At 59.3% G+C, this 57,671-nt stretch carries 46 protein-coding genes (2 of these 46 running past the window's edge); 20 read left to right on the plus strand and 26 right to left on the minus strand.

Features of this window, described 5'->3' with window-relative positions; genetic code table 11:
• On the plus strand, positions 1 to 180 hold the final stretch of the coding sequence (locus tag GGR28_RS05660) for a CIA30 family protein (RefSeq protein ID WP_183494771.1). The gene continues 327 nt to the left of window position 1, outside the view; 180 of the gene's 507 nt are visible here — the last part of the coding sequence; the start codon falls outside the window, past its left edge; the stop codon is at positions 178 to 180.
• Positions 181 to 185: 5 nt separating this feature from the next.
• On the opposite strand, the gene GGR28_RS05665 is transcribed toward GGR28_RS05660, so the two are convergent.
• Genes GGR28_RS05665 through GGR28_RS05685 form a run of 5 tightly spaced genes read right to left on the minus strand, consistent with a single transcriptional unit; the run spans position 186 to position 4,988 of the window.
• A complete protein-coding gene (locus GGR28_RS05665) occupies positions 186 to 1,250 on the minus strand; it encodes a hypothetical protein (RefSeq protein ID WP_183494772.1) in 1,065 nt (354 codons plus the stop codon).
• A 38-nt stretch (positions 1,251 to 1,288) separates the two neighbouring features.
• Positions 1,289 to 1,714: an acyl-CoA thioesterase gene (locus tag GGR28_RS05670; RefSeq protein WP_183494773.1), complete on the minus strand. Its 426-nt coding sequence runs from the start codon at positions 1,712 to 1,714 to the stop codon at positions 1,289 to 1,291.
• A gap of 36 nt (positions 1,715 to 1,750) precedes the next feature.
• Positions 1,751 to 2,611 carry a flavin reductase family protein gene (locus GGR28_RS05675; protein ID WP_183494774.1) on the minus strand — a complete coding sequence of 287 codons (861 nt, stop codon included), beginning with the start codon at positions 2,609 to 2,611 and terminating at the stop codon, positions 1,751 to 1,753.
• Positions 2,612 to 2,638: 27 nt separating this feature from the next.
• Positions 2,639 to 3,832 (minus strand): fumarylacetoacetase, encoded by a 1,194-nt coding sequence (gene fahA / locus GGR28_RS05680; RefSeq protein WP_183494775.1) that lies wholly within the window; start codon positions 3,830 to 3,832, stop codon positions 2,639 to 2,641.
• Positions 3,825 to 4,988 carry a homogentisate 1,2-dioxygenase gene (locus GGR28_RS05685; RefSeq protein WP_183494776.1) on the minus strand — a complete coding sequence of 388 codons (1,164 nt, stop codon included), beginning with the start codon at positions 4,986 to 4,988 and terminating at the stop codon, positions 3,825 to 3,827. Before GGR28_RS05685 ends, fahA begins: the two co-directional genes overlap by 8 nt.
• Before the next feature lie 144 nt (positions 4,989 to 5,132).
• On the opposite strand from GGR28_RS05685, the gene GGR28_RS05690 reads away from it, so the two are divergent.
• Positions 5,133 to 5,900: an enoyl-CoA hydratase/isomerase family protein gene (locus GGR28_RS05690; protein ID WP_183494777.1), complete on the plus strand. Its 768-nt coding sequence runs from the start codon at positions 5,133 to 5,135 to the stop codon at positions 5,898 to 5,900.
• A 9-nt stretch (positions 5,901 to 5,909) separates the two neighbouring features.
• On the opposite strand, the gene GGR28_RS05695 is transcribed toward GGR28_RS05690, so the two are convergent.
• Positions 5,910 to 6,326 carry a DoxX family protein gene (locus GGR28_RS05695; RefSeq protein WP_183494778.1) on the minus strand — a complete coding sequence of 139 codons (417 nt, stop codon included), beginning with the start codon at positions 6,324 to 6,326 and terminating at the stop codon, positions 5,910 to 5,912.
• A 153-nt stretch (positions 6,327 to 6,479) separates the two neighbouring features.
• Between GGR28_RS05695 and GGR28_RS05700 the strand changes: the two genes are divergently transcribed.
• Both GGR28_RS05700 and argB read left to right on the plus strand, forming a co-directional pair.
• Complete coding sequence (locus GGR28_RS05700) at positions 6,480 to 7,442, plus strand: TraB/GumN family protein (protein WP_183494779.1); 963 nt, start codon at positions 6,480 to 6,482, stop codon at positions 7,440 to 7,442.
• 22 nt (positions 7,443 to 7,464) lie between these two features.
• Positions 7,465 to 8,238 carry an acetylglutamate kinase gene (gene argB / locus GGR28_RS05705; RefSeq protein WP_183494780.1) on the plus strand — a complete coding sequence of 258 codons (774 nt, stop codon included), beginning with the start codon at positions 7,465 to 7,467 and terminating at the stop codon, positions 8,236 to 8,238.
• A gap of 2 nt (positions 8,239 to 8,240) precedes the next feature.
• Here the strand turns inward: argB and rfbD are convergent, their stop codons facing one another.
• Positions 8,241 to 9,095: a dTDP-4-dehydrorhamnose reductase gene (gene rfbD, locus GGR28_RS05710; protein WP_183494781.1), complete on the minus strand. Its 855-nt coding sequence runs from the start codon at positions 9,093 to 9,095 to the stop codon at positions 8,241 to 8,243.
• Between the two features lie 86 nt (positions 9,096 to 9,181).
• On the opposite strand from rfbD, the gene GGR28_RS05715 reads away from it, so the two are divergent.
• The 5 genes from GGR28_RS05715 to GGR28_RS05735 all read left to right on the plus strand — a co-directional run bounded on the left by GGR28_RS05715 (position 9,182) and on the right by GGR28_RS05735 (position 14,016).
• On the plus strand, positions 9,182 to 9,463 hold the full coding sequence (locus GGR28_RS05715) for a hypothetical protein (protein WP_183494782.1): 282 nt from the start codon (positions 9,182 to 9,184) through the stop codon (positions 9,461 to 9,463).
• A 14-nt stretch (positions 9,464 to 9,477) separates the two neighbouring features.
• Entirely contained in the window at positions 9,478 to 10,509 is a 1,032-nt protein-coding gene (gene lpxD, locus GGR28_RS05720) for a UDP-3-O-(3-hydroxymyristoyl)glucosamine N-acyltransferase (RefSeq protein ID WP_183494783.1), read from the plus strand.
• Positions 10,506 to 11,045, plus strand: coding sequence for a cob(I)yrinic acid a,c-diamide adenosyltransferase (locus GGR28_RS05725; protein ID WP_183494784.1), 540 nt, complete (start codon positions 10,506 to 10,508; stop codon positions 11,043 to 11,045). The genes lpxD and GGR28_RS05725 overlap by 4 nt, the downstream gene beginning before the upstream one ends.
• A gap of 404 nt (positions 11,046 to 11,449) precedes the next feature.
• Complete coding sequence (locus GGR28_RS05730) at positions 11,450 to 12,931, plus strand: sigma 54-interacting transcriptional regulator (RefSeq protein ID WP_183494785.1); 1,482 nt, start codon at positions 11,450 to 11,452, stop codon at positions 12,929 to 12,931.
• 29 nt (positions 12,932 to 12,960) lie between these two features.
• Positions 12,961 to 14,016, plus strand: coding sequence for a lactonase family protein (locus GGR28_RS05735; protein WP_183494786.1), 1,056 nt, complete (start codon positions 12,961 to 12,963; stop codon positions 14,014 to 14,016).
• Here GGR28_RS05735 and GGR28_RS19300 read toward each other — a convergent pair whose 3' ends face one another.
• Both GGR28_RS19300 and GGR28_RS05745 read right to left on the minus strand, forming a co-directional pair.
• A complete protein-coding gene (locus tag GGR28_RS19300) occupies positions 14,017 to 17,118 on the minus strand; it encodes a ligand-binding sensor domain-containing protein (RefSeq protein ID WP_183494787.1) in 3,102 nt (1,033 codons plus the stop codon). It abuts the gene before it with no gap.
• Between the two features lie 224 nt (positions 17,119 to 17,342).
• A complete protein-coding gene (locus GGR28_RS05745) occupies positions 17,343 to 17,927 on the minus strand; it encodes a DUF6992 family protein (protein WP_183494788.1) in 585 nt (194 codons plus the stop codon).
• 68 nt (positions 17,928 to 17,995) lie between these two features.
• Here GGR28_RS05745 and GGR28_RS05750 point away from each other — a divergent pair, with 68 nt between their 5' ends.
• Complete coding sequence (locus tag GGR28_RS05750; RefSeq protein ID WP_183494789.1) at positions 17,996 to 18,925, plus strand: YheT family hydrolase; 930 nt, start codon at positions 17,996 to 17,998, stop codon at positions 18,923 to 18,925.
• 3 nt (positions 18,926 to 18,928) lie between these two features.
• Here the strand turns inward: GGR28_RS05750 and pulA are convergent, their stop codons facing one another.
• From pulA to GGR28_RS05775, 5 genes are all read right to left on the minus strand, one after another.
• Entirely contained in the window at positions 18,929 to 20,896 is a 1,968-nt protein-coding gene (gene pulA, locus GGR28_RS05755) for a type I pullulanase (protein ID WP_319936706.1), read from the minus strand.
• Between the two features lie 83 nt (positions 20,897 to 20,979).
• A complete protein-coding gene (locus GGR28_RS05760; protein ID WP_183494790.1) occupies positions 20,980 to 21,768 on the minus strand; it encodes an alpha/beta hydrolase in 789 nt (262 codons plus the stop codon).
• Between the two features lie 6 nt (positions 21,769 to 21,774).
• On the minus strand, positions 21,775 to 21,954 hold the full coding sequence (locus GGR28_RS05765) for a hypothetical protein (RefSeq protein ID WP_183494791.1): 180 nt from the start codon (positions 21,952 to 21,954) through the stop codon (positions 21,775 to 21,777).
• Between the two features lie 30 nt (positions 21,955 to 21,984).
• Positions 21,985 to 23,439, minus strand: coding sequence for a DUF1501 domain-containing protein (locus tag GGR28_RS05770; protein ID WP_183494792.1), 1,455 nt, complete (start codon positions 23,437 to 23,439; stop codon positions 21,985 to 21,987).
• A 55-nt stretch (positions 23,440 to 23,494) separates the two neighbouring features.
• A complete protein-coding gene (locus GGR28_RS05775; RefSeq protein ID WP_183494793.1) occupies positions 23,495 to 26,719 on the minus strand; it encodes a DUF1553 domain-containing protein in 3,225 nt (1,074 codons plus the stop codon).
• 61 nt (positions 26,720 to 26,780) lie between these two features.
• On the opposite strand from GGR28_RS05775, the gene GGR28_RS05780 reads away from it, so the two are divergent.
• Both GGR28_RS05780 and GGR28_RS05785 read left to right on the plus strand, forming a co-directional pair.
• The gene (locus tag GGR28_RS05780) at positions 26,781 to 27,986 is read left to right on the plus strand and encodes a sulfite oxidase (protein WP_183494794.1); all 1,206 of its coding nucleotides are present in this window, start codon (positions 26,781 to 26,783) and stop codon (positions 27,984 to 27,986) included.
• Positions 27,987 to 27,989: 3 nt separating this feature from the next.
• The gene (locus GGR28_RS05785; RefSeq protein WP_183494795.1) at positions 27,990 to 28,412 is read left to right on the plus strand and encodes a monoheme cytochrome C; all 423 of its coding nucleotides are present in this window, start codon (positions 27,990 to 27,992) and stop codon (positions 28,410 to 28,412) included.
• Between the two features lie 182 nt (positions 28,413 to 28,594).
• Here GGR28_RS05785 and ettA read toward each other — a convergent pair whose 3' ends face one another.
• The 3 genes from ettA to yidC are packed head-to-tail and all read right to left on the minus strand — an operon-like array spanning position 28,595 to position 32,898.
• Positions 28,595 to 30,277 carry an energy-dependent translational throttle protein EttA gene (gene ettA, locus GGR28_RS05790; RefSeq protein WP_183494796.1) on the minus strand — a complete coding sequence of 561 codons (1,683 nt, stop codon included), beginning with the start codon at positions 30,275 to 30,277 and terminating at the stop codon, positions 28,595 to 28,597.
• 21 nt (positions 30,278 to 30,298) lie between these two features.
• The gene (locus GGR28_RS05795) at positions 30,299 to 31,006 is read right to left on the minus strand and encodes a DUF6438 domain-containing protein (protein WP_183494797.1); all 708 of its coding nucleotides are present in this window, start codon (positions 31,004 to 31,006) and stop codon (positions 30,299 to 30,301) included.
• An 11-nt stretch (positions 31,007 to 31,017) separates the two neighbouring features.
• Positions 31,018 to 32,898, minus strand: coding sequence for a membrane protein insertase YidC (gene yidC, locus GGR28_RS05800; protein ID WP_246416360.1), 1,881 nt, complete (start codon positions 32,896 to 32,898; stop codon positions 31,018 to 31,020).
• Positions 32,899 to 32,990: 92 nt separating this feature from the next.
• On the opposite strand from yidC, the gene GGR28_RS05805 reads away from it, so the two are divergent.
• On the plus strand, positions 32,991 to 33,425 hold the full coding sequence (locus tag GGR28_RS05805; protein WP_183494799.1) for a DUF3293 domain-containing protein: 435 nt from the start codon (positions 32,991 to 32,993) through the stop codon (positions 33,423 to 33,425).
• On the opposite strand, the gene GGR28_RS05810 is transcribed toward GGR28_RS05805, so the two are convergent.
• From GGR28_RS05810 to GGR28_RS05825, 4 genes are all read right to left on the minus strand, one after another.
• On the minus strand, positions 33,411 to 34,448 hold the full coding sequence (locus GGR28_RS05810; RefSeq protein ID WP_183494800.1) for a Gfo/Idh/MocA family protein: 1,038 nt from the start codon (positions 34,446 to 34,448) through the stop codon (positions 33,411 to 33,413). The genes GGR28_RS05805 and GGR28_RS05810 overlap by 15 nt on opposite strands.
• A 77-nt stretch (positions 34,449 to 34,525) precedes the next feature.
• Complete coding sequence (locus tag GGR28_RS05815; RefSeq protein WP_183494801.1) at positions 34,526 to 35,101, minus strand: acyltransferase; 576 nt, start codon at positions 35,099 to 35,101, stop codon at positions 34,526 to 34,528.
• Entirely contained in the window at positions 35,102 to 36,034 is a 933-nt protein-coding gene (locus tag GGR28_RS05820) for a UbiA family prenyltransferase (protein ID WP_183494802.1), read from the minus strand.
• 6 nt (positions 36,035 to 36,040) lie between these two features.
• Positions 36,041 to 37,207 (minus strand): acyl-CoA dehydrogenase family protein, encoded by a 1,167-nt coding sequence (locus tag GGR28_RS05825; RefSeq protein ID WP_183494803.1) that lies wholly within the window; start codon positions 37,205 to 37,207, stop codon positions 36,041 to 36,043.
• Between the two features lie 394 nt (positions 37,208 to 37,601).
• Here GGR28_RS05825 and GGR28_RS05830 point away from each other — a divergent pair, with 394 nt between their 5' ends.
• The 6 genes from GGR28_RS05830 (at position 37,602) to GGR28_RS05855 (ending at position 49,137) form a co-directional block, all read left to right on the plus strand.
• Positions 37,602 to 39,305, plus strand: a complete 1,704-nt coding sequence (locus GGR28_RS05830) for a DUF6909 family protein (RefSeq protein WP_246416368.1) — start codon at positions 37,602 to 37,604, stop codon at positions 39,303 to 39,305.
• A gap of 9 nt (positions 39,306 to 39,314) precedes the next feature.
• A complete protein-coding gene (locus GGR28_RS05835) occupies positions 39,315 to 40,202 on the plus strand; it encodes a phosphatase PAP2 family protein (RefSeq protein WP_183494804.1) in 888 nt (295 codons plus the stop codon).
• Between the two features lie 57 nt (positions 40,203 to 40,259).
• Positions 40,260 to 41,117 (plus strand): phosphatase PAP2 family protein, encoded by an 858-nt coding sequence (locus GGR28_RS05840; protein WP_183494805.1) that lies wholly within the window; start codon positions 40,260 to 40,262, stop codon positions 41,115 to 41,117.
• A gap of 69 nt (positions 41,118 to 41,186) precedes the next feature.
• A complete protein-coding gene (nagB, locus tag GGR28_RS05845) occupies positions 41,187 to 43,148 on the plus strand; it encodes a glucosamine-6-phosphate deaminase (protein WP_183494806.1) in 1,962 nt (653 codons plus the stop codon).
• Between the two features lie 150 nt (positions 43,149 to 43,298).
• Complete coding sequence (locus GGR28_RS05850; RefSeq protein WP_183494807.1) at positions 43,299 to 46,142, plus strand: gliding motility-associated C-terminal domain-containing protein; 2,844 nt, start codon at positions 43,299 to 43,301, stop codon at positions 46,140 to 46,142.
• A 202-nt stretch (positions 46,143 to 46,344) separates the two neighbouring features.
• On the plus strand, positions 46,345 to 49,137 hold the full coding sequence (locus GGR28_RS05855) for a T9SS type B sorting domain-containing protein (RefSeq protein ID WP_183494808.1): 2,793 nt from the start codon (positions 46,345 to 46,347) through the stop codon (positions 49,135 to 49,137).
• On the opposite strand, the gene uxuA is transcribed toward GGR28_RS05855, so the two are convergent.
• The 4 genes from uxuA to GGR28_RS05875 form a co-directional block, all read right to left on the minus strand.
• Entirely contained in the window at positions 49,121 to 50,263 is a 1,143-nt protein-coding gene (gene uxuA, locus GGR28_RS05860; RefSeq protein ID WP_183494809.1) for a mannonate dehydratase, read from the minus strand. The genes GGR28_RS05855 and uxuA overlap by 17 nt on opposite strands.
• Positions 50,264 to 50,349: 86 nt before the next feature.
• Entirely contained in the window at positions 50,350 to 51,501 is a 1,152-nt protein-coding gene (locus GGR28_RS05865) for a Gfo/Idh/MocA family protein (protein WP_183494810.1), read from the minus strand.
• Positions 51,502 to 51,548: 47 nt separating this feature from the next.
• Positions 51,549 to 51,743, minus strand: coding sequence for a hypothetical protein (locus GGR28_RS05870; protein ID WP_183494811.1), 195 nt, complete (start codon positions 51,741 to 51,743; stop codon positions 51,549 to 51,551).
• 346 nt (positions 51,744 to 52,089) lie between these two features.
• Positions 52,090 to 53,112: a hypothetical protein gene (locus tag GGR28_RS05875; RefSeq protein ID WP_183494812.1), complete on the minus strand. Its 1,023-nt coding sequence runs from the start codon at positions 53,110 to 53,112 to the stop codon at positions 52,090 to 52,092.
• A gap of 439 nt (positions 53,113 to 53,551) precedes the next feature.
• Here GGR28_RS05875 and GGR28_RS05880 point away from each other — a divergent pair, with 439 nt between their 5' ends.
• Entirely contained in the window at positions 53,552 to 56,617 is a 3,066-nt protein-coding gene (locus tag GGR28_RS05880) for a DNA polymerase III subunit alpha (protein WP_183494813.1), read from the plus strand.
• Positions 56,618 to 56,646: 29 nt separating this feature from the next.
• Here GGR28_RS05880 and GGR28_RS05885 read toward each other — a convergent pair whose 3' ends face one another.
• Positions 56,647 to 57,671 carry the 3' portion of a M28 family peptidase gene (locus GGR28_RS05885; RefSeq protein ID WP_183494814.1) on the minus strand. 370 nt of this gene lie beyond the right edge of the window, so 1,025 of the gene's 1,395 nt are visible here — the last part of the coding sequence; its start codon lies beyond the right edge, outside the window — the gene reads right to left on this strand; its stop codon occupies positions 56,647 to 56,649.

The raw sequence follows: 57,671 nt of genomic DNA on the forward strand, positions 1-57,671 counted from the left end.
ACTACGGGTGAATGGGAACAGCAGGCGGTCGCATTTGCCGATATGGAGGCGGTGCACCACGGCGAGCCGGTCGATGTTCCCAATTTTTCCGCTGGCCGGGTCGTGGAGGTTCAGTTCCTGATCGGCAACAAGCAGGAACAAGATTTCGAGGTACTGATCGATCGGATCGCGGCGGAGTAGCTAGTCTATTCCACTACCTCGATACGCAAGTAGTTGTCTTCCCCCCGCAGCCGGCTACCGTCCAGCTCGACCACCGATACCGGTAGCGTGAAGCTGATTCTGTCGCTCAGGTCGACGAAGACCCGGTAGGATGCATCCGTATCGTCGGAAACGGTGAGCAGCCCCTTATCCAGGTCGAGCACGTAGCTACCCTGAAGTACGATGTGGTCGTTTGAGAGGAACATCACGGTACCGTCGTCGAGAAAACTGGCGCTGATGTTACCCAGATCCCCCGGATCGATCAGACTCCGTCGCGGCAAACGCTTGGCATCGACCACCCCGTCCCCCTCACCCGTCTTCGACCGGGGAATGAGGAGAAAACTCCGGGAGTACCCCTCGTTTACCAGGTCGACAAACTGCTTCGGGGTGAAACCACTCCGCAACAGATCGACTTTCGTAAACTCAATGGAGTCCAGGACACCCTCCCGGATCACCCGACCACGAAACCCCCGTCCCGAAACGGCATCTACGACCACAATAAGGTTATCGAGGTAAGTGCTCCGGTTGCGTTCGGCCAGCACCAGTACGGGTTGCGGATCGGTCACCGGTATGGTGTACTCCGAATACTGCAGGCCGGGGGTGGTGGCGCTCCAATCAAAGAGATGATTGACGAAGTCGCGCGCGCCAGGCCGGGCGTACTCCGGAAAACCGGTAAAGGCAGGCTCGAAACTGGACCAGTACTGCAGCCCGTCCATACCGTAGACGAAGGGCTGGTGGGTAAGGTCAGTGAGCGCGCCAGCTCCCACCGGCGGCTGAAGTCTGAGGAAAGAAGCGCCGCTGGCTAGGCTATCGATCCAGGAAGCACCGTCCGGCTCGACCACCGTGTCACGCGACGTAAGCACGCTGGTCAACCGCAGGTATTCGCCCTCCGCCTTAATTACATCACCGTACCGGAGCGGCCACCCCAGGATCGGCTTACCAACGTACAACCATTTGCCGTCTTCCGCGACATCCTCAGGGGCTTCGGAGGTACAGGAACCGGCGCCCAGCAAGACCGCCAGAACAAAAAAAACGTAACCCAATCTACTCATGCCCCCTCTAACACGCCCGAAAGAAATATGGCACACCCCTACCCTTTCCTCAGTCGCTCCAGCGCCGGCAACCACGCCTGCGGCAGCGGGGCCTTGCGCAACTTGCCGTAGTCGTAAGGCACGATCAGCTGCTGGGTCAGGGCGGCGAGGCGCAGGTGCAACGAACTGAAAACAGCAGTCTGCATGGTAAACCGGTCCTCACCAATTTCCAGCGTACGTACCCCGACCATTGCCGTATCGGGATAAGTCATTGGGTAGGTGTACTTACAATCCTGCCAGGCGAGGATGGCGCCCACGTCACCGGGAGCGAAGCTGGTGTTGACGCCCACTTCCTTAAAGTAAAGCACGCGGGCGGTTTCGGCCCAGCGCAGATAAACCAGGTTGTTGACGTGCTGGGCGGAGTCCATATCCCCCCACAGTACGGGAAAGCGGTGGAGGGTCTGAAAGTCTTCGGGAGTGATCATATTATCGGATAAGGGGCAAAGAAAAATGGGCAGGCATTAGAGGAGGATAGCCAGGGCCTCCTCCGTCTTTCCTTCCAGCAGATAATCCTGGGCGAGCTGGTGTAGGTGCTCGGTACCCCGCCTGCGGGCGCGTTGCACCTCCGGCCTTGACCGTATCCGTTCGACCAAGTCTTCGGTCGGCAACCGCTCGACGTTTCCGAGCCTGCCGAGATTATTGCCGGTGAGTACCGAACTGTTGCGGATGTGAGCGGGCAGTTGGTCGACTCCCATTCCCAGCGTCCGCAGGGGTTTCGGGATTTCAAACAGGCTAGCGGGGCTGGCGTGACAGTAGTCGTTGCCCCCCATGCGCGCGACCAGGTTCAATTTGCGGGTATCGAGGGCGCCCGCGGCATCGAGCATCGTATCGTCTATGTGGATGCGCACCACGCGGGCAATGACCAGGTTCCCGGCTCCCCCACCCTCACCGAGGGCAATGACGCGATCTACCGTACACTCGAAGGATACCGGCGATTCGGCGACCCGCGGCGGACGCACGGCCTCGCTGGGTAGCGGAGTGAATCCACCCTTAACGAATTCATTGACCCCGGTGGCGTACTCCGTGCTGGTGAGCGACATCTGCTCTACCATCGGGTGGTTGACGATGTTGATGACCACCTCGGGTACGGCGAGTACGTTGTTGAGGGTATCCTTAGCGCTGCCGTCCCGGCCCCGGCGTATGGGTGAAAATACCAGGATCGGGGGGACGGTACTGAATACGTTGAAGTAGCTGAAGGGGCTGAGGTTCACCCTGCCTTCCGCATCGACCGTCGAGGCAAATGCAATGGGACGTGGGGCGACCGCCGTGGAGAGGTAACCGTATAGTGCCTGAGTGGAAAGCTCGTTGGGGTCGAGGGTCATGGAGATTGTTTTAGATGGGGTACGCGCTTATGGCCGCAGTGGACGGGCGGGTAGGATGTTGCCGGTGGCCTCGCCGAAACCGACCCGCTGATCGCCTTCGCCCGCGTGCCCGGTGAGGGATACGGTGTCTCCGTCGGTGAGAAAGGACCCAGTCCGGCCGTTGTCGGTGATTTCCAGCAGGGAGCCGAAGGAATCGGGGTTCTGACCGGAGATGGTGCCGGAAGCCATGAGGTCCCCTACCCTGACATTACACCCATTGCTGGTGTGGTGGGCGAGCTGCTGAACCATACTCCAGTACATATAGCGGAAGTTGGAGCGGGAGACGGTCCGATCGTTGACGGACACTTCGAGGTGGATGTCGTAATTGTGCTTACCCCCCGTTTTCAAATAAGGTAGCACGGCGGGTTCCTGCGGCGGCCCGGAGGTGCGGAACGAGTCGAAGGCTTCCAGCGGCACGATCCAGGGGGATAGGGTCGAGGCGAAATTTTTGCCCAGGAAGGGACCGAGGGGGACATACTCCCAGCGCTGAATGTCGCGTGCCGACCAGTCGTTAAAGAGGGCCAGACCGAAAATATAATCTTCCGCTTCGTCTACGGGTACCGGCTCGCCGAGGGTTGAATCTTTGCCGACGATGAAAGCCATTTCCAGTTCGAAATCCAGGCGGTCCGTAGGTCGAAACACCGGCGCGGACGCGCCGGCAGGAAGGATCTGCCCTACTGGACGCCGGACGGGCGTGTCGCTCACGACGATCGAGGATGCTCTACCGTGGTAGCCCACCGGAAGGTGACGCCAGTTGGGGAGCAGGGCATTTTCGGGATCGCGGAACATGCGGCCGACATTGGTGGCGTGCTCGATGCTGGAGTAGAAGTCGGTGTAATCCCCCACCCGGATTGGTAGGTGGAGGGTAGCTTCCTCGCGCGGTACGAGGTGTTCGGGTTGTACCGGTGAGGACTGCTCTTCTCTTAGCCAGCCTTGCACCTGCGTCCGCGCCCTGCTCGTAACGCCCTTGCCGAGTGCGATAAAATCGTTGAGGTGGGGGCGGGAAAGAACGGCGGTGTCAAAGTCGAATACGCCGGTTTGGGCCAGCGCGGGGAGGTCAAGAATCTTGTCGCCAATGGCGATACCGACGTGCGGCGCGGAGCTTCCGACGGAAAAAACACCGAAGGGCAGATTGGCTAGCGTGAAGTCGGAATCGGGAGCAACGGTAAACAGCTTACTCATGCGGCAGCCAGCTCTGGTAGTACTTGCCGTCGTCGATGCGGGCGGCTTCCTCCGTGACTTGCAGGGGCCGGAAGGTGTCGATCATGACTGCCAGTTCCTCGGTAGACGTCTTGCCGATGCTGCCCTCGTAGGTGCCCGGGTGCGGGCCGTGGGGGATGCCGCCCGGATGTAGCGTCAGGTAACCCGGTCCGATGCCCGTACGGCTCATAAAATCGCCGTCGACGTAGTAGAGTACTTCGTCGGAGTCGATGTTGCTGTGATTGTAGGGCGCGGGAATGGCGAGCGGATGGTAGTCGTACAGGCGGGGGCAGAACGAACAGACCACGAACGATTTCGTCTCGAAGGTCTGGTGTACTGGGGGCGGCTGGTGGACGCGGCCCGTGATCGGTTCGAAGTTGTGAATGCTGAAGCCGTAGGGGAAATTGTAGCCGTCCCAGCCGACTACGTCGAAGGGGTGGCTGGCGTAGACCAGTTCGTGGAGCATGCCCTGCTTCCTGATCTTGATGGTAAAGTCGCCCTTCTCGTCGTGGGTTTCGAGGTCGCGGGGAAGCTTGTAGTCCCGCTCGGTGAAGGGGGAATGCTCGAGCAACTGACCGAAGTGATTGCGGTAGCGCTTCGGCGTGTAGATGGGGTCGTTGGATTCGGCGTACAGCAGGCGGTTGTCTTCCGTATTAAAGTCGATCTGGTAGATCATGCCGCGGGGGATGATCAGGTAATCGCCGTACTCGAAGGGGATACTGCCCAGCATGGTACGCAGGGTGCCGCTGCCCTGATGGATGAAGAGTAACTCATCGGCGTCGGCGTTTTTGTAGAAGTAATCCCGGAGCGACTTGCGCGGCGCGGCTACCCCGATCCGGACGTCGCTATTGACCAGCAGCGGTTTGCGGGAGGCGAGAAAATCGTCTTCGGGAGCTACGTCGAAGCCCAGCAGCTTACGGGCCGTGATGGTCTTTTCCTCCGCGATCTTGGGACTCATATCCTGTTTACCGACGATTTCTTTAACCTGAGTGGGCCGGTCGACGTGGTACATCAGCGACGACATTCCATCGAAGCCGACGGTGCCGAAGAGCTGCTCGTAGTAGAGCGATCCGTCCGGTTTACGGAACTGCGTGTGGCGCTTGGGCGGCAACTGGCCAAGGTGATGGTAAATGGGCATGATCGATAACTTTGTTGCTATGACAATTGTTGGTGGCCGGAAGTTTACAAAATGGGCAGCTCACCGGTGGCGACGGTCAAGATAGCGGACCGGCGGCAACCTGATTAGCGAATATTCGCTAAATTAGCCCAAATTCTCAGTTCCATGCCCGAATATGCCACCCTAAACGTTAGTAAACAGGATCGCCTCGCTACGGTCACCATCGATAATGGGCGGGTCAACGCCATCGACACGGCACTCTCGCGCGACCTGGAATCGGCCTTTCTCGACCTCGGTGGCGACGGTACCGTGGGGGGCGTGGTTCTAGCGGGTAAGCCGCACTGCTTTTGTGCGGGTCTGGACGTGAAGATGTTGGCTACCTCCGACAAGCAGGGGCTGCGCGATTTCTTCTCCGCCTACTTGTCGGCACTGCAAACCATGGTCCGCTTCGACAAGCCCCTGGTGGCCGCCGTGACGGGCTACGCACCGGCCGGAGGAACGATCATCGCGCTCACGGCCGACTACCGCGTCATGGGACGCGGAAGCAAGCATACCCTGGGCATGAACGAGTTTAATATGAGCCTGCAGATCCCCCGCATGATGGGCGATATTTTTGCTTACTACTTAGGTGAGCCGGCGGCCTGGGCCAATGTGCAGAACGCGCGTATGTACGACAGCGAAGCCTCCCTTGCGCTCGGACTAGTGAATGAATCGGTAGAGGTTGAGGAAGTGATTGAGCGGGCGGAGGCCCACTGCCGAAAGCTGATGCAGGTTCACTACCCGGTCTTCAAACGCACCAAGCACTACCTCCGGCGGGGGTTGCTCGCGGTGGTAGATCACGAGGTGGAGGAGATGGTAGACACCATTGAGGAGGATTTCGACGATCCGGTTTTCCAGCAGATGACCAAGATGTTTCTGGCCAGCCTGAAGTAGACCGAACCCCTACACCCGCGTGGTGGCGAACAAGCGCCGGAGCCGGTACCGGCCGCTTACGTGGGTCGCGGCGAGCAGCAAACCACCCATGATGGCCAGGTTCTTCACGAAAAAGAGGCTCTGCAGGCGGAAGGATTCGGTCCCCTCGGCCTCCACCCAAAAGTCGTGAACAATGAAGGTGAGCGGCACCCAGTAGATGAGCAGGAGTATGGCCCCGAGCCGCATCCGGTAGCCGAGCAGGATCATCAGGCCACCAAGCACCAGCAGCAGGATCGCGCCGTACAGAAAGAAATCCTGGTTCCAGGTGAGGCCGTAGATGGTCATTGCCTGCCGGTTCAGCTGCTCGAAAGCAAAGTAGTCGTACGCCTCGAAGAAGAAAATAAAGGAGAGGAGAATGCGCCCCAGCAGATCGAAGACATCTTTCATCTTCACAAAGGTAAGCGCGTGCCTTCAACCGGGTCAACGAAAGATGAGAAGGTGGCGCAGCGCTGAACCCGCGGACGATTTACGACAACTTTAGGACGGCCCGACAAATCCTTCCATCACCCACCGGCGTTACACCCTCCATACCTTCAGACTATGCACATTCGACGATTCACGCTGGCCTTCCTGATCGTAGCAACCTTTGCGGCTGCTTCCAGACTTACCGCTCAGCGAACCGCAACGACCGCCACCGCGGCATTTCAGATTCCTACGGTTAACGATACCAGCCTGCTCTGGCGGATTACCGGCGAGGGCATCGAACGGCCCAGTTACCTTTTCGGTACCATTCACCTGATCCCGAGCGATGACTACTTCCTGGAGCCATCGGTCGTCGGGGCGATCAACGATACGGATGAAGTCCTCTTCGAGATCGACCCGCGCGAGATGCAGAACCCCGCTGCCATGATGGGCCTGATGGGCAAGATCAATATGCGCGGCGACACCAGCCTCGAGGACCTGCTTACGCCCGCCCGTTACGACAGCGTGTCCACCTATTTCGCCGCTACCGGCCTGCCCATGTTCATGCTCAATCGTATGAAGCCGATGTTCCTTTCCGCCATGGTCGGACAAGACATGAGCGGCGGCGGTCCGTTTGGGGGCGCGGGCGGCAACGGGATGCAGAGCTACGAGTTCGAACTTTCCGAGATTGCGGAAACCGCCGGGCGGCCGATCAGTGGACTCGAAACCATGGATTTTCAGCTAAGCCTGTTCGATAGCATCCCCTATTCGGTCCAGGCAGACATGCTCTACAAGGCCGTAGCCTCGGAAACGGGCGACGAGATGAAGACTGGCGACAGCGACCTGGAGCGTATGGTTGCGATGTACAAGCGGCGTGCGGTAGCGGAGATGTCACAACTGATTACGGACGAGAGTGCGGGGTACGGCAACTTCGAGGAACTGCTGGTAGTTCGCCGGAATGAAAAGTGGGTCCCGACCATCATCGACCGGTTGGCCGCCACGCCGTCGACCTACGCCGTCGGTGCCGGACACCTGGGGGGAGCGCACGGGGTGATCGCACTGCTGCGCGCAAACGGATACACGGTGGAGCCGGTTTATTAGTCCTGGTTTAGATATTTGCCGCATGATCGTACTCAAGATTGGCGGCAACGTCATCAACAATCCGGCTACATTGCACGAAAGCCTGGATTACTTCGCCAGCCTACTGGAGCCCGCCGTCCTCGTTCACGGGGGTGGACGCAAGGCAAGTCAGGTAATTACCGAAATGGGCCGTGAACCCGTCATGATCGACGGCCGCCGGGTAACCGACCTCGCTACCCTCGAAATTGTTACGATGGTCTACGCCGGCATGCTGAACAAGGACCTGGTCGCCCAACTCCAGGCCCGCGGTACCAACGCCATCGGGCTCAGTGGAGCGGACGGGAATGCGGTACTGGCCCAAAAGCGTCCAGTTAAGGACATCGATTATGGTTTTGCCGGCGACGTGACCGCCGTGAACGCCCCCTTACTGGACGCGCTGCTCCGGCTGGGGCTTCGCCCCGTCCTGTGTCCGATCACCCACGACAGCCACGGGCAACTGTTAAATACCAATGCGGACACCATCGCGAACGAGACGGCAACGGCCCTGGCCGGTATGGAGCATGAGGTGAGCCTGCGTTACTGTTTTGAATTGCCGGGGGTACTCACGGACATTGCCGATCACGGTTCCGTCATTCCGGAGCTTACGCCCGAATCTTACGCACGGTACCGGGCCGACGGGCAGATCGCGGGCGGCATGGTACCAAAACTGGACAATGCCTTTGCGGCCCTGCGGGCCGGAGTGACGGAGGTCGTGATCGGAGACATTGCTTCGCTCAGGGAAGGTAGAGGAACCCGCATCCGGCTAAATCGAGACTGACCTTACTTTTCAATTCCTGCCATGCACTCTACCAGCGCCTCCCGCCAGTGGCGGGGCGTGCCGACGACCTTGGCGATTTTGGCCGTATCGAGTACGCTGTAGGACGGGCGTTTAGCGGGAGTGGGATACTGGCTGGTGGAGATGGGGCGGACATTGCAGGTAACGCCCCCGAGCTCGTGTACGGCCTTGGCCAGGTCGTACCAGGAGCACACGCCACTGTTGCTGTAATTATAGATCCCCGGGGTGGCCGTGGACACGGCCAGCTTGATGGCCGCGGCGGCCAGGTCGGCGGCATAGGTAGGTGATCCGACCTGATCGGCCACGATGGCCAGCTCGCCGCGTTCACGTCCGAGGCGAAGCATGGTGCGGACGAAGTTTTGTCCGTATTCGGCGTACACCCAGCTTGTACGGATGATGTGTGCGTCGGGATGGTGCCGCATAACCTCGTTCTCTCCCTGTAGTTTAGTGCGGGCGTATACACTGGTCCCCAGGGTAGCATCGCTTTCGCGGAGGGGCCGGTTAAAATCACCGGCATAGACGTAATCGGTGCTGAAGTGCACAAATTTTACTCCATTCTCATGACAGGCCGCAGCGAGCCGGCGGGCACCGTCGACGTTGATGCGGTGAGCTTTATCGGGCTCGGATTCGGCGCGGTCGACGGCGGTGTATGCGGCGGCATTAAAGCAAATGTCGGGTTGGGCTTCGGCGAGTGCCACCCGCAGGTCTTCGGGGCGGGTGATGTCGAGGCTCGACCGGTTGTAGGCGAATATCCGCCAGTCCGTAAGTGATTCTTTAGCGGCGGTGATGAGCTTTTGTCCGAGTTGGCCACCGGAACCGCAGATCATTATTTTCTTCATTGGCGGCAAAAGTAAGTATTCCGTTGGTGGGCGTGAGCGGGTCACGGCTCACCCATAAGCTGTACTTTTACCGCAAATCCCCCTCCATGCGTATCATTGGTCGCCTGCCGGATGCCCGGATGCAAATCACCGTGTTCGATAACGACGGCCGCTTTCCGGTCCAGTTCGAGCTGGCGGGTATCACGCAGATCTACCGCTTTCGTAAGGGTGAACGACTAAGCAATATGGGTCACCTGCGGGACTACATCGATGAGCCCTTCCGTGCGGCCGTGCTGCGGCAATTTGGGGAGATGCAACGCATCCAGGCCGGGGTGATCAACCGAATTGAACCACAACACGAAGGCGATCAGCTGCCGGATATCATATAAGCAACCTAAAATTTATGCAAATTTCTGCCGCCGCTCTGGCTAAAATGATTGATGCCACCGTCGATGGCGACCCGGACGTCATAATTACCGGTCCGGCCCGGATTGAAGAGGCAGGTGCCGGGCAAATTACCTTTCTCGCCAATCCCGTATACGAACACCACCTATACACCACCAAGGCCACTGCCGTACTGGTGAGCCGTGAATTCAAACCGAAGACCACCATCAGCCCTACGCTGTTGCGGGTCGACAATGTCTACGAAACCGTCAGCGGCTTGCTGCAGGTGTACGAACAGACCGAGGCAGCTAAAACCCCGCGCCAGGTGAGTCAGCACGCGAGCGTTGAAGCGGATGCGGTGCTTGGCATTAACGTCCGGATCGGCAAATTTTCCGTGGTCAGCCCCGGCGCCCGAATCGGTGACAGCACGGTCATTCTCGATCAGGTATTCATTGGCCCGAACGTCCAAATCGGTGCCGACTGCGTACTGTACCCGGGAGCCCGGGTAATGCGCGACTGCGTGGTGGGCAATAACTGTATCATCCACGCAAACGTCGTGATTGGTTGCGATGGATTCGGTTTTCTACCCGACACGGACGGCATCTACCGTAAAATTCCGCAGGTAGGCAACGTAGTGATTGGGGACGAAGTAGAGATCGGTGCCGGGACGACCATCGACCGGGCCACCATGGGCTCTACCCACATTCGCCGGGGGGTGAAACTCGATAACCTAATCCAGATCGGCCACAATGTAGAAATTGGGTCGAATACGGTGATTGCGGCCCAGACCGGCGTGGCCGGCTCTACGAAGATCGGCGCCAACTGCCGCATTGGGGGCCAGGTGGGCTTCGCCGGTCACCTGACGATCGCGGACGGTACGAACATCGAGGCCCAGTCCGGGGTAGCCCGCCACATTCGCGAGCCCAACCAGGCCTTCGGGGGATCGCCGGCTTCCACCTACCAAAACTGGATTAAAAGCGCCCTGCTTTCCCACCGGTTGCCCGAATTTTACAAGCGGCTTGCCAAGCTCGAAAAAATGATCCTGAAATGAAAATATATACCCGCACCGGCGACCGGGGGGAAACCGGCCTGTTCAGCGGCCGCAGGGTGAGTAAGGCCGATCCCCGCGTCGAAGCTTACGGTACGGTGGATGAGCTGAATGCCTGCATGGGATTGCTGCGGGATCACGTAGCTCCTTCGGATCCGCACGGCTCCCGCGTCCGGGCCCAACTACTTGAACAGCAAAAACTACTGTTCGCACTCGGTGCCGCCCTCGCCGACGACCGGGAGGGGAACAGCTACCAACTACCGGAAGGGGCAAGCGGGATGCTGGAAACGTATATGGATGAAATGGACCGGGAGTTGCCAAAAATGACGCACTTCGTCCTGCCTGGTGGTAGCCCCGCAGTGAGTTTTGCTCACCTGGCGCGTACCGTGTGCCGGCGTGCCGAGCGGCGCACCGTAGAGTTGGCGGAATTGGATTCCGCGATTATCGTATACCTGAATCGCTTAAGCGATTACCTGTTCGTCCTCTCCCGCTACCTGGCGCAAACCGGTAACGTCGAGGAGATTCTGTGGGAGGGCTGAGGCGGAGTTCAGGACGCCGAATCAGTGGGCGGGCCTTCTGGGACCGGCGATTGCGTGGTAGGCGACGTAGCCAGCCATAGCGAGAATCGAAACGATCAGAAGGAGAATGAGGAGTAGGGCGAAAAAATCCATGGCGTTAGTGTTTATCCGTGTAACAATATAATGAAGTTACGAAATTTTCCGCTCCTACGCAATATAATTTACAATTTGACGTAGGCCAGAATTCGCTGTGGCACGGACTCATTTGTTAACCTACGCGGAATGATCCGTTCGTATCATCGGATCACCAGTTTGTCCCCCCTGTTTCGGGAGCATCAATTCTTATCGCCGGGGACGTCTCCGGGGGGTACAACCAATCCTTCGGACAGCCGTTTAACATTTTTCCCCATCCAACTAATCTATCTATGGCCCAGGCCAAGACCCTCGGTGAGCTTAAGGCCACCGGATATACCCCCCGCAGCGTCAAGCAGGAACTGCGCGAAAACCTGATCAAGCGTCTAAAGAATAAGGAAGAAGTTTTTCCCGGCATCATCGGGTTCGACGACACGGTGCTGCCCGACCTTCAGCGGGCAATCCTCAGTCGGCACAGCGTCCTGCTGTTGGGACTGCGCGGTCAGGCCAAAACCCGCATTGCCCGCCTGCTCGTCAATCTACTCGATGAGTACGTACCGGTAGTAGCCGGTAGCGAACTGAACGACGACCCCCTGGCTCCGATCAGCCGCTCCTCCTTCGATCTGATTCACGAAAAAGGCGACGACACCCCGATCGAGTGGTGGCACCGCAGCGATCGGTACGTAGAGAAACTGGCCACGCCTGACGTATCGGTAGCCGACCTCATTGGCGACGTCGACCCCATTAAGGCGGCCACCCTGAAGCTTACCTACGCCGATGAGCGGGTGATCCACTACGGACTCGTACCGCGTGCCCACCGGGGCATTTTCGTGATTAACGAACTGCCCGATCTTCAGGCCCGCATCCAGGTATCGCTGTTTAACATCCTGCAGGAGGGAGACATTCAGATCCGGGGATTCAAGCTGCGACTGCCGCTCGACATCCAGTTCCTCTTTACGGCAAACCCGGAGGATTACACCAACCGGGGCAGCATCATTACGCCCCTTAAGGACCGCATCGAAAGCCAGATCCTTACCCACTACCCGAAAACGTTGGAGATCGCCCGCAGCATCACGGCACAGGAGGCAACACTCACCGAGGAGCAATCGAAGCTCGTCGAGGTACCGGAACTGCTCAACATAATGCTCGAACAACTGTCGTTCGCCGCCCGCGAAAGCGAGTACATCGACGAGAAATCGGGGGTATCGGCCCGCCTCAGTATTACGGCCCTCGAAAATTTGGTCTCGACCGCGGAACGGCGGGCACTGATCAACGAAGACGACCATACCGCGGCCCGAATTACCGATTTCTGGGGGGTGGTCCCGGCCATCACCGGAAAGGTAGAACTGGTGTACGAAGGGGAACAGGAGGGTGCCTACGGAGTTGCCATGAAATTGCTCGGACAGTCCATCAAGACCAGCTTCCTCGAGCACTTCCCCGATCCGACCGATACGGTAGCCGACGGCAGGGGCGGCAGCGATCCCTACGGAGTTATTCGCGCCTACTTCAGCGGCGGCAACGTCGTCGAATTGCTCACCGACGGCAGCAACGATGCCTACCGCAAGGCCCTGGATAATGTGGCCGGGCTACGCAAGTTCGTAGACGGCCACCTCGACCGCACCCTTTCCGAAACCGATACCTACCTGTACATGGAATTGGTGCTTCAGGGACTGGCCGAGATGGAGGTCCTCAACAAGGAAGCCCTGCACAATAGCCTCAACTTCAGGGACATCCTGGCCGACATGTTCGGCAGCGACGACCTGGACTTTAATTAGCGTAACTTTCCCGCCGCAATTTTCGGTCGATGCTATTACTGGTGGGAGCTTACACGTTGGATATGGAGGATGGAGTTCCGGGTCGGGCCCGGGGCATCTCAGCCTATGATTTCTATGCCGGCGAAGGTCGGCTGGAGTTCCGGGGCTATACTCCGACGGTCAATCCCAGCTACCTGTGGGTGGACGAGGCCCGAAAAATCGTATACGCTATACGGGAATGCCCCCAGGAGGGCGGCCCGGGAGTTGTTGCCTACCGGGTAATTCGGGAGCGCAACCGAAGCGTGACGTTCGAAAAGATCAACGACGTTCACACGCCGGGTGACCACCCCTGTCACCTGATGGGCATCGACGACACCCTGGTGGTAAGCAGCTACACCAGCGGCACCCTCGATGTGTTTGCTCGGGGAACGGAAGGCGAACTCGGGGAGCACCTGCAACACATCGAACTACCGCCCGTCAGGCCCGGTCACCCACCCCGCGCCCACTGCACGGCATTTGACCGGCGCCGGAACCGGGCCTACGTTTGCGACCTCGGCAGCGACCGGCTGCTGGTATTCGATCGGTCGGGTGATGGGTGCCTTACGTTACTGGCCGACCACGGGGTGGAGCTTCCCGAAGGTTCCGGACCGCGCCACCTCGCTTTGCACCCATCCGGGGATTACGCTACGATCATTTGTGAATATCACGGCATTACCTTACTGGTCGACCTGAAGGAAGACAAGCCCCGGCTGGTGAAATCCGCACTCTACCTTCCCGAACGGGCCGTCGACCGGGCCAGCGGCGCGGCAATAACTACCGACGCAAGCGGTAAGAACGTGTACGTGAGCGACCGAAAGTACAGCGTCGTAACGGCCCTGCGCCTGGATGTGCGCGAACCCCGCTATCAACCCCGCGATACCTACCCCAGCGGCGGGGAGCGGCCACGGGACATTAACCTGTCGCCGGACGGACAGTGGCTGCTGACCGCCAACGTAAGTGATCATACCATCGGGGTATTTCGCGTTCAGGCCGGAGGTGTTTTACAGTTGCACCATGTGGTGAAGAAGGTCCCTAGCCCCACTTGTCTGAAGTGGATGAAGGGCTGATCAGGCCAGTCGCCGCATCCGTAGCGTAAGGGTGTATCCCGAACGATCGTCGATGGTGAGTTCTGCCCGTAGTCGCTGAGCCCGCATGCGCATGTTGTCCTTGCCCTGCCCCGTTTTGGGAGTAAAGCGACTGGTGGTGTAGGTGGGCGCCTCCTTGCTCTTCGTTCCCACTCCATTGTCACGGATGAACATCTCGAAGGTTTGCGCGAACTGCTCCAACTCGATCTCGACGAAGGTGGCCTTACTGTGGCGGGCGATGTTGTTGATCGCTTCCTTGTAGATAAAATAAAGATCCTGACGCACGTTACCCGCAAGCTCTCTTTCCTGATTGAAGCCGGTGGCCCGAAATTCGTACCGGATGTCGAGGGGCAATAGGACCTCGTCCGCGTGTTCCTGCATACGCTGCAGTAGGTTGCCGATGTTGTCCCGGCGGCTGTCGATGCTCCAGATCACGTCGCTCATCTTCGACATGGCGTTACGGCCGGCCTCCCCGACGGTCTGGAGGCGGTTGCGCAATTTATCGTCGTCCGTCTTGCCCTGTAATAATTCCGCCTGGAGGGTGATGCCGGCCAGCAACCCGCTTACTTCGTCGTGAATGTCGCTGCTGAGCTGGGTTCGCAACTGCTCATTGCGCAGTCGCTCCCGCAATTTGGCCTGCAGGATAAAGAAGAACAGCCCAACGATAACTAGGACGATCACGAACTGGAACCAGGTCTTTTCAATGATGTACTGTCGCACCCGGATGTTGAGGGAGAGCATCTGCTCGCCGTAGTTGCCATTGGCACCGGCCCCCTGTACGAGCAGGCGGTACTTGCCGGCCGGGAGGTTGTTGTAGCGTACGGTACGCTCGTTGCGCAGTTCGCGCCATTCGTCATTAAAGCCCTCCAGCTTGACACGGAACTGGGTCAGGCTGGGTCGTTGGCCGACCGGGAGGGCGAAGGATACCGCAATGCTTTTTTCGTTGGCGCGGACCAGCAGGTCCTTCAGTTCGTCGAGGTTACGGGTAATGGTCCGGTTTTCTCCACGACCGTATACCACGACTTCGGTGAGCATTACATCGGAGCCGGCCGTTTCACTGCTGAAGTCTTCGTCGCGGAATACCGACAATCCGTTGTCGCCACCGAAGAAGTACCGCCCGCTATTGTCGCGGTGAAAGGAAAACTGGTTGAATTCGTTGTTGACCAGCCCGTCCTCGAGGTAATAGCGCCGGAAGGGACCCGATTTAATGTCGTCGGGCAGGTGCACCAGGCCATTGTGGGTAGAGAGCCAGTATCCGCCGACGGAATCGGGCAGAATGCCCACGACGGTGTTGCTGCTCAGGCCATCCTGGCGCCCGTAGCGCACCACCTTTCCGGTGTTGGGGTCCATTATGCGCAGGCCGGCGTCGGTTCCCAGCCACCACTTTCCACCGACGTCTTCGTAGATGCAGTTGATCGTAAAGGCATTCATCTCCACCCGCTCTTCCTCACCAGCCATGCCGCTGAAGAAGGTGGTGCGGCCGGTCCGTGTATCGTAGCCGACCAGCCCCCGGTTGCGGGTACCAAGTAGCAACAGTCCACTGCGCGAAGGATACAGGTAGTTGATGCGTAAACCACGAATACCCTCGTCGTTTTCCTGGCTGTCCTTTAGTTCCACGAAGGCCGCTGAGGACGGAAAAAACTCCAGCAGCAAGCCCACCTTGCGCGGGTCGGAAGCCCCGAGGTACAGCGTACCCTCCGGACTGATGGCCAGGCAAGTGATGGGGTAAGCGGAATCGTAGGTTTTGGTGACTCCGGTAGCGACGTCGTACCGGAAAAGCAGTCCGCCCTTGCCAAAGCCCGGTGGCTGTGCTATTCCCCACACAGCGTCGCGAATTCGATCGTAGGCAAGCTGGGTGGCTTCACGGAGGTTGATGGCCTGCCCTTCGGCGTCGACCAGCGGACGATCCTCCAGTTCGGTACTTCCCCGACGCATAGCGTGCAGGCGGCCGTCCGCTTCCATAATGTAGGTCGTTCCTTCGGCATCCTCGGCCATACCGGTGACGACGTGTCGGTAGAGGTCGTTGGTATTCTTGGTGGTAAGGTAGGTCTGGATCGATTTGACGTACCGCTCCATTACTCCGAGGCCCTCCCGCAATCCGAGGTAGGTGGTTTCGTTGAAGTTCATGGCTACGGCACTGGTGACCAGTCGGTCGATCGGTAGCTCGCGTTCAAACAGTTGGAAGTTGCCGGCCGTATCCACCAGGTAATATTCATCGGGATAACGCCGCCCCAGGATGTCCTCCGTAGCGAGAAAGAGCAGCTGACCGAGTTTATCCTTAAACACCTGGGTGTAGCGGAGCCCGTCGTCCAGGTCCGGTACCGGCACCGGACTCCTCTCCCGTTCCGGCCGCCAACGGAACAAGGGGTAGCCGTCGCGAAAACTCAGGTAGACGTAGCCCCCCGGCCCCTCGGCCATGGTGTAGAACCGCCGCTGACTGGAGGTGCGGGGAAAAAATTTGGTAAGGACCTTTCCCGTTGCCGAGAGGTGGCGAAATCCGTGCTCCTCGTCGTAAAGCAGAAACTGCCCGTTGCTGAGCGGCAGGAGCTCGATGCGCGGGGCAAAGGTGAGCCAGCCGTCGTCGGGCTGATTGAAGATGGTCTTGAATCCACGGTCCGTGTACTCATAAAGCGTCGTACCCTCCTGACCGATGGTGACCACGAACGTGCGTCCGTACTGGTCCGTTTCGATGGCCCGCGGGTAGCCAACTACGCCCGTGCTGGGTACCATCCGGACTTGTTCGACCGAGAAATCGCGGGGATCGAAGCGATCGAAGTAGCCGTAAAACTCATTGAAGGTGATGATCAGTCGGCGGTCGTTGTCGGCCCGGATCGATTCGATGGCTCCCCGGCTCAGCCGCGTTTCGCTCAGGTTGCCCTGTCCGAAACTCAGAAAGGCATGACCATCGAAGCGGTTGAGCCCGTCCATCGTAGCGATCCAGAGGTAGCCGTCGTCGCCGATGTGCAGGTCGTTGATCTCCCGGGTGGAAAGCCCGTCGGTGACCGTGAAGTACTCAATGCGACCAGTCTGGGCGCCGGCACCCGCCACGATCAGCGTCAGAAATAAAAGTAGAATGGTTTTCACAAGAGCGAATGAGCCACAAGATAAGATACGAAAAACCGACGGTAGCCCCCCACTGACGGGGCGCTCAAATTAGACAACCGTTGCCCGAACAACTGAGTTAGTGTTCGGGTTACACTAATACAGGCTATTTAATTTGACACTAGAACACACTTCAGCAAGCTTATAACTCCATAACGACATTGGATATTCCCCGGCACCGTTTTTACGGACCGGGGATTTCTAATTTAAAAAACCAGCTGAAGCCCCACTCCCTCCCCCACGCTCCCCATCAGCAAACGGAAACTATCGTCGCGGTCCTGTGCAATAAAGTAGTTGACCAGATCGAAGAGAAGCAAGAATCCCCCCTGGAGCAGCACACTATTTCCGTAGCCACGCAGTCGCGCAACGTCGGCCCCTACCCGCCCGGCACGCTCCCTGAGGTAGAGTCCACCCATGATGTAGCCTACGTCGAGCCCCGCATTCAGGAGCAGAATTTTTTCAAACCCATTGTTCTTCTGCAAACTGCCAAAGAGGTCCAGCGCGGAGGGATCTTCCCGGGCCGCAGCCACATATCCCAACCCCGCAATGCCCAGGTTGACCACGTTCCAGATGGCGTTCATTTCGTGAAACCGTCGGGTCTCGCCGGAGGTCCCGCTACGCAGCGTAAGCCCCAGTCCGATGTTCCCTACGGCCCACCCCCCCAGCACCAGCATGGCCCCCTTCTGGTGGTCGATGCGGGCCAGGTTTAGGTTCACCGCGCCGTCCAGATTTTGGGCGGTGACGCAGGAGCAAAGCAATAATCCGAAGAGCAAAAGCCACTGGTATCTCATTCCCATCAAATTTAAAACCAAACTACGCCGCTGCTTATTGGTTTCCCTTGCACCCGCGACCCCGCCCCATGATACACAGATTAGCCGGTCACTACCAGACCATCATCCCCAACCTTTTTCGCCGCGTCTCCATCGGCTACCGCCGAGAAAGGATCGATACCCCCGACGGAGATTTTCTCGACCTTGACTGGCTCGACCACCCCGCCAGCCGGAAATTGGTGATCCTTAGCCACGGACTGGAGGGCGACAGCAGCCGGGTATACGTGGCCAGTGCCGCTCACTACTTCGCACGCCACGGCTGGCAGGTCCTGGCCTGGAACTGCCGCAGCTGCTCGGGGGAAATGAACCGTACCCGCAAACTTTATTCCCACGGGCAGAGCGAGGATCTGGAGGCGGTCGTCGACCATGCCATCGCACAAAATCTCTACGACCGCATCGTACTGGTGGGCTACAGCATGGGCGGCAACCTCACCCTGAAGTACTTGGGAACCATGGGTACCAACCGGCCGGCCCAGGTGACCCACGGCGTCGCCTTCTCGGCACCCTGCTTCATCGAGCACAGCGTGGATAGCCTGGAACGGCGCGACAACTGGGTATACAAACGAAAGTTCTACCAGTCGCTGGCCGCGAAAATATCCGCGAAGGAGGCACAGTTTCCGGGTACGGTCGACCTCACTCAACTAGATAAGGTGAAGGTGTGGCGCGATTTCGACCTGGCGTTTTCCGCGCCCATCGGCGGGTACCGTGACCTGGACGAGTTTTACGGCTACCTCTCCTCCGGAAATTACGTAGCCGATACCACGGCGCCGGTGTTGATCGTCAATGCCCAAAACGATCCCATCGTACCGGAGGCCTGTACCCCCGTAGCCCTGGGCAAGCAACATCCCCTGATCACGGTGGAACAGCCACGCCGGGGCGGTCACGTGGGTTTTGCCCTGCGCGGCAAGGACTGGAACCGGATGGACGAGCGGGCGCTGGCCTTCGTAAATGCTGGCTAGCGTTTACTCGATTTCCGGCACCCGTACCAGAATATTCGCCGTCTGCGGCGTTAAACGGATCTCATCGGATATGGGATCGTCGGAAATTCCGGTCGGCACCACCCGCTCGCCGTTCATTACCTGCCGCCACTGCCCCTTCGGTAAATTTATGCTCCTGCGCTCCGCCGCCCCGTTAAGCAGGACCAGGATATCCGACCACTGGTCACCGGGGGCATCCTGGATCCGGTAAACAATGAGCTGCCCGTCGCCGGTCGGCATAAAGGTCAGGTGCTTGGCGATGAGGTCGGTCCGTCCCATCCGGAAGGCCGGGTGAGCCTTGCGCAGGGCGATCAGGTCACGCACGTAGGCACCCGTTGTTGCGTGCTGGCGGACGAGGTCCCAGCGGATGGCGTTGACCCCGTCGCCGCTGTTGTAGCTGTTCTCGTTGCCATCCTTAGAGCGCAGCATTTCGGTACCCGCGTGTAGGAAGGGGATGCCCTGGGAGGTAAGCACCGTAGCCAGAGCCAGGCGTTGCATTCTTTCGCGGACGGCGTCGGGATCCCGTGGATTGCTGATCGCGAGGCGGTCCCAGAGCGTATGGTTATCGTGGCAGCTGACGTAATTGACGCACTGGGTGGGCTGATTGGCCCAGGGGGCCTTGCTGTAATTGACGCTGTCGTAGGCGACCTGGGGATGGGCCGTGGCACCGACGATGCCGAATTTGACCGATTCGGCCCGGTCCTCCGCTCCGCTCACGAAGCCGCGCTCTTCCACGTCGAACACACTCCCCTTGAGCCCGTCCCGCACGTCGTCGCTGAATGCGGCCACCCGGGTCAATTTTTTGGTATTCTTCTTGAGTGCCCGCAAGCTATCGGGCAGGGGACTGTCTCCGGCCGTCCAGCCCTCGCCGTAGAGCAGGATTGTGGAATCGATGCCGTGCAGTGCTTCGCTGACCTCGTTCATGGTAGCGATGTCGTGGATGCCCATCAGGTCGAAGCGGAATCCGTCGACGTGGTACTCGTCGACCCAGTACTCCAGCGACTCGCGGATGAACTTGCGCACCATGGGCCGTTCGGAGGCGATCTCGTTGCCGCAGCCACTGGCGTTGCTGAACGTACCGTCCTCATTGAAGCGGTAGAAATAATCGGGGATCAGAAGCTGAAAGTTGCTGTTTTCCGTCCGGCCGGTGTGGTTATACACCACGTCCATGATGACACGAATGCCCGCATCGTGCAATGCCTTGACCATCTGCTTGAACTCCCGAATGCGCGTCTTGCCGTTGCTGGGGTCGGTGGCGTAGCTTCCCTCGGGCACGTTGTAATTTTGGGGGTCGTAGCCCCAGTTGTACTGCTCCGTGTCGTCGGGTTTGGATTCGTCGATGCTCACAAAATCGAAGCTCGGCAGCAGGTGGACGTGGGTGATGCCCAGGTCGACCAGGTAGTCCAGTCCGGTGGTGTCGCCGCGGGGCGTGGTCGTTCCCCGTTCGGTCAGTCCCAGAAACTTACCCTTGCGGGAGATTCCGGAGGCGGGGTCGATGCTAAAATCCCGCACGTGCATCTCGTAGATCACCGCGTCGGTGGGGCGGGCGAAGGGGGGCCGGCGATCGTCTTCCCAACCCGCGGGATCGGTATCCAATAGGTTCACGACCTGTCCGCGCGTGCCGTTGGTTCCCGTGGCCGTGGCGTAAATGTCGGTCGCTTCCGTGAGCCACCGGCCGTTCAGTTTGATCTGAAAGGTGTAGTAGGTGCCGTCGAGATCTTCCTCTACGGTGGTCGTCCAGGCGCCGTTCTTATCGGCCATATCGACGACGGAAGCGGGTTCGGCTTCGGGGTCATCCGAATCGTAGAGCTTTAGTCGGGCATCCTGGGCCGCCGGCGACCAGAGCTTGAAGGTGGTGGCGGTGGGTTTATAACTTGCGCCCAGGTCGGCGTATGGATACACCGGATAGTCGGCCAGCGTATTGTACTGGGGGCGGGGGTCGGTACAGTTCACAAACAAAAAGCTTAAACAGGCTAGGGCCAATATCCGGTACGGCATCGGTCTACGGTTGGGCATGATCGACAAGGTACTTCAACTTAACGGGACATCAACTGCTCCATCACTTCCCCGAATTGGGGGTGCAGAATGGCTCCCCGGTGGCCGGTGTTGGGGAGTTCGATCAAATCGACCCGATCGGGAGCCGCCTCCTGAATTTCTTCGGCCATCGCGTAGGGGATGAGTCCGTCGCGATCGCCGTGCAGGATCGTAACGGGGCAGTTCGCCCGGGCGATGTGTTCGACGTTGTTCAGTGGGTACTTCAGGATGAAGTCCGGCACCGCCCACAGCCATAAGTTCTTCATGGCGGTTATGCTGGCGTAGGGAGCAACGAGAACGCAGTGCCGCGGATGCGCGGTGGCCGCCAGGTAGCTGGCCATGCCGGTCCCCATGGAGTAGCCCACAAGTAGGATGTTGTCTTCCCCGTAGCGGCGGGCCAGGGTATCGTAAACCAGCCGGGCGTCGGTAAATAATTGGGCTTCGGAAGAAATTTCTCCGCCGCTCTTTCCGTAGCCCCGGTAGTCGAAGAGGTATAGGTCGTGGTTGGTATCGACCAAATCGCGCGTCTGGTACAGGCTGCGGCGGTTGCTGCCGCGATTGCCGTGGAGGTAGAGGATGGCACCATCCGGCTTCTCGTGCTGGAAGCTGAGCACGCTGAGTTCAACCCCGTCGGGGGTGGTCAGCCAGCTTTCCGTTCCCTGCTCGAAGGCGTAATCGCGCGGCAGGGCGTTGGGTCGGAAGATCAGCCGCTCCTGAAAGGCGTAAAGGACGAGGCAGAGCAACAGGTACCCGATGCCCACCACCGCCAACAACCGTTTGATCCATTTCATACCCTCTTAACGATCCACCGACCGCAAGAGTCCCATTCCGGTGATAAAAAAGATCACCCCGACGATGGCCACGCCCCAGGCGTTCTGCCCGAGGGCCAGTTGTCCCGGATTAAAAATGGCCAGTACGCCGAAGGCCAGTCCGATGGCGCCAATAATGGTAAAAACGAGGGCTAAGGATTTCTTCACGGTCTGAATGATTTGGCCGCGAAGATACCATTACGCCAAAAGATCCTCGACCACCCGCCCATGAACGTCGGTAAGCCGGTACCGCCGGCCCTGGTGCTTAAACACGAGCCGCTCGTGGTCAACCCCCAGCAGGTGCAGCATGGTAGCCTGCAGGTCATGCACGTGTACGCCGTTCTCCCGGATGTTGTAGCCGAAGTCGTCCGTGGCACCGTAGACCAGACCCGGCTTCACCCCGCCGCCGGCCATCCAGATGCTGAAACAGCGCGGGTGGTGGTCGCGGCCGTAATTCTCCTTCGTAAGGGTACCCTGACTGAAACTGGTGCGCCCGAACTCGCCACCCCACACCACCAGGGTATCTTCCAGCAGGCCGCGCTGTTTCAGGTCCTTGACGAGTGCCGCACTGGCCCGATCGCTGCTCCTGGTCATCTTCTGAATGTCGCCCGGGAGGTTTCCGTGCTGGTCCCAGCCCATGTGGTACAACTGCACGAAGGGCACGTCGCGTTCCGCCAGGCGACGGGCGAGCAGGCAGTTGGCGGCAAAGGTGCCGGGCTTGCGGGCTTCCTCGCCGTAGAGGTCGAAGACGTGCTGGGGCTCGTCGCTGAAGTCGGTCATCTCCGGCACGCTGGCCTGCATGCGGTAGGCCATTTCGTACTGGCTGATCTTGGAGTCGATCTCCGGGTCGCCCCAGTGTTCCTGCTGGGCACGGTCGAGTTCGGCAAGGGCATCGAGTTCGGCGCGCCGGCCGGAGCGGCTGATGCCATCCGGGTTGTTGAGGTAGAGGACCGGGTCGTTGCCGGACCGAAACTGAACCCCCTGGTGGTGGCTCGGGAGAAATCCGCTGCTCCAGGACTGCATGTTCAGGTTCTGTACGTCCGGCTTACCGCGTGACAACAGTACCACGAAGGCGGGCAGGTTTTCGTTGCTGCTCCCCAGGCCGTAGCTCATCCACGACCCGATACTCGGGCGACCCACCTGCTGGGAACCGGTCTGCATAAAGATCGTAGCCGGCTCGTGGTTGATCGCCTCGGTGTACATCGAATTGATCATACAAAGGTCGCCGGCCACTTCGGCAGTGTGCGGCATCAGGGAACTAAAGTAGCCCCCCGTTTGCGCGCTCCGGGTGAACGGGAAGACCGAACCCACGAGCGGAAAACTGGACTGGGCGGCCACCATGCCCGAGAGCCGCTGGTTGCCCCTCACGCTATCGGGTATTTCTTGTCCCCAGCGCTCGTTGAGCACCGGTTTATAGTCGAAGGTCTCCAGTTGCGACGGCGCCCCCGCCTGAAACAAGTAGATGACCCGCTTGGCGCGGGGAGCGTGGTGCAGTCGGGGCAGTGCTCCCCCTCCGGGTCCGATCGCAGCTTTTGGTCCCGCACCACCCGTCAGCAGCAGGGAACTCAGTGCCAGCCCCCCCAGCCCCTTCGTGGTGGTCTTCAGGAATTCCCGCCGGTTGGCGTGGCGCAGTGCTCGCTGTAGATCGTTCATAATCAGTAAATTTTAAATCTGAAATTTCAAATTCTAAATTTAAAATTTGAAATTGTCAATTCTTATAGTACCCTTCGGTGGAGTTCATGACCGTATTCGCTACCCGCGCCATGGCCGCCACCCGGGCTGGTCCGGCGGAGAGATCCGTTTCGTGGTATCCGGTAGCCAGAAAGTCCCGCGCCGCGCCGGGGTTATCGCTGAAGTAGGTAAGCTCATCTGTATAAAAGCGGGTGATCACGTCGGCCTCCTTTTCCGTAGGCTGCCGGCCCGTCAGGGTTCGGAACACTTCCCGGGCGGCATCCACCTCGCCTTCGTTTTGTTGTAGCGCATTGCTGGCCAGTACCCGACAGGCTTCGATGATCTGTGGGTCATTAAGCAGGACCAGGGCCTGTAGGGGCGTATTCGACCGCTGTCGCCTTACCTGACACTCGCTGCGCAGGCTCGCGTCGAAGACCAGCATGGCCGGCGGCGGGGCGTTGCGCTTCCAGAAGGTGTACATGCTGCGCCGGTAAATTCCGCCCACGCTATCGATCTGGTAACCCGGGAAGAAGGAGTGCGACATGGTTTCTGACCAGAGCCCGTGCGGCTGGTAGGGAAAGGTGGACGCCCCGCCGGTCCGTTCATCGAGCAAGCCACTCACCGCGAGGGCATTGTCCCGGATCATCTCGGCCGAACGGCGGTAACGGGCACCCCGGGCCAGCCAGTGATTATCGGGGTCGCGGTCGGCCAGTTCGGGGCGTATGACGGACGACTGCCGGTAAGTCGCCGAGGTCACCATCATCCGCACCAGCCGCTTCACGTCCCAGCCGCTTTCCCTGAAGTCGACCGCCAGCCAGTCGAGCAGCGCGGGATGGGAAGGCAGCGCTCCCTGATTGCCGAAGTCCTCCACCGATTCCACGAGTCCTCGCCCGAACATCAGGTACCACATCTGATTGACGGCCACCCGGGAAGTGAGCGGATGCTCCCGGTGCGTGAGCCAGCGGCCGAGACCGAGGCGATTTTTGGGCAGATCTTCCGGCCACGGCAGCATGGTTTCGGGAACGTCTGCATTTACGGGTTTGCCGTGGGCATCGTACACGCCCCGGTCGAGGATGTAGGTGGGCCGCATGCGGGTATCGTCGCCCATGACCATCATTTCGCGTACCGAATCCATGGTGACCACCTCCCGCCGGCGCAGGCTACGCAGTCGTTCGCGGCGGGCCCTGAGTTCGGGGTCTTCGTGGAGGGAGCGGTACTCCCGCAACTCCTTTTCGTTGTTACCGCCGGCAAACTCGCCCTGCGGTGCTTCGTACAGGTAACGGGCGAGCAGGTCACCAGCCTCTACGTTCAGTATTCGTACTTCATCCAGTTGTCCGCCGTTGAAGTCGTCGTCGTAGTGGCGCTCCCCGATCGTGAAACCGCCATAGGGCATGTACAGGGTGGCCCGCATGTCGGTGAAGGGGCGCGTACTCCGCACGAGGTGATTGCGCACCACGGTGGGGGTGACCCGGCTGCCGTCGATGTAGATCCGCATGCCGCTCGCGTCGCTGCTTCCGTCGTAGGACCACACCACGTGCTTCCAGACGCCGTCGCGCAGGGGATCGTCTACCCGCAGGTCGATCGACTGATACGGATGGGCGTGATTCAGGCGCAGGTGCAGCCGGTTGCTGTCGACCATCACGTCCCAGCCTTTGTACCCCTGTATCCGCGTGTTGCTGTTGTACATCAGGTGGCCCTCTTCGTAAAACTTGGGGGCCATGATCCAGAAGCTCACCGTGAACGGATCGCTCCGCTCAAACTGCGATGCCGTGCCGTCGCTGACGAGTTGTCCGCCCGAAAGGGATATGGCATTTCCCACTTTTCCCGGGACCACCTTGAGGTGATTGCGCAGCAGATCGGTGGCGGGCGCGAGGTCACGGACCGGTGACGCATCAAAGTTCAGGTGGTGAACGCTGTGTCGGTCTACGTAACGCTCCAGTGCATTTTCGGAGGGCGGCGGGGGCGCAGGTGCAGTGTGTTGCAGCGAGTCGAGTTCCTTCCGTTCCGCCGCGATCATTTGCAGAAGGTAGTTATGGATCAGCTCCGTCTCGGCGTCGGGCAGGGGCAGGGTGGGTCCGGCATTCAACGCGAGGCTGTCGGGGACCATTTGTCCGTTCTCGATGCCGTTGAAGCCGAAGATGGCATCTCCCCGCTCGACGGTGTTGTTGAAAAAACCGAAGAGCTGGTAGTAATTTTCCTGGCTGAAGGGATCGTATTTGTGGTCGTGGCAACGCGCGCATCCTACGGTCAGTCCCATGAAAGCCGTACCGACGGTGTTGGTCCGGTCCGCTACGTTCTCCACCCGAAATTCTTCCGGAATAATTCCGCCTTCGGAGTTCTGCTTGTGGTTGCGATTGAAGCCGGTAGCGACGATTTGTTCGCGGGTCGGCTCATCGAGCAGGTCACCGCCCAGTTGCCACTCCACGAACTGGTCGTAGGGCAGGTTGCGGTTGTAGGCATCGATAACCCAGTCGCGGTACGGCCACATAGCGTGGTGAAGATCGTCCAGGTAGCCTTCCGAATCGGCGAAGCGGGCTACGTCGAGCCAGTGGGTGGCCATGCGTTCGCCGTAAGCGGGCTTGGCCAGCAGGGTATCCACCATTTGCTCGTACCAGTCGGTTTCCGGTGCGGCCATCCACCGGTCGATTTCCTCCAGGGTGGGCGGCAGTCCGTTCAGGTCGAAGTAGGCCCGCCGGATCAGGTAGGGGCGATCGGCCTCCGGAGCGGGAAGCACGTTTTCACTTTCGAGTTTCTGGGCGATGAAGCGATCGACGGAATTGGCGGCCCATCCTTCCCCCGCCTCGGGCACATCAGGTTTCTGCGGCGCGATAAATGCCCAGTGGGGCTTGTATTCCGCTCCCTGTTCGACCCACTTGGTGAGAATGGCGATCTCCTTCAGCGACAGCGTAAGGTGAGATTCCGGGGTGGGCATCATTACGTCCGGATCGTCGGAGTTGATGCGCCGGACCAGTTCGCTGTTCGCCGGATTTCCGGGCTTAATGGCGACTCCGTTTCCGCTGCTCAGTACGGCATAGGCACCGGTTTCGGTGTCGAGCCGCAGATCGGCCTGACGGTGCTGGGCGTCCGGACCGTGACAGGCAAAACAGCGGTCCGAAAGGATGGGTTTCACGTCAAAATTATAGTCAACCTGCGGCGGCAGGGCGGCGTACGCCTCAGCCACTCCATCCTTCAGCTCCGGGCCGCAGGAAGATAATAAACCCACCATGGACAGGGCGGCGGTAAAAATTAATATGGCGCGCAAATCGACTATTTTCTTTGCACTAATTTACCACCTTTAATATTAGCCCGATAAATCGCACTCCTTGCCCTACCTGAATCGCCGTAGATTTCTTACCGTTGCCGGTCTTCCCGTCGTGTTCGCCGCTCGTCTTCCGGCCGGTATCGGATTACTGGGCTTAGAGACGGAGGATCCCCTACCCGGCAAACATCCCGATCTCACCATCCTGAATGACCGACCGGTGAATGCCGAAACCCCACCCCACTTGCTCGACCAACGCATTACGGGTGCAGATCGGCTCTTCGTCCGCAACAACGGCATCGCTCCTGCGTCCCCGCCCGCTGATCCTTCCGCATGGGAACTCCGGATTGCCGGCGAAGCCGTCCCCGAACCCGTCGTATTCACCCTGGCGGAGCTAAAACAGCGATTCGAGCACCATACCTACCAGCTTACCCTGGAGTGCGGCGGCAACGGGCGCAAAGAATTCAGTCCGCCCGCCAGCGGCAACCAGTGGAGTACCGGAGCGGTCGGCTGCCCGGAGTGGACCGGCGTTCGCCTCCGCGACGTGCTCGAAGCCGCTAACTTCGATCGTAAAAAAGCCGTGTACGTCGGCTATTACGGCAGGGACACCCACCTGAGCGGCGACCCGGATAAGGTGGTTATCTCCCGCGGCGTTCCGATCGCCAAAGCACTGGAAGACGAGACGCTGATCGCCTGGAACATGAACGGCCAGCCGCTGCCCCACCTAAACGGATACCCACTGCGCCTCCTCGCCAGCGGCTACCCGGCCAGCGTTTCCGGCAAATGGCTTTCCGAGATTGCGGTCCGCGATCGCGTGCACGACGGCGAAAAGATGGGCGGCGCATCCTACCGGGTACCCTGCAAGCCCGTGGCCCCCGGCGCCGAAGTTGACGACGAAGACATGTGCATCATCGAGGAAATGCCCGTAAAGTCGCTCCTTACTTCCCCTAAAACCGGGGCCATCCTTTCCGACACGAAAACGCTGCCGATCGCCGGCCACGCCTGGTGCGGTTCCGGAGCGGTGAGTAAGGTGGACTACAGCATCGACTTCGGTAGTACCTGGCAGGCCTGTGCCCTCACCAAACCGGCCAATCGGTATGCCTGGCAACACTTTAGCGCACAGATTGAATTCCCGCAGGAGGGCTACTACGAAATTTGGGCCCGGGCAACCGACGATCAAGGTCGGGCCCAACCCATGGTACTGCCCAACTGGAACCCCCGGGGCTACCTCAACAACGCCTGCCACCGCATCGCCATTAAAGTCGTCTGAGGAATGAGATCGCTACGCCATTTTCTGCTGCTGCTCTTCCTCGTCGTCGTTCTGGTACAAGCCTGCAGCACCGATGAAGCGCCGTCCGCTCCCCCACCCCGCCGGGAAAACATCGTCGACGGCCTCGACTCCCTCACTGGACTGATCGCGCAGGGAGACTACCGCCTGGTCAAGGGGAACTGCCTGGCCTGCCACAGCGCCAAGCTCATCACCCAGAACCGCGCCACCCGCGAAGGTTGGCTCGACATGATCCACTGGATGCAGGAAACGCAGGGACTGCCCGACCTCGGCAAAAACGAAGGGCCGATCGTCGATTACCTGGCTACCTACTATGCCCCCGAAGAGACGGGCCGGCGGCCGCCGCTGGATAGCGTGGAGTGGTATATTCTCTCGGCGGCCGGGGGCCAGTCGTCGGCCGAGCGATAGCTCGTCCGCCGACTAGGGGTGGAGGTTCAATCTCACTCGGCGGACGAAGCTCGTGCCTCGCTCGGCCGACGAGGGAATGCCGTCGGCCGAGCCTAAGCTCGTCCGCCGGCTAAGTCAAGGTACTCGGCGGACGAAGCTCGTGCCTCGCTCGGCCGACGAGGGGTTCGCTCGGCCGACGAGGGTTACCGGTTGATCACGTTCTTGAAGCGGGGCCGTTTCGGGGTTACGTCACCCAGTTCGGCCTTTTTGGCGGCTTCGTACTGGGAGTAGTTGCCTTCGAAGAAGCGGATGTTGCCTTCGTCTTCGAAACTGAGGATGTGGGTGGCCAGGCGGTCGATGAACCAGCGGTCGTGGCTGATGACCAGTACGCAGCCGGCAAAACTGTCAAGGGCGTCCTCCAGTGCCCGCAGGGTGTTGATGTCGATGTCGTTGGTGGGCTCATCGAGGAGGAGCACGTTGCCGCCCTCGCGCAGGGTCATGGCCAGTTGCAGGCGGTTGCGCTCACCGCCGGAGAGGACGCCTACTTTCTTTTGTTGATCGGCACCGGCGAAGTTGAAGCGGCTTAGGTAGGCGCGGGCGTTAACGCTGGAGTTGCCGACCTCGATCATATCGTGCCCCTGGCTCACTACGTCGTAGATCGTCTTGTTGCCGTCCTGCAGCTGGGTGTGGGCCTGGTCGACGTAGCTGATCTCGACGGTATCGCCGATCCGGATCTCGCCGCCGTCGGGTTCCTGCTCGTTGACGAGCAAACGGAAGAAGGTCGATTTACCGACGCCGTTCGGACCGAGGATTCCCACAATGGCGTTCTTCGGGATGGTGAAGGTGGCATTGTCGAAGAGGAGACGGTCGCCGAAGCCTTTTTTCAACTGCTCGACTTCGATCACGACATCGCCGAGGCGGGGTCCGGGTGGAATGTAAATCTCCAGGTTTTTCTCCCGTTCCTTGCCTTCGTCGCCGGCGAGCTTGTCGTAGGCGTTGAGGCGGGCCTTGCCCTTGCTCTGCCGGGCCTTGGGGGCCATCTTGATCCACTCGAGCTCGCGCTTGAGGGTCTTTTGTCGCTTGCTCTCCTGCTTTTCCTCTTGGGCGAGGCGCTGCGATTTTTGTTCCAGCCAGCTGCTGTAGTTGCCCTCCCAGGGGATGCCCTCGCCGCGGTCGAGTTCGAGGATCCAGCCGGCTACGTTGTCGAGGAAGTAGCGGTCGTGGGTTACGGCAATGACGGTGCCGGGAAAGCTCTGGAGGTACTGTTCCAGCCAGTGGACCGACTCGGCATCCAGGTGGTTCGTGGGCTCGTCGAGCAGCAGGATGTCGGGGTTGCTGAGCAGCAAGCGGGCCAGGGCGACGCGGCGGCGCTCACCACCTGAGAGTACGGCTACCTTGGCATCATCCGGCGGACAGCGCAGGGCATCCAGGGCCGTATTCAGGCGGTTGTCGAGGTCCCAGGCGTTGCGATTTTCCAGTTGCTCCATGAGTTCGCCCTGCCGCTCGATGAGTTTGTTCATCTCATCGTCGCTCATGGGCTCGCTAAACTTCAGGTTCACGGCATCGTATTCCTTCATCAGGTCGACGGTCTCCTGCACGCCCTCCTCCACGATCTCGCGCACGGTCTTGGTGGGATCCAGGGTCGGCTCCTGTTCGAGGTAACCGATCTTGTAGGTGCCGTCGAAGACGACGTTGCCTTCGTAATTTTTATCCACGCCGGCGATGATCTTCAGCAGGGTCGATTTACCGGAACCGTTGAGGCCCAGCACACCGATCTTGGCGCCGTAGAAGAAACTCAGCCAGATGTTGTTGAGTACTTTCTTGTTGGCTCCGGGGAAGGTCTTGGAGACCCGTTCCATGGAGAAGATGATCTTGTTATCGGACATAGCTTTATGGGTTGTGGTAGGTTAGCGCCGGGGAGACGGCAAAGAACGCCAAATTTCGTTGTCCACCAACGTTTCCACCCGGTCAATGAAGCGACGAAGCGCGGCGGGAGCATCGTAGTACACCGTTACGGTACGCGGCCTACCCTCCACATCGGGCAGCATCAGTCGGGTGAACTGGAGGTCGGTAGGCAACTCGTCCTCTTCCGGGTAAAGGGGCGCAAACGTCAGTGTACGGAGGCTATCGATTCCGGCACTCAGCTCCCGCGCGGCAAACCCATCGAGCTCACGCTGGTAAGTCCCCTTGCCCATCAAGCCGTTACGGACGGAAAGCAGTAGGAGCCCGTCCGGCATGACGCGTAGGGTGTACACGTCGCAGTCGCCGTAACAGGCCGACTTAAAAAATTCCATGACCGGTGCCACCTCGGCAACGGCGGTTTCGCTGGGAGCGACTTCGGCACCTACGGGAGCGCCTGTTGCGGGGCGAGCGGTATTGCGGCGATCCATCATATCGCGGACGGCCTGCTTATCATCGTCGTCCAGCCTGCGCTTCCCCTGTGCTTCCGGCACCGCGGGTCGCTCCGGCAACTGATCGGAGATTGCAACGTCCGTAGTCCCGGCCTCCGGTTTTGGCACGGCCGGAGGGGGCGGCGTGGATGCTACGCGGGTCGGCTGACGGGAGCAGGAAAAGGTCAGCGCGAACAGCAAATACAGAAGGGCCAGTTTGCGCATGGTCGACGGACTTACTTTTTCTTAGACTGAGCGGAAGATTGTTGGCGCTGCTGCTCCTTGAGGGCTTCCTGCAGGCGGGCACTGAAGCCACCCTTTTTCTTCGGCTTTTCCTTATTCGCGTTGAGCTTGGCCCGCAACTTATCGTCGTCGATGATAAAGTTCTTGGTGACCAGCGTCTGGGCGATGTTGAATACGTTGCTGAAGAACAGGTAACACGTCAGACCGGCCGCGAAGCTGTTGAAGAAGCCCAGGAACATCACGGGCATGATGTACTGAAAATACTTCATCATCGGCTGGGCCGAGTAGTCCATGTGGCGGCTGTTGTAGTAGGCGTAGATCACGGTGGTGATGGCCCACAGCACGGCAAACAGGCTCAGGTGACCCTGCATGAAGGGAATCCACTCCGGCAGGCGCATGATGCTGTCGTAGGTGCTCAGGTCATTGGCCCAGAGGAAGTTCTCCTGGCGGAAGGTGATCGAGGCCGGGAAGAAGCGGTAGAGGGCAAACCAGATCGGCATCTGTAACACCATCGGCAGACAGCCGCCGAGTGGACTGGCCCCGTATTCCTGGTACAGTTTCATGGTCTCGACCTGGGCGGATTGGGAATCGTCCTTGTGCTTGGCCTTGATCTTTTCGATCTCCGGCTTCAGCACCTGCATTTTCTGATTGCTCACCAGCATCTTGTAGGTCAGTGGGTAGACCAGCATTTTGACCAGCAGGGTAAGGACAAGGATCGCGATGCCCATGTTGCCGATGAAGCCCGACAGGAAGTTGAACAGCGGCCGGATCACCCAGCGATTGATGGTACCGAAGATCGAGGAGCCGAAACTGACCACGTCCGATAAATCGTAGCCGATGGCCCGTAGCCGCTCGAACTCGTTAGGACCGACGTAGAATGACATACCGAAGGTTTCCGATGCGGAGCTGCCGATTGGTAGGTTGAGGTCGGAGACCAGCAGCTTGAGCTCGTCGTCGCTGAGTCTGTCCTCGTCGGCTACCGTAGTGAGGACCGCACTGCTGAAGCGATCGTCCGCGATCAGGGCGGAGGTAAAGAACTGCTGGCTGCCCGCCACCCACTTCAGGGGCTGGTCGTCGAGCGTTTCGGTGTCGTCGCTGGTACAGGAGCAGTAGTCGGTATCGTCGTCGACGGGCTTGTAGTACAGGGTCGAGTAGCTGGCCTCGTACTGGCTGTTCTTCTCGATCTTGTCGAGGTGATTTTCCCAGTGAAGACGCACCGTGCCGTCGGTATTTGCCATGACGGTGTTGAGCCCTTCGAAGCGAATGTCGTAGTCGATGAGGTAGGTACCGTCGGTCAGGGTGTACCGCTGTTCGAAGTAACCGCCGCCCTCCACCGGGGCCCGCATGGTGAGGGTTTCTCCCTCTACGGTGGGCGTGAAGTAGAGGTCGCTCGTCCGTACGCCGTCGCCGGCCACGCCGTTGACGGGTATGATGTACTCGAATTTGTTCTTTTCGTCCTCGAGCAGGAGTAGCGGAAGGTGCAGTTCTTCCTTACCCTCCCTTTCCACGACCTTGGCGTAGTTTTTGAGTTCCGCCTGGCGAATGGTTCCGCCCTTGGTGCTGAAGGTTACCTTCATCAGGTCGTTCTCGATCACGATGTCCTGGGCGGTTCCGGCGGCGGCGGTGGCGAAGGCGCCGAAGCGGCTACCGTACTGCACCTGGCGCAGTGAGTCGGAGAGCTCCGCCGGTGATGCAACGTCGGTTTGGGCCGGCAGCTCCTCCCCTGCCCGCAGTTCGGCTTCGCTCAGGGCAGCGATGGAATCCTGGTAACGCTGCTCCATCTCGATCTCGGCGGCACTGGGCGCGGCCACGTACTGCCAGGCCAGGAAGAGCAGCATGATGAGGACGATACCAATGATGGAAGTTCTGTCCATCTCCATAGGTTGTTCTTTTTCCGTATCTAAGGGGAACCTGACGGGTACTGACGGGTTCCTTTTGGGGCCGCAAAGGTACGCACCAATCGCTTATGCTTCAGTTGACAAAAGACGAATCGCGCTCTCCCGAAGAGCAACTCCTGGAACAGGCGTACCTGAATGCCCGCTACACCGTAAACGGCATTTCCCTGAAAATAGGTGAGCCCCACCCTGAATTTGACCGCTGGCTGTCCGAACGATCCGCCTTCCGGTACGCCATTCTGACGGCGCACAACCCCCAATCTCGCCCGCTCGCCCCAACCGTCAACCAGGCGCGCAACGATACGCTGCAAGTCCTTCTCGACCAACTCCAACTGGAATACGTACCCGCTTCCGGTGAGGATCCCGCAGGAGTCTGGCCGTCCGAAACGGGTTTCTGTATTCTCGACGGCCGGCCCACCGCACCCCGTGAGATCGGCCGACTCTACGAGCAGTATGCCATCGTAGTGGGTGAACGCGGTGGTTCGCCGGGTTTACGCTGGCTCTGACCCGGCCCGGTAGATCGCCTCGATGACCCGCACCACCGTACGTCCCTCCTCCGCCGTAGTGGCTACCTCTGCGCCGTTGTTGAGCACATCCACCACATTGTCGATGACGAAGTGATGGTTGGCGGCCGACCCCTGGTAGGGGCCGTAGCTGTTAGGGGGAGCACTGGGCGGGAGCGCAGGAGCAATGAGTCCCTCGACGTGGCAGTACCGTAACTCGTTCATGTACTGCCCCCCCAGCTTTACCGTACCCCGGGTACCGATCACGGTGAGCGTAGACTCAAAGTTCCGGTCCCAAATAACCGTGCTGAAGTTGAGACTCCCCATCCCCCCGCCCGGCAGACCGAAGTGGACCATGCCGGAATCCGCGAACGGGTGAATCGAGCAGTGTGTTTGGTTTGCCAACTTGACCCGATCTACCGTGATCTCCCCAAAGGTCCAGCAGAGCAGGTCAATGAAGTGGGCAAACTGCGTAAAGAGCACTCCACCATCGAGATCGCTCCGCCCGTGCCAGGGGTGTGAACTTCCATCCGGCAGCAGATAATAGCGCTCGTCGCGGTTCCAGTAGCAGTCCAGGTGTACCTGTAATATTTCCCCCAGCGTGCCCGCATCGACGATCTCCTTCAGCCACGACGAGGCGGGGCTGTACCGATTCTGCATCACGCCAAATACTTTGCGTTGGTACTGATTTGACGCCGCGATCAACGCATCACATTCCGCAACCGAAAGCGCCATCGGTTTTTCAATTACTACGTGTCGTCCCGCTGCGAGGCACTGTTGGGTCTGGACAGCATGCAGCCCGTTCGGAGTACAGATACAGGCCACATCAAAAGCTACCCGCTGCAGTAGGGCCGCCAGATCGCTGTCGTAGGCGATCTCCCGGTCGACCCCCTCCGGCCACCGGACCGAACCCCGGGGCAGAATGTCGCACACAGCTACCAGATCAGCCTCCGGGTGGGCACCGATCAGCGCTGCGTGGCGCCGCCCGATGTGGCCGAGTCCGACAACGGCAAAACGAATGGGCATAACTAAGGGTGGTTACGGGTGATGTTGCGGGGGGCGAAGTTAGTGTTTTGCACCGCTCCTGCGTTCCCGCCCAAAAATCAGGCCGATTGGCGGACGACCCCCTCTTCCCTAAGCACGTATGTTTCACCGGTTTCCGGACAGGTGGCAATCCCCGCGGTGTCGAAATGCAGGCGGTGGCCCGCCGCGCTTACGTATCCCAGCAAACGGGCCGGAGTGCCGACCACCAGACCGAAAGCGGCTACGTCTGCGGTCACCACCGCACCGGCACCGACGAAGGCGTATTCGTGAAGGGTCACTCCGCAAACGATGGTGGCATTGGCCCCGATCGTTACCCCATCGGCAAGCACGGTCGGGGTGTACTGCCCCCGGCGATCAATGGCCGAGCGCGGATTGCGGACGTTGGTAAAGACAGCCGACGGACCGATAAACACGTTGTTTCCCACCTGGAGCCCGGCGTACAGACTCACGTTGTTCTGCACCTTGCACCCATGGCCCAGCCGTACCCCGCCGGCGATGAAAACGTTCTGTCCGATGTTGCACCGCTCGCCCAATTCGCAGTCGGGCATCAGGTGACTGAAGTGCCATACGTTACAGTCGGCTCCGACGCGGGCACCCGGGTCGATGACCGCCGTAGGATGAGCGTAGTAGTTCACCTAGAAAAAAATGAGCAGGCCGAGCCCCCCGATGAGCAGAAATTTGATTTCCATGCTGAGTTGGTGGTAGTCCACCTGCTGCCGGGCCCGGGCCAGTTGCAGCAAAATGGCCGTGATGGCCAGCAACAAGATGCCGATACAGATCAGCATGGGAGGTTGCATGAAGGCCGGCCAGCCCAGGAAAACGGGACTCAGAATGCTAAGTATGACCATAATGCCCAGCACCAGCGCCAACCGACGGCTGGTCGCCACACCAAGCAGTACCGGTAGCGTCCGACGACCCTCCTGGCGGTCGCCGCGAATGTCCTCCAGGTCCTTCACCAATTCCCGCAGGAGGGTTGCCACGAAGGCGAAGGCCATAAACAGGATGCAGACCCGCACGGTGTCCAGTCCGAGCGACGGATTGAGGTCGATGAGGGCAGACAGCGCGCGGCGTTCCGTAAGCACCAGGATACCGGGCACGCCGGCACAGTACAGCGCCACCAGTAGATTTCCTACGAAGGGAAGTTTCTTAAGGGTGGCGCTGTAGAGGGCCAGAATGCCGATCGCCAGGGGGAAGATGAACAGCAGTTGCAACTCATGCAGACGCAAGGCGAGCAAGAGGGCAAACAGGTAACCGACAAAGACCATAGCCGCGAAGAGCCACTGCACGTTGTGCCGCCCGATCTTGAGTACCATGTTCTTTCCGGGCCGGTTGATGGCATCGATTCTAACGTCGCGCAAGTCGTTGATCAGGTAGCCCGATGCGGTGATGGCGAGGGTGACCAGGCAGAGCTCGAAAAATTTCCACGGGCGCAGGACCCCTTCGATCCCCTCGACGTCGAGGGCGGGAAGGATGATCCGGTAATACACCAATATCTGGGTTAGGGCAACGACCAGCAAGTTTTGCAAGCGGATCAGCCTGAAAAAATCCAGTATTGGCAAAGGCGACATAAAGTGTTACTTCTTCAACAGCTCACGGCTGATGACCAAACGTTGAATCTCGGAAGTTCCTTCGCCGATCGTGCACAATTTACAGTCGCGGTAGTATTTCTCGGCAGGATATTCCTTGGTAAATCCATATCCGCCGAAAATCTGCACGGTATCGTTCGCTACCCGAACGCAGGTTTCCGAGGCGAATAGTTTGGCCATGGCCGATTCGCGAGTCATGGGCAGACCGGCGTCCTTGAGCCGGCCCGCATTGCGGGTCAGCAGCTCCGAAGCCTCGATCTCGGTGGCCATATCGGAGAGTTTGAAGGCGATGGACTGGAAGCGGCTGATGGCCTTTCCAAACTGTTCGCGTTCCTGGCTGTAGGCTAGTGCGGCCTTCATAGCCCCCTTGGCGATACCGAGGCTAAGGGCGGCGATGCTGATGCGCCCGCCGTCGAGGATCTTCATGCTCTGAATGAATCCTTCGCCTACTTCCCCGAGAATGCGGTCGGCGGGGAGGTAGCAGTTCTCGAAGATGATTTCGGCCGTTTCACTGGCACGCATGCCAAGTTTGTCTTCCTTCTTACCACCGCGGAATCCTTCGTCGCCGCGCTCGACGATGAAGGCCGTCATGCCGTGGCTGTCGAGCAACTCTCCGGTACGGGCGATCACTACGGCCACTTCGGCACTGATACCGTGGGTGATGAAGTTCTTGGCGCCGTTCAGGATGTATCCGCCATCTTCCTGGCGCTCCGCTACCGTACGCATGCGACCGGCGTCGGAACCGGTATTGGGCTCGGTAAGTCCCCAGGCACCCAAGTGTTCGCCGCTGGCCAAGGCGGGCAGGTATTTGTTCTTCTGCGCTTCGCTTCCAAACTGGAGAATGTGGTTGGTACACAGGGAGTTGTGGGCCGCGACGCTGAGTCCGATGCTGCCGCAAACCTGGGCGATCTCGTCGATCACGGTGATGTATTCGGCGTAGCTCAGTCCGGTACCACCGTACTGTTCGGGGACCAGTACTCCCATGAAGCCGTACTCGCCCATCTGGTGGAAGAGTTCCCGGGGGAAGTGCTGGCGTTCGTCCCAGTCCATGACGTGGGGGAAGATGTGGGTGCGGGCGAAATCGGCGGCGCTCTGCCGGATCATTTCCCGCTGCTCGTCTGTGGTGGTCTGAGCGGCGGTGGACATTGCAGTCATGGGGCGATTATTTTGAAAGGGCTTATACTAAAAGGGCGAAAGCGAACAAATGTTAGTGGCCGGGCGACCAAAATGACGTGAGATCGCATTTATCTCCCCTGCCGGGAATCAGGGACCAGTTTGCGGGGGCCCGGTGGGCAGGCGAACGGTCGAAATTAAACGCGGTCACAAATTCGTTCTTTTTACGTTCGGCAAAGCTACGCAAAACCGGTATCACTTTGTTTTTCGCTACCGATCTGGCGTGTCGTCCGGACCGCAATCACCGCCGTATACCTTACTAACACGGGGTTCGGGCGATTGCACACGCTTCACTGTCGGGGCCGGTACAATGTCGTTTTTTATACACTTTTCACCCGCCCCTATGACGCTGCTCCCGGATAATTACCTTTGCGGCATGATGCAACCCAGTCAGAACCGCTCGCGTGCCCAGGAAAGCCGGGCCGCCGTACAGCGCCTCTACATCGCCATGCGCCACCTGCTCATCCGCGGCAGCTACAAACCCGGCGGCATGAGCGGTAAGACCCTGCTCGATAACCTGATGATCCTGCGCCCCGAGATCTACGGGTCCATCACGGACCAGGAGCGGGTGGAACTGAACGGCCTGCACTACGTCTTTCAGCGCCTGCCCCAGGGCATCGAGGAGTGCCGCTTCATTCGCCTCATCACGCGCGAGGGGTACGAGCACAGCCACTTCGAACCCATCGTGCCCCCCAAGCGCCGCCGCAACGCCTACCGCATCGATACCCTGGAGATGTACATCGAGATGACCCGCGGGCGCAGCGACATCTACGACATCCTTACCCACCTCACCTTCCTCTACGCCGAAGCCAATAAGATCTACCGCAACAGCCTCGACAGCAAGGGACGGCAGAAACGGGAATGGCGATTGCTGGCCGAGATCGTTGAGAAGGAAAAAAAGGGGGAAGAATTTAAAATCGAAACCGCCTACACCTACCTCAGCACCCTGCTGGGCCGGACCTACGACGAGATCGTCCACGCCTGCCGCCGGTTCGCGGAGGAGGATATGGTCAACTCCCTGTTCCAGATCACTTACTGGCTGGGGCAAATGGCCAAGGACGAGATCGAATCCGACCTGGATCGCGAAATTTCCTTCTCCAGCTCCCTGCGCGAAAAAACGGGTCACCACTACTACGGTGAACTGTGGGCGGAAGCGGTCAAGGAAGTCCTGCTCGAACGGGGACTCATCGAGCGACCCCTGCACATCGTGAGTGCCAATCTGCACAGCACAATGAATGCCCTCTTTGCTCCCGCGGCCACCGCCCAAAAGTTGCGCGGCAGCCGCTCCGTGTTTGATGTAGCCCGGGCACTTTCCCAGCCCGAACACCGGCCGCTCCGGCAGACGGTCACCACCATGGCCCTGAAGAACGGAATGACGGAACTCGTCGACACCAGCGGCAGCAACATCGGCGTGCAGATCTTCGATACGGCCGCCATGGACCCCAAACTGATCAGCGCCGAACTGGAATTCTCCCCGGCCCCCGCCCCCGATACCGCGCCGGTGATCCTGGTGATGGACTACGCCTTCGGAGAGCAGGCCTACGAGAGTATGGACGAGCTGCTGCGCCCCTACCACGTGCCGGGCTCCGACAAGGTTTACGACATGCCCGTGGCCAGCATCAACATCATGGGGAAGGCCGGCATCCTGGAGGGCATCAAGGGCGACCTGATGATCCCCGACGCCCACATCTTCGAGGGAACGGCCGATAACTACCCCTTCGTGAACGACTTTACCGCCGATCGCTTCGAAAACAACGGGTTGGGAGTTTTCGCCGGCCCGATGGTAACGGTGCTCGGCACCAGCCTCCAGAACCGCCAGATCCTCGAATACTTCGTGGAGAGCAGCTGGCGGGCCGTCGGACTGGAGATGGAGGGCGCCCACTACCAAAAGGCGATCCAGGCGGCTACCCACATTCGCAAGAGCGTCAACCCGGACCTGCGGCTCCGGTATGCCTACTATGCCAGCGACAACCCCCTCGTGACCGGGCATACCCTGGCCAGCGGCAGCCTCGGCGTCGACGGAGTGAAACCGACCTATTTGATCACGGTGGAGATACTAAAGAGCATCTTCCAGTCGTAAACCTCACCTATGCGTCACCTACTGTTGTGCCTGGTCCTGACGACCGGCAGCCTACTGCCCGCCCAGACCACGGTCTCGGATTCCACTTCCACCCAGCAGGGAGGTTTTCTATCCGTCTTCCGTTCTTCGGAACGCTACGCGGTTAATCCGCTGGTGAGCATCCCCCTCATCGCGGGCGGGGCTTACGTGAGCCAGCAGCGCCTGATCGCCCTGCAGGACAAGCCGGATATTCCCGTGGAGGTCATTCAGAACCTGGACAAGAACGACATCAATCGCTTCGACCGGATCGCCGTGACCCGTGATTACGACAAGCACAAACAGGCGCTGATCCAGTCCGACTACTTCTTTAACACCGGACAACTGGCGCCCTTCGCCCTGTTCTTCTGGAAGAAGTACCGCCGCGACTGGTTCGACATTACGCTGATGTACCTGGAGGCGCAGACGACGCAGGGGCTCTTTTATGGTTTCGCTCCCTTTGGCCCCACCGGGATCGACCGCTTTCGACCCGTAGTTTACTACGACGGGATCGACGTCGACCGGGAAACCGACGGCAACAACCGCAACAGCACCTTCAGCGGCCACGTATCTACGATGTCCACCGGCTTTTACTTCATGGCCCGTATGATCGACGATTACAACCCCGACTTTACTACCGGCCAGCGTATTCTGCTGTACACCGGCGCTACCCTGCCCTCCCTCTACGGCGGGTGGTTGCGCATCAAGGGGGTCAAGCACTACCCCTCCGACGTTTTCATCGGCCTCGGGGTGGGCGCCATCAGTGGCATCGGCGTCCCGTCGCTGCACAAGTGGTGGAAAAAGCGCTACGCCAGCGACCTGGTCGTACAACCGGTATACGGTGGTGGAGCGGGCGGATTTTCCCTGGTGCTGCGGTACTGACCCGAACGAACCCCGGTCGGCGGAATTCAGTTGGTAGATTAATTTAACCCCGACTGGATGTTCCGATTTATACCCGGCTTTTGCCTGATTCTGTCCTTCTCCCCACTTTTCGCCCAGCAAAGTTCCCCGCCCGACCCGCAGAACGAGCCGGTGTACCGCGTTAGGACGCTCTACGAAGGCCTCGGTGGGCTTGCGCTCATGCTGGGGAGCACCGCCGGCATCGAAAGCCTGAGAAGGAAACCGGACATCGACGATGCCACCCTCATCCGCCTACAGGAGACCGAAACGGGCCGCCTCGATCGCTGGGGACTGGAGCAGGATGCGCTCAAGCGATTTCGGGGGGAGGATGCCAGCGACCGGGTGTTCAATGTATCCATTCTGCTGCCTGCGACCCTCTTCGTAAGCCGAAAGTTTCGCAAGGATTTCCTGGACATCACCGTGCTCTACCTGGAGGCCCACGCGCTTTCCGCGGCTACCTACGCCTTCAGTCCGCTCGGCCCGCGTTTCATTGACCGGTACCGGCCGGTGGCGTACTACGACGAGTTGAGCTTCGAGGATCGCCGGGCCGGTAACAACCGCAATGGTTTCTTCAGCGGCCACGTCAGCACCACGGCGGTGGGTACCTTTTTCTTTACCAAGGTGCTGTCGGATTACAATCCCCAGTGGACGGGCGGGCAGCGGGCCATTGCCTTCACCCTTGCCGCCCTGCCACCGGCCTTCGTAGGCGTGCAGCGGGTGCGTGCCCTCAAACACTTCCCTACCGATTCGGTGGTCGGCCTCGGGGTCGGTGCCTTCTTCGGCATCATGGTGCCCCACGTCCACAAGGTGTGGGCGGATAACCACCGGACGAGCCTTTCCATCGGGGGCGGATATTCCGACGGAGCGGGCGGAGCAGGCTTTACGCTAACCTTTTAGGGCGGGCGCGCGGGTGCAGTGAAATTCCATTTAGCAGGCTATCTTTCCTGCTAATTTAAGTTTACCCGCATGCTCGATCTGCTCTCCGTTCACGATACTTCCACGGCCGATATTTCGTACCGCCACGTCGGCAGCACCGACATCACGCGCTACGAGAAAATGCACGTCGAAGTGTTCAAGGATTCGGGTAAGGCCTCCATCGCCGTAGCCCACGAAATGGCGCAACTCATCCGGGCCAAGGCGGGGCGCGGGGAAAAGTGCGTGCTCGGTCTGGCTACCGGCTCCTCCCCCATCCGCGTGTATGCCGAACTGGTGCGCATGCACAAGGAAGAGGGGCTCGACTTCGCCCACGTGATCACCTTCAACCTAGATGAATACTTTCAGTTGGAGCCGGGTAGCCGGCACTCCTACTGGTATTTCATGCACGAGCACCTGTTCAATCACGTAAACGTACGTCCCAAGAACATCAACATTCCGAAGGGAAATATCCCCCTGGACGAGGTCTACCAACACTGCATGGACTACGAGGCCAGGATCGACCAGGCGGGCGGACTTGACTTTCAGCTGCTCGGTATTGGCCGGACCGGTCACGTCGGGTTTAACGAGCCGGGATCAAATTCCCGTTCCCTCACCCGCCTGATCACCCTCGATCACCTGACGCGGGTCGATGCCGCGGGCGACTTTCAGGGCATTTCCAACGTTCCCACCCGCGCCATTACCATGGGCATCCAGACCATCAATAAGGCACGCAGAATCGTTCTCCTGGCGTGGGGGCACAAGAAAGCGGAGATCATACAGCGCACCGTCGAGGGGGAACGCACCTCCGAAATCCCGGCCACCTACCTCCAGGACCATCCGAACGTTACGTTTCTGCTCGACGAAGAATCCAGTGCCGACCTGCGCCGCTTCAGCACGCCCTGGCTGGTGGGTCCCTGCGACTGGACCGAAACGCAGGAGCGTAAGGCCATCATTTGGCTCAGCCGCCACGTCGATCGGCCGATCCTCAAACTGACCGAGCGCGATTACAACAGCAACGGCATGTCGGACCTGCTGGCCCTCCACGGGACCGCCTACGAACTGAACATTCAGATGTTCAACATCCTGCAGCGTACCATCACCGGCTGGCCGGGGGGTAAATACGGCGTAGACGACTCCCAGCGGCCGGAGCGGGCCGATCCGGAACGCAAGCGGGTGATCATCTTCAGCCCACATCCCGACGACGACGTCATCTCGATGGGGGGCACGTTTGCCAGGTTAGTGAGTCAGGGCCACGAGGTACACGTCGCCTACCAGACCAGCGGCAATATTGCCGTTTCGGACGTTGATGCCCTGCGGTACGCCGAATTCACCCGTGACCTGAACGAGTCCTTCGGCAGCGGCAACGCCCGCCTTGAATTCATCATTGAGGAGCTGAGCCGTAACGGAAAGGGCGGACAGCCCGACTCCCTCGACGTGCGCAAGATCAAGGGCCTGATCCGGAGGGGAGAAGCCATTGCCAGTGCCCGATTTACCGGATTGACCGATGAGTACATCCACTTTCTGGATATGCCCTTCTACGAAACCGGAAAAAACATCAAGAACGACCTCGGGCCGGAGGACATTCAGCTTGTTCGTGAACTGATCGAACGGGTCCGTCCCCACCAGATCTTTGCCGCCGGAGACCTTGCCGATCCGCACGGCACTCACAAGGTTTGCCTGGATGCCATCTTCCGGGCGCTTACCGAACTCAAGGATGCCAGTTCTCTCGCCATTGCGGATACCTGGCTGTGGCTCTACCGGGGGGCGTGGCAGGAGTGGCCCATTCACGAGATCGAGATGGCCGTACCACTCAGTCCCGCACAGGTCGAAGCCAAACGCAACGCAATCTTTTTTCACCAGAGCCAGAAGGACGGCGCCATGTTCCAGGGCGAAGACCAACGGGAGTTCTGGCAGCGGGCCGAGCAGCGCAACCGGGAGACCGCGCGCCTTTACAACCAGCTCGGCCTGACCGAATACGAGGCCATCGAGGCATTCCGCCGCTGGCATTTTTAGCGACTGCACACTTTTAGGAGGGTAAAAAAAGTTAATGAGCTGACTTTAGTAGTCTTCGCTTAACGGAGGCTGCGTTTGCGTACTGTTCGTCTCTCATTCTTACACCTTCTACTTGTGTTGTCCCAAAAACAATTTCGTGCACGCATTTGCGTGTCATTGCTTGCGTTGTCCCTCGTCCTTCCCCTCTCTGCCCAAGAAAACTGCGCCAATGGCGTCGACGACGACGGAGACGGACTCATCGACCTGAACGACGCGGCCGACTGCAGTTGTTTGCTGCCTTCCGTGACCACTTCTTTACTGCCCAACCCCTCCCTGGAAGCGTTTGCCTCCGATCAGGAAGGTTGTGCTTCCCGGCAGCCGGGCGGGCTGCCCGACGGCACCAATCAGGCCAACTGCCTGGTGGGCTGGCAGAGGGTTTCGCTGGGCACCACCGATGCCTGGAACGCCTTCACGCTGCCCGGATCGTCGCCGTCCTTTCCGGCCGAGCTACCCCAACCCCTGCCCAGCGGCACGAGCGTGGCCGGCTTCTGGGTCGGGGTCAAGGATACCCACGGCCGTCAGTTCCGCAACAGCAACGGCACGTTCGCTAAGAGCTACCGGGAGTACCTGGCTGCCTGTATGGTAGACGGAGAATCCATCTACAAAGAGGAGGAGTACCGGCTGACCTTTTCCCTGGGCTTTACCGAGCCGCAAACCCTGACCATCGAGTACACCGGTGCCGTCGTGGACATCGCGTCTCCCGGCCCCGTAGAGTTGGGCATCTATGGAGTAAAGAACTGCGACCAACTCGACTTCGGCGGCTTCTACGACTGCCCCGAGGAGGCGGGCGCCGCCGGCTACGAACTCATCGCCAACGTAAAAGTTTCGGGAGAGCCCGGTACCTGGACGCCGGTCAGCCTGGACTTTACGGCCGCCGAGGATTACGCGGGCTTCGCCATCGGCGGATCCTGCGCGGCCGACATCGGCCGGCCGGACGGTGGGTTTTACCGAAACTACTACTTCATTGATGACCTGATCCTGAACGTCAAGACCGCCTTCGAGCAACCCGTTGCCGGTCCCGTATCGGTAAGCGGGCAAACCATTTGCGCCGATGAGATCGTACTGACCGGCCAGCCTACCGACGGCGCAACCTACCAGTGGTTCCGTGACGGCATCGCCCTACCCGGCGCAATCAGCCGCGAACTGATCATCACGCCGGACCTCAACACCGACGGCGTATACACCATGCGGGTATCCACCGCTGGCGGCTGCGCGCTTACCGAAGGAGTGATTATTCAGCGGCCACTGGTTTTCGATCAGTTTCCCGATTCCGTAGCACTATGCCGGCCGGGAGAGTCCATAACCCTCTACCCCACCTACTACGGTAATGCGACCTACCAGTGGAGCGACGGCAGTACCGGCGAGTCCTTTGCCGTGAGTGAGCCGGGCGACTATTCCGTCACCGTCAGTACCGCCTGCATCCAAAAGGTGGAGCGGTTCACCGCCGTGCACACCTCCGAAATCCCCCATACCTATACCTTAACCCCGGCCAACCCATGCCTCGGGGACACGGTCGAGGTAGCGCTTTCCACCCACTGGTATACCTCCCTTACCGTGTACTCCCTGCCCAATGGGGAACGCCACTACGCTAAAAAAGACGAGTCAATCCGGGTAGTAGCGGGCGAGACGGACCAGATTCAGGCTTACCTCATCTCCGCCTGCGGCGTCGCTTCGGACATCATCCCGATCCCCGTTGCCCAACCCTTCGAAGCCTCTGCGAACGTTACGGACATGAACTGTCACGGCCCCTCAGGTCGCATCGAACTGACGGTGGATGGTGCCGACGACGTCAGCTATGCCTGGACGGATCCGGTCGGCCAGCCAATGAGCAATTCGACTTCCGATCTAGTCGTCCGATTCCCCGGCACTTACTCGGTGACCCTGTCCGGGCCGGGCCATTGTCCTACTACCTTCAGCTACGACGTCACCGATAACCAACAGTTTGCCCTAAGCGTAAGCGCAACCGATGTTACCTGTGACAACGACGCCATGGCCATTGCGGTGGTCACCGGCGGTACTCCCCCCTACGCGGTGAACTGGTTGAGGGAGCCCGATGCCCCCCCGATCACCAGAAATCAATCGGTAGTGACCCAACTTCCCAGGGGCAACTACGCCGCCGCGGTGACGGATGCGGCGGGGTGTGTCGATACCACAGCCTTCGCTGTAGCGGGTCCCGAACCTCTCCGAATTACGGCCGTCCCCTCGGTAACCGAATGTCACTCCGATACTGCCGGCGTACTCACCGTAACCGCCCGGGGGGGTACCCTACCTTACACCTACGTCCTGGCCGACACCCTGCAGCAATCCGAACCCGTGTTCACCGGCCTCACCGAAGGCGCGCACCGCATTACGGTCACCGACGCCGCTGACTGCCAATCCTACCCCCTGCCCACCCGCGTGGATTTGCCGACCCGCTTCTCGATTGATGCTGGCGCGGACCAGCAGATTTCCCTCGGTGAGTCAGCAAATCTGGACGTTCGAATCTCCGGCATCGATCCGACTACCGGTGCCCTCAACTGGACCCCGGAGGACGAGTTGACTTTTTCGACCGAAAGCCCCGCAAAGCTTGCCGCAGCCGTGACCCCGGTGTCTACGACCACCTACACCGTCACCTTTACCTCTTCCGAGCAGTGCAGCCTTTCCGATTCCATCCGAATCTTTGTTGACAATACGCCACGGGTATACGCTCCCACCGCGTTTAGCCCCAACAACGACGGCATCAACGACTACTTTACGGTTTACCCCAATCCCATGATTGCGGACGTGCTGGATCTTCAGGTGTTCGACCGTTGGGGCGGACTCATCTGGCAAAAGCAGGTCGCCAGCGCAGCGGAATGGGATGGAACCAGCGATGGCCAACCCCTCCGCGCGGGCGTCTACGTCTACCAGGGAGAGTTGCAATTGCGGGACGGATCCTCCACGACAATCCACGGTACCGTGACCCTCACCCGGTAAAAAAATCCGCCGGGACGCGAACATTTGAGGCGTGCTACGTTTATTAGTGTGTATATATTGCGCTGCGTATAAAGTTTTGCTTTATATTTGTAGCGTCTTACAACACTATTGAACTAAACACAACACAGTGACAACCGTCCAAACCGTCCTCTTGATGAGGGCTTGGTCGTTGCTGCTCGCCTTCTTTTTAGTAGGCACCTCTTTGTTCGCACAAGAAGACTGTTCCAATTCCATCGATGATGATGGCGACGGTTTAGTTGACCTCAACGATAAAGAAGATTGCAGCTGCGCTCTTTCCTCCGACATTACTTCCCTACTGCCCAATCCATCCCTGGAAAGCTTTAACGCCGACCAGGCCGGATGCACCTCTGTCCAGCCCGGAGGTCTTCCCGACGGGGTGAACCAGGCCAACTGCCTCACCGGTTGGCAGCGGGTCTCCCTGGGTACTACGGATTCCTGGAATGCCTTCACCCTACCCGGCGCCGGCCCCTACTTTCCCGCCAAGCTTCCGCTTCCGTTGCCCAGTGGTACAGGCGTGAGTGGGTTCTGGGTCGGCATTAAGGATGCCCCCAACCGCAACTTCGTTAACGGCGACGGCTCCACCACCAGCCAGTACCGGGAATACCTGGCTGCCTGTCTGGTCGACGGCCAGCGCATGGAAACCGGAAGAAACTACCGCCTGACCTTCTCCCTCGGGTTTATGGAACCACAGGTGGCCGTCGACGACTCCATCTCCATCGACATCAAGTCGCCGGGCCCCATCGAGCTCAGCATTTACGGCGTACGTGAGTGCGGTCAACTGAACTTCGGGGAATTTTACAGCTGCCCGGAAGAGGTCGAAGCAGCCGGATACGAACTGATCACCAACGTTACCGTAGACGGAACTCCAGGGGATTGGACCGACGTAATGACCGATTTCGTAGCCAGCAACACCTACGCCGGCTTTGCGATCGGCGGCTCCTGCGGTCCCGACCACGAACGTCCAAACGGCGGGCTGTACCGCAATTATTACTTCATCGATAACCTGATCCTGAATACACCGGATGCCTTCCTGGAGCCCGTAGCCGGCCCCGTACAGGTAGACGGCCTCACCGTCTGTGACGAGCAAATCACCCTTACCGGCCAGTCCACCCTCGGTGCTACCTACCAGTGGTACCGCAACGGAATCGCCATGGTGGGACAGACCAGCCCCGTGTTAAACTTGCGCGGTGGGTTCTCGGTAGACGGACGCTACGCACTGCGGGTATCTACCCCCGTCGGCTGTGCGGTGACTGATGAAGTCAATATCCAGCGCCCCATCGTTTCGGACCTGTTCCCCGATACCGTGGCAATCTGCAATCCCGGCGATACCATCGAAGTGTACCCCCGCCGTACGAGTGGAGCCACCTTTCGTTGGAGCGACGGAAGCACCGGTGGTAGCCTATCCGTAGTGGAACCGGGCACCTACTCCGTGACCGTAAGCGAAGCCTGTATAGAGCACACGGAAACATTCCTTGCCGCCATCGACCCGCCCTTTTCCTATGAGATCACGACCAGCCCCGCCAACCCCTGTGTAGGCGATACGGTCACCGTGCGGGTCACTTCTAATTCCTACGCGCCGAAGGTGTACTTCCGCTCGCTGCCCGATGAGCGCATGTTGCTTGCCAACCAGGGAACAACCAAGGTGATAGCGGGAGAAACGCACGCACTGCTTGCCTTTATCGGCAATAAGTGTGGCATGAGCATGGATACCATACACATCGCCTCCTCCGACACCTTCGAGGTAGAGGCGGTAGAGATCAATAACCTGGTTTGCAATAGTAGTTCGGGTAGCATCTCCCTTACCGTCGCGGATTCCGACGCGGTTGTCTACGAATGGACGGATGCCAACGGTCAATCGGTAGGCGATGATTCTCCTACGCTTGAGGTTACTACCGCCGGCACCTATTCCGTCACGCTGATGGACGGGGTGAGATGCCCGAAGACGCTTACCTACAAGGTATCGAGCGAATCGTTTACCGCCAGTTATTCTGTAGAGGAGGGTGGCTGCGGGATCGGCGGAAGCATCGCCACTTCGTCGGTTACCGGTCAAGCCCCCTTCTCGTACCGGTGGTACCGCGATGGTCACTTGCTCGCGGAGCAGGCCAATAAGCGCGGTATCTCCAATCTCGCCGGTGGTAAGTACCGCGTCGAGATCGACGATGCCACCGGCTGCACCGTGTCGTACGACTTTACCCTAACGGAACCGTCTCCTCTCCACGCAACCGCTACTACCCTGCCCATCGAATGCGGCAATCCCTACAGCGGAGCAATTTCGGTAACGGCAAAGGGCGGCGTGCCCCCCTACGTTTACCGACTCAACGACACCGAGGAGCAGACCTTCCCGGAGTACAGCAAGCTGACGGCCGGCATCTACCGAATTTCGGTTGTCGATGCCCGTGGCTGCATCTTCCCCCTCGAGCCCATCGCTTTCCGTGCCCCGACTCCCGTGTCCATGGACCTGAGCGATAATCGCACCATCCGACTCGGCGATACCGTTGTATTGAATACCGCCTCCCAGCAAATCTCCTCCACCTCCGGGACCTTTGAGTGGTTTCCCGCCAGGGGACTCAGCTGTACCGATTGCCCCGCTCCCGCGGCCGCGCCCTCCGTTACGACCGAATACACGGTCACGTATACGAACGAAGACAACTGCAGCATCAGCGACCGCGTAGTGGTGACCGTAAACGAACTGCCGCACATCTACGCGCCGACCGCCTTCAGCCCGAACGGGGACGACATCAACGACGTGTTCCGCGTCTACCGGGGAGGCAGCGTAGTGTCCGTAACGGACCTACGGATCTTTGACCGCTGGGGAGAGCTCATTTGGGTACAGGACAGCGAAGAAGACCCGGGCTGGGACGGTACCTTCCGGGGGAAACCCATGACCGGAGCCGTATTCGCCTACGTCGGATCGGTGCTGTTACGCAACGGCATGAGTGTCCCGATCAAGGGTTCGGTTACGCTGATAAACTAGCCGAAAGACCGCTGCGCAGCCCCTCCAGTTCCGCCAACCCCCGCATACGACCGTAGAGGCTGTAGCCGGGGTTGGTGCGGCGTTTGCGATCGTCAAAAATGGTAAAGCCGTGGTCGGGACGGTAGGGAATGTTCTCCCCCCGCTGCAACAGTTCCCGCATTACGGCCGCCATGTCGACGTCCCCCTGCAGGTGCCCGCTTTCCGTGAAGCTTTCGTGGAGATCCCGTTTCACGTTACGCAGGTGGATGAAATTTATGCGGTCCACGAACTCACGGGCCATGGCGGGCAGGTCGTTGTCGGAGCGTGACCCCAATGATCCGGTGCAGAGGCAGAGACCGTTGGCCGGATCGTCGACCATGCCCAGCAACTCGCGCAGGTCGTCCACGGTGGAAACGATACGCGGCAGTCCCACTACGGGCCAGGGCGGATCGTCGGGATGAATGGTTAGTTTGATGCCCTCCCGGGCGGCCGTCGGCACGACTTCCTCCAGGAAACGGCGCAGGTTATCCTTGAAGGTGGCCCGGTTGATGTGGAGGTAGGGCGCGATGGCATCCCGGAACGTGACCAACGTAAAGCTTTCTTCCGATCCCGGCAGCCCCTTGAGCATGGTGGCACTTACTTCCTCGCGGTCTTCACGCGACATCTCTTCGTAGTGGTCGGCGGCCAGCTCTACTATTTCCGCCGGATAGTCCTCGGCCGCATGCTCGCGCGCCAGGATGAACACGTCGAAGGCCACCAGGTCGAGGCCGTTCAGTGCTACCGTCGTCCCTCCCGGCACGGGTACGGCAAGCCGCGTGCGCGTCCAGTCGAGTACGGGCATGAAATTGTAGCATACCGTGTTTATTCCCTCGGCCGACAGGTTTTCCAGGCACTGCCGGTAATTTTTCAGCAGTTCGGGGGCGGCGTCCGTATTTTGTTTGATTCCTTCGTGTACCGGCACGCTTTCCACCACCGACCACGGCATCGATCCGAGCTCTTGCTTGCGCTTACGGATCTCCTCACGGCTCCAGACTGCTCCGTTCTCGATGTGATGAAGGGCAGTCACCACACCATCCACACCGAGGGCGGCTACTTCGTCGATTGTGATGGGGTCTGCGGGGCCGTACCAGCGCCAGGTCGGATACATAAGCGGGGAATTTGATCGTTAAGATTTCAAATGTACACTTTGCCGGTCAGCTCGTCGTACACCAACAAATTTCAAATTGAAGATTTTCAATTTGAAATTTCCACCTCCTTTCCCGTTTCCGCACTCTCGATGATTGCCCTGATCACGGCGATATCGGCCTTCCCCATCGTCCCGGGGGCCATTACTTCGGTGTCGTTAAGTATGGCTAGCGCATCGTCGTCCATTTGGATCGATTGCTGGTTGGGAACCGGCGGTCCGAGGGTTTTTCCGTCGCTGGTGCTGCCCTTCACTCCCTGATAGGGTTGCATGGGTTTCATCTCGTACCAGCCGTTCTCGGCTTCGATGTGGAGTTGGTTGTAGTCCTCGACTACGCTGGTTTTCCCCTCGGCGAGCATGCCGTTGGGGTAGCGCAGGGTGTAGGTTGTGGTTAGGTCGACGCCGTTGGCTCTTTCCTGGCGGCGCTGAAAAGCTTCGACTACGGCGGCCGGGGACATTTGCGTTCCGTAGCGCAATCCGTTGACCGTGTATACGCCCATATCGTAGAGTGCTCCGCCCCCCATGTCCCGTTGTCCGCGCCAGTAATCGGCCGGGGGCGGATTTCCGGCGTAGCCGGCGTAGGAGTTGGCGGAACGCAGCTCGCCGTAGGCCTTATCTTTCGTTAGCTGGATCAGTTTGCGGGTATTCGGCTCGTGGAGCATACGGTAGCCGATGCTGAGCTTTACCTGGGCCCGGCTGGCGGCGTCGATGATATCCTGACACTCTTCCGGCGTCATCGCCATCGGCTTTTCACACCAGACGTGCTTACCGGTTGCGGCGGCACGGACCGCAAAGTCGCGGTGGGTTGCCGTGGGGGTGATCACGTAGATCACGTCGATAGCGGAATTATCGGCGATCCCGTCCATCGTATCGTAACTGTATACGTTCTCATCCCTGATCCCGTACTGCTGCTGCCACTCGGGGATCTTGTCGGGACTGCCCGTGATGATGCCACGCAGTTCGCAGTGCTGGGTCAGCTGTAGCGCGGGCGCGATCTGCCCCTTTGCGTAACCCCCCAAACCGAGGATGGCCACGCCAATTTTGCGGTCGTTTTGCGGCGGCGGGGACGCGGGTACGGGGGAATCTTCGGTAGATGCTGCGTTGTTTCGGCCGCAACCGATGAGGGCCGGAGCAAACAGGAGGCCGGTGGCGGCCGCAGTGCTCTGCCGGAGAAAGCGGCGGCGGGTAGATGATTCAGGCATGGAGGACATTAGTGTTGGATGTCTTCCCAAAATAGGTTTTGCCTTGCTTAGTTCGCCCTTTTCCCCCGCCGCTGAACGAAAAAGGCCAGCCCCAGACATACAACGATCAGTAGGATGTTGAGTAGAACGGGCATCTCGCCCCCGAACACCCCGTACTTCAGCCCAAAGTAACTGGCGAAGTAGACGGCCGTCATGAGGAGAAAAAGGCCGAGGCCTGGCTTGTCTTTACGGAGCGGTTCCATAGCGGAAAGGTAAGGAATGGACTGGGCACCAAAAAAGAGACCCGGGCGCAACTGCCCGGGTCCTTGTTATACGACTGTGTTGTCCACAGCGTCTCTCATGAAAAATAAACCTAATCTTTATATCAAACCGTATCAGGGAGTGATTATAGAGCGCTAAGATAGCGCACATGTACTCATTATAAAGTGGCGATTACTGCAACCATACGTATGCAAAATTATCTTATATCGATAGCGATGCTGGTTGCTACACTTATCAGTTAAAGGGAATACGTCGACGATTGCAAATTAGTTCGCTGGAATTGTGCTTTTATAAAATTTTAACACCATAGGGACAATTTCACCCTAGCTAAAATACGGTTTGGCTGACGAGGATGCGTTCCCGCTGCTGCCGGATCTGGTTGCGCAGGTATCCGAAATACTGAGCGGCGTACTTGCCGGCTTCGGAGTGAAGAGCACTCCCGTACTCGATCAGGTTATCGAACCACTGCTGTACTTCCGTACAAAGCTCCGGATCGGAAGTGGCGATATAATTCGGATTCACGAGCGTGGTGAACAGGTAAGAGCGGACATCGGAGTTCACCAGCACAATGTTGCTGGTATTGGATAGCTCGTTATGGTAGACCCGGAAATCCGGACTATTGTCGGTCGGTGTCTCACCCAGGGGGAAACGCTTCCCCGTATGCACCATCTTCTCGAGGTGATCGACGATGAGGAACAACTCATCAAACAATTGGTAGAGGTGCTCCGTATTTTCGAACCTGCCCACCTGGGCCAGATAATTGATCTGCCGCAAGGTGACGTCCAGTATACCGATTGACCAAAGCTCCCGCGCCGGTACGGTGTAGTACCCGCGGATCACCTGATCGACTACGTCGTGCAGCGATTTGCTGATCAGGTCCGGAGAAAAACTGCACTTTTTCCACTTCGCCAGATTCCAGGTGGTGATGCCGAACATGAATATTTTGAAATTCCGCAGCATCGGTGTTGCCATCTCGTAGTACATGGGCAATTCCGGCGAGGCGATGTCGGCCCTGGCCCCCGGCAGATTTTTCATCGCCTCCAACCCCTTGATGAGGTGGATGAAATGGTCGAATTCATTCTGCACGAAGCGTCGGCCCTCCGGGTACCGCAGGGTGGGCACCCGTCCCTTCGAATGCGGACTGATCTCCGTACGCACCTCAAAGGTCTTGGCCAGTAACATGAGTTCGTCGGCAGTCAGGGCGGTATCGCCCCGCAATCGCCGGTAAACGGCGTCGCGCCCTACGTGTAATACTTTAGATACCTCCTGCACCAATTGGCTACGGGAAGCAAATCGTTGGCCCAGACGGTCAAGGAATATCCGTTGGTAGCTGCTGCTTGCCTGATTCATACCTCTTATTTATTCAGTAGTGCCTCGCTATCCACACGAAATCCAAAGACAATCCCAATATAAACAATTGAAATAATCGACGGTAGCCCCCAGTGTGCAAAAGCACGTACGGTGATCCGGCGTCGGACAGTTCGAAACAACTTAAAATGTTTATAAATTTTTTAAAACAAATTATTTGTTTTAAAGTCTAGTGGTGAGTTACCTTGCATCGGAACCCTTGTCGGTACATACGTTTTTTTTCGGGGGTCTGTTTTAGAGATTCCGGCCTTTTTGTTTTCGTCCCCGCCTTTCTGCTTTATTCTTCCATATTTAGTCAATACTCACAAAAACATGTTCTTCACTTCCCGCCCGGGCAAGGTGGCTTCAGTAGCCGCCTCCTGCCCCGCCCTGCCCCGCCCTGCCCCCTTGTTTCGTCCGGCCGACCGCAATTGACCGCTCCGTGCACCTCAATTGTCATACCTCCTTTAGCCTACGTTATGGTGTGCTCACCCCGCAGGCCCTGGTAGACAAGGCCGCCGCCTGGGGAGTGGAGTGTCTGGCCCTCGCCGACAACAACAGCAGCAGTTGCGCCGTAGAGTTTGTCGCCCGTTGTCGAACCGCCGGCATCAAACCCATTCTCGGCATCACCTTTCGTAATGAAGAAGACCAGTGGCTCTACACCGGCCTGGCCCGCAACGCCCGGGGCTGGTATAACCTGTGCAAGTACCTCAGCGAGCATTCCCTCGACGACCGCCCCCTCCCCGCGGTACCGCCCCGCATGGACGACGTCTGGATCGTTTATCCCCGCCTCTGCAAACCCATCCGCGATTTTCGGGACAACGAGCTGCTCGGCATTCGCCCCCAGCACGTCAACCGCCTCTTCAGCCACGAGTTGCTGCACTACCAACACAAACTGGTCGTCCTGGCACCGGTAGTGGCCGTCAACGACGAAGACTACGACCTCCACCGCACCCTGCGGGCGATCGACCTGAATACCATCCACACGAAGCTCACGCCCCGCGACCTGGCCAAGCGAGGCGACCGACTGCTTCCCCCCGATACCCTACGGCAGTTCTACCGGCCCTACCCCACCATCGTCCGCAATACCCAGCGGATCATCGATTCCTGTACCGCCGAACTGGAGACCGGACTACAAATCAACCGCCAAACCTTTACGGGCTCGAAGGCGGGCGACTATCACCTACTCGAGAAGCTCGCCCTGGCCGGCGTCGCCCGCCGCTATCCCCCCGGCACCCGCTTTCAGAAGGCCCGCCTCCGCACCGAGCGCGAACTGGCCGTGATCAAAAAGCAGGACTTTTGCCCCTACTTTCTCATCACCTACGACATCGTGCGCTACGCCCGCATGGCCGGCTACCAGCACGTAGGCCGCGGTTCCGGAGCCAATTCGATCGTCGCCTACTGTATCGGAATTTCCGATGTCGACCCCCTGGAGCTCGACCTCTACTTCGAGCGCTTCATCAACCCCTACCGCGCCAGTCCGCCCGATTTCGATATCGACTTCAGCTGGGACGAGCGCGACGACGTGACCGATTACGTATTCAAGCGGTACGGCCGTGAGTACACCGCCCTGCTGGCTACCTATTCCACCTTTCAGGGGAGGGCCGCACTGCGCGAGGTCGCCAAGGTGCACGGTCTGCCGAAGGAGGAGATCGACCAGTTGGTCCGCGACCCCCACGGCCGGGCCGCTGAAGATCCCAAAGCACGCACCGTGGTCGACATTGCCCGCCGACTCGTGGGCCTGCCCAACCACCTCAGCATCCACGCCGGCGGCATCGTCATCACCGAGCGACCCATCTACTACCATACGGCCCAACGCCTGATGCCGAAGGGCTTTCCCGTCGCCCACGTCGACATGTACCACGCCGAGGACCTTGGACTGCATAAGTACGACGTGCTCAGCCAGCGGGGCCTCGGTCACCTGAGGACCGCCACCGAACTCGTTCGCCGCAACCACGGCAAGGCCGTTGACCTCCAGGATCTCGACACCATCAAGGCCGATCCACAGGTGCGGGCCATGCTTAAATCCGGACGTGCGCTGGGCTGCTTTTACATCGAGTCGCCGGCGATGCGGGGACTGTTGACCAAGTTGGGCTGCGACAACTACATCCACCTGGTGGCGGCCTCGAGCATCATCCGCCCCGGCGTGGCCAAATCGGGCATGATGAAGGAATACATCCGCCGCTACCACTTTCCGCACAGCTTCGAGTACATCGATCCCGTTTTCGAGGAACACCTCGGCGAAACCTTCGGCATCATGGTTTACCAGGAGGACGTGATGAAGATCGTTCACCATTTTGCCGGTTTGGACCTCGACGAGAGCGACGTCCTGCGTCGCATCATGAGCGGCAAGAAACACAACGGCGATACCTTCGAAAAGCTCAGGCACAAGTTCTTTGCGGGCGCGCGGGTGCGGGGCCATTCCGATGAAACAGCAAAGGAGGTTTGGCGGCAGGTCGAAAGCTTTTCCGGTTACTCCTTTTGCAAGGCCCATTCCGCCAGTTTTGCGGTGGAAAGCTTCCAGAGCCTGTACCTGAAGGCCTACTATCCACTGGAATTCATCGTCGGGGTGATCAACAACTTCGGCGGATTCTACAAAACGGAATTCTACGTACACGAAGCCCGTATGGCCGGAGCGACCATTCACGCACCGTGCATCAACAACAGCCTTTACCTGACCGACCTACGGGAGAAAGATCTTTTTCTGGGCTTCATTCACCTTAAGGGCATTTCGGAGCAGCTCATCCACCGCACGGTGACCGAACGGCAGCGGGAGGGGCCGTTTAGGGACCTGACCGACTTCTGTAGCCGCATCGATATTGAAAGCAGTCAGCTGGAACTACTCATCCGTATCGGCGCATTTCGCTTTACCGGCAGGAGTAAATCGGAGCTGCTCTGGGAGAAAAACGCCGTCTTCAGCCCCCGTATCCGCCGCGAAAACTCTCTTAACCTGTTCGTCCGCGCGCGCCCCGAGCACGATTTTCGCCTCGACGAAACACCGAACCACCGCCCCGGCCACCGGCTCACCTCCACGGAGTTCGATCAGGCCTTCGACGAGCTGGAATTACTGGGATTCCCCCTCTGCTCCCCCTTCTGGCTCGTTTCGACGAGTGAAGCGCAGCCCGAGCCAACCACCTACCGGCAGCAACCACAAATCGACCACGCGACAGTAAGTTCATGGGACGTAGTCCCCTCTTCCCGTCAACCCTCCCATCCATTATCCCGGATACCGGAGAACGGCAACACTTCCCTGCGGGCCTATTTTGTCTGCGACAAGGTCGTGCCTACCGTGAAGGGAGAGCGCATGAGCTTTGGCTGCTGGATCAACGAGGCGGGGCACTACTTTGACAGCGTCCATTTCCCCGATGTATACGCCCGCTATCCCTTCCGTGGGGCCGGGGTGTATCAGCTATACGGCCGGGTCACCCGCGAATTTGATTTTCCCGTTCTGGAAGTAGTGCGGATGGAAAGACTGGGCTACGCATGCGACCTAAGGTTTACCGGCTAGGGTTACTCGCCGGATGGGTGCAGCAAAGGTTACTTCGTGCCCCGGGGAATCAGCGTACTGGGGAAAACGACCACGCTTTCGTTGCCGTCTTCGCCCACGGTGGATACACCGAAGAAGTAATTATCGACCACGATATTTTCGAGGGTATAGTCCAGTTGACCGGCGGGAACGAAGCGTTTGTGTTCCCACTGGGGAGCGGTGGTGAGTCGCCAGTGAACGTAGTATCCGGCAATGGGGGTATTGGTCTGCGGCTCTTCCCAGCGCAGGCGGGTACTGGGCTCTACGGCACCGCCAATCATCACCAGGGGCGGGGCGGCGGGGGCGGCGGCGAGGCCGGCAAGGGTGATGGCATTCACGCCGGTTAGCTTGGCGGCGTAGGGGAAGTTGACGTGCTCCAGCCGATCGCCGTATTCAATGCCCTCTTCCGTACGCAGGTCCTGGTGCTGCTGGGTGTAGTTCTCGTGGGTTTCCATGATGCGCACCCCGGGGATGTTGGCGTCGTTGAAGGGCCGGTGGTGGCCACCACGACCGAAGCGGTCCAGGCGGTAGATCATCATCGGCTCGAGATTGGTAGCGTACTGGCGGGTCTGCCGCTCGATGTAGCGGGCCAGTTGCCGACTGGGGCCGTCTACCTCTCCACCAAAAAAGCGGCGGTAGATGTTCTTGCGTTCGTCTTCCACGTCCTCCGGAAAGTAGGGCTCGGAAAAAATACGGAAGCTGGTGTTGTCCGTGACTCCATCGACCCCGGTGATGTTACCGATCATATCGTTGTTGAGCGTGCCGGTGAGGTTCCACTCTTTCTCCCGCAGCCAGTCGGCCATCCCCTTACCGCCGAAGAGCCCCTGTTCCTCCCCGCTCAGTCCTACGTATAGGATCGAACCGGGAAATTGGTACTGGGTCAAGACCCGCGCGGCTTCCAGCGCACCCGCCATACCGCTGGCGTTGTCGTTGGCCCCGGGGCTGTCGCTGGTCCCGTCGAGCGGATCGCTTACGCGGCTATCGATGTCGCCGCTCATCATGATGAAGCGGTTCGGATCCTGGCTGCCGCGCTGCA

This window comes from Neolewinella aquimaris (assembly GCF_014197245.1).
GTDB classification, from domain to species: Bacteria; Bacteroidota; Bacteroidia; order Chitinophagales; family Saprospiraceae; genus Neolewinella; species Neolewinella aquimaris.

What these genes read in the sequence shown, in the direction of transcription:
- GGR28_RS05665 (WP_183494772.1), bottom strand. Translation starts at nt 1,250, where the DNA reads ATGAGTAGATTGGGTTACGTTTTTTTTGTTCTGGCGGTCTTGCTGGGC.
- GGR28_RS05670 (WP_183494773.1), bottom strand. Translation starts at nt 1,714, where the DNA reads ATGATCACTCCCGAAGACTTTCAGACCCTCCACCGCTTTCCCGTACTG.
- GGR28_RS05675 (WP_183494774.1), bottom strand. Translation starts at nt 2,611, where the DNA reads ATGACCCTCGACCCCAACGAGCTTTCCACTCAGGCACTATACGGTTAC.
- fahA (WP_183494775.1), bottom strand. Translation starts at nt 3,832, where the DNA reads ATGAGTAAGCTGTTTACCGTTGCTCCCGATTCCGACTTCACGCTAGCC.
- GGR28_RS05685 (WP_183494776.1), bottom strand. Translation starts at nt 4,988, where the DNA reads ATGCCCATTTACCATCACCTTGGCCAGTTGCCGCCCAAGCGCCACACG.
- GGR28_RS05690 (WP_183494777.1), top strand. Translation starts at nt 5,133, where the DNA reads ATGCCCGAATATGCCACCCTAAACGTTAGTAAACAGGATCGCCTCGCT.
- GGR28_RS05695 (WP_183494778.1), bottom strand. Translation starts at nt 6,326, where the DNA reads ATGAAAGATGTCTTCGATCTGCTGGGGCGCATTCTCCTCTCCTTTATT.
- GGR28_RS05700 (WP_183494779.1), top strand. Translation starts at nt 6,480, where the DNA reads ATGCACATTCGACGATTCACGCTGGCCTTCCTGATCGTAGCAACCTTT.
- argB (WP_183494780.1), top strand. Translation starts at nt 7,465, where the DNA reads ATGATCGTACTCAAGATTGGCGGCAACGTCATCAACAATCCGGCTACA.
- rfbD (WP_183494781.1), bottom strand. Translation starts at nt 9,095, where the DNA reads ATGAAGAAAATAATGATCTGCGGTTCCGGTGGCCAACTCGGACAAAAG.
- GGR28_RS05715 (WP_183494782.1), top strand. Translation starts at nt 9,182, where the DNA reads ATGCGTATCATTGGTCGCCTGCCGGATGCCCGGATGCAAATCACCGTG.
- lpxD (WP_183494783.1), top strand. Translation starts at nt 9,478, where the DNA reads ATGCAAATTTCTGCCGCCGCTCTGGCTAAAATGATTGATGCCACCGTC.
- GGR28_RS05725 (WP_183494784.1), top strand. Translation starts at nt 10,506, where the DNA reads ATGAAAATATATACCCGCACCGGCGACCGGGGGGAAACCGGCCTGTTC.
- GGR28_RS05730 (WP_183494785.1), top strand. Translation starts at nt 11,450, where the DNA reads ATGGCCCAGGCCAAGACCCTCGGTGAGCTTAAGGCCACCGGATATACC.
- GGR28_RS05735 (WP_183494786.1), top strand. Translation starts at nt 12,961, where the DNA reads ATGCTATTACTGGTGGGAGCTTACACGTTGGATATGGAGGATGGAGTT.
- GGR28_RS05745 (WP_183494788.1), bottom strand. Translation starts at nt 17,927, where the DNA reads ATGAGATACCAGTGGCTTTTGCTCTTCGGATTATTGCTTTGCTCCTGC.
- GGR28_RS05750 (WP_183494789.1), top strand. Translation starts at nt 17,996, where the DNA reads ATGATACACAGATTAGCCGGTCACTACCAGACCATCATCCCCAACCTT.
- GGR28_RS05760 (WP_183494790.1), bottom strand. Translation starts at nt 21,768, where the DNA reads ATGAAATGGATCAAACGGTTGTTGGCGGTGGTGGGCATCGGGTACCTG.
- GGR28_RS05770 (WP_183494792.1), bottom strand. Translation starts at nt 23,439, where the DNA reads ATGAACGATCTACAGCGAGCACTGCGCCACGCCAACCGGCGGGAATTC.
- GGR28_RS05785 (WP_183494795.1), top strand. Translation starts at nt 27,990, where the DNA reads ATGAGATCGCTACGCCATTTTCTGCTGCTGCTCTTCCTCGTCGTCGTT.
- ettA (WP_183494796.1), bottom strand. Translation starts at nt 30,277, where the DNA reads ATGTCCGATAACAAGATCATCTTCTCCATGGAACGGGTCTCCAAGACC.
- GGR28_RS05795 (WP_183494797.1), bottom strand. Translation starts at nt 31,006, where the DNA reads ATGCGCAAACTGGCCCTTCTGTATTTGCTGTTCGCGCTGACCTTTTCC.
- yidC (WP_246416360.1), bottom strand. Translation starts at nt 32,898, where the DNA reads ATGGACAGAACTTCCATCATTGGTATCGTCCTCATCATGCTGCTCTTC.
- GGR28_RS05805 (WP_183494799.1), top strand. Translation starts at nt 32,991, where the DNA reads ATGCTTCAGTTGACAAAAGACGAATCGCGCTCTCCCGAAGAGCAACTC.
- GGR28_RS05810 (WP_183494800.1), bottom strand. Translation starts at nt 34,448, where the DNA reads ATGCCCATTCGTTTTGCCGTTGTCGGACTCGGCCACATCGGGCGGCGC.
- GGR28_RS05820 (WP_183494802.1), bottom strand. Translation starts at nt 36,034, where the DNA reads ATGTCGCCTTTGCCAATACTGGATTTTTTCAGGCTGATCCGCTTGCAA.
- GGR28_RS05825 (WP_183494803.1), bottom strand. Translation starts at nt 37,207, where the DNA reads ATGACTGCAATGTCCACCGCCGCTCAGACCACCACAGACGAGCAGCGG.
- GGR28_RS05830 (WP_246416368.1), top strand. Translation starts at nt 37,602, where the DNA reads ATGATGCAACCCAGTCAGAACCGCTCGCGTGCCCAGGAAAGCCGGGCC.
- GGR28_RS05835 (WP_183494804.1), top strand. Translation starts at nt 39,315, where the DNA reads ATGCGTCACCTACTGTTGTGCCTGGTCCTGACGACCGGCAGCCTACTG.
- GGR28_RS05840 (WP_183494805.1), top strand. Translation starts at nt 40,260, where the DNA reads ATGTTCCGATTTATACCCGGCTTTTGCCTGATTCTGTCCTTCTCCCCA.
- nagB (WP_183494806.1), top strand. Translation starts at nt 41,187, where the DNA reads ATGCTCGATCTGCTCTCCGTTCACGATACTTCCACGGCCGATATTTCG.
- uxuA (WP_183494809.1), bottom strand. Translation starts at nt 50,263, where the DNA reads ATGTATCCGACCTGGCGCTGGTACGGCCCCGCAGACCCCATCACAATC.
- GGR28_RS05865 (WP_183494810.1), bottom strand. Translation starts at nt 51,501, where the DNA reads ATGCCTGAATCATCTACCCGCCGCCGCTTTCTCCGGCAGAGCACTGCG.
- GGR28_RS05870 (WP_183494811.1), bottom strand. Translation starts at nt 51,743, where the DNA reads ATGGAACCGCTCCGTAAAGACAAGCCAGGCCTCGGCCTTTTTCTCCTC.
- GGR28_RS05875 (WP_183494812.1), bottom strand. Translation starts at nt 53,112, where the DNA reads ATGAATCAGGCAAGCAGCAGCTACCAACGGATATTCCTTGACCGTCTG.